Origin of the sequence: Sphingomonas sp. PP-F2F-A104-K0414 (genome assembly GCF_004340945.1) — a bacterium.
Taxonomy (GTDB): Bacteria; Pseudomonadota; Alphaproteobacteria; order Sphingomonadales; family Sphingomonadaceae; genus Sphingomonas.
Map to the genome: position 1 here is coordinate 509,638 of NZ_SLYD01000003.1, position 56,910 is coordinate 566,547.

Annotated in this window: 49 protein-coding genes, 1 tRNA gene and 1 pseudogene (2 of these 51 cut by a window edge); 25 read left to right on the forward strand and 26 right to left on the reverse strand. The window is 65.6% G+C overall.

Annotation, left to right across the window (positions count from 1 at the left end; genetic code table 11):
* On the forward strand, window positions 1-960 hold the 3' portion of the coding sequence (locus C8J46_RS09545; protein WP_132737998.1) for an IS110 family transposase. It extends 63 nt beyond the left edge of the window; the window shows 960 of its 1,023 coding nt (coding positions 64-1,023); its start codon lies beyond the left edge, outside the window; it ends in the stop codon at window positions 958-960.
* Window positions 961-1,608: 648 nt separating this feature from the next.
* On the opposite strand, the gene C8J46_RS09550 is transcribed toward C8J46_RS09545, so the two are convergent.
* Entirely contained in the window at window positions 1,609-6,150 is a 4,542-nt protein-coding gene (locus C8J46_RS09550; protein WP_132738001.1) for a hypothetical protein, read from the reverse strand.
* Between the two features lie 217 nt (window positions 6,151-6,367).
* Here C8J46_RS09550 and C8J46_RS20795 point away from each other — a divergent pair, with 217 nt between their 5' ends.
* The 3 genes from C8J46_RS20795 (at window position 6,368) to C8J46_RS20800 (ending at window position 8,514) form a co-directional block, all read left to right on the forward strand.
* Window positions 6,368-6,505, forward strand: coding sequence for a hypothetical protein (locus tag C8J46_RS20795; RefSeq protein ID WP_165886508.1), 138 nt, complete (start codon window positions 6,368-6,370; stop codon window positions 6,503-6,505).
* A gap of 9 nt (window positions 6,506-6,514) precedes the next feature.
* Window positions 6,515-7,984 (forward strand): PIN domain-containing protein, encoded by a 1,470-nt coding sequence (locus C8J46_RS09555; protein ID WP_132738004.1) that lies wholly within the window; start codon window positions 6,515-6,517, stop codon window positions 7,982-7,984.
* 362 nt (window positions 7,985-8,346) lie between these two features.
* Complete coding sequence (locus tag C8J46_RS20800) at window positions 8,347-8,514, forward strand: hypothetical protein (RefSeq protein ID WP_165886485.1); 168 nt, start codon at window positions 8,347-8,349, stop codon at window positions 8,512-8,514.
* Window positions 8,515-8,653: 139 nt separating this feature from the next.
* Here C8J46_RS20800 and C8J46_RS09560 read toward each other — a convergent pair whose 3' ends face one another.
* From C8J46_RS09560 to C8J46_RS09585, 6 genes are all read right to left on the reverse strand, one after another.
* Window positions 8,654-10,237, reverse strand: coding sequence for a site-specific integrase (locus tag C8J46_RS09560; protein WP_165886509.1), 1,584 nt, complete (start codon window positions 10,235-10,237; stop codon window positions 8,654-8,656).
* 328 nt (window positions 10,238-10,565) lie between these two features.
* Window positions 10,566-10,640: transfer RNA gene (locus tag C8J46_RS09565), tRNA-Glu, on the reverse strand.
* A gap of 61 nt (window positions 10,641-10,701) precedes the next feature.
* The gene (gene recJ, locus C8J46_RS09570) at window positions 10,702-12,477 is read right to left on the reverse strand and encodes a single-stranded-DNA-specific exonuclease RecJ (protein ID WP_132738010.1); all 1,776 of its coding nucleotides are present in this window, start codon (window positions 12,475-12,477) and stop codon (window positions 10,702-10,704) included.
* Between the two features lie 460 nt (window positions 12,478-12,937).
* A complete protein-coding gene (locus tag C8J46_RS09575; RefSeq protein WP_132738012.1) occupies window positions 12,938-13,582 on the reverse strand; it encodes a 2OG-Fe(II) oxygenase in 645 nt (214 codons plus the stop codon).
* Between the two features lie 169 nt (window positions 13,583-13,751).
* Window positions 13,752-14,711 carry an RcnB family protein gene (locus C8J46_RS09580; RefSeq protein WP_132738015.1) on the reverse strand — a complete coding sequence of 320 codons (960 nt, stop codon included), beginning with the start codon at window positions 14,709-14,711 and terminating at the stop codon, window positions 13,752-13,754.
* Between the two features lie 422 nt (window positions 14,712-15,133).
* On the reverse strand, window positions 15,134-15,679 hold the full coding sequence (locus C8J46_RS09585) for a (2Fe-2S)-binding protein (RefSeq protein WP_132738018.1): 546 nt from the start codon (window positions 15,677-15,679) through the stop codon (window positions 15,134-15,136).
* A gap of 106 nt (window positions 15,680-15,785) precedes the next feature.
* On the opposite strand from C8J46_RS09585, the gene C8J46_RS09590 reads away from it, so the two are divergent.
* On the forward strand, window positions 15,786-17,072 hold the full coding sequence (locus C8J46_RS09590; RefSeq protein WP_132738021.1) for a sugar MFS transporter: 1,287 nt from the start codon (window positions 15,786-15,788) through the stop codon (window positions 17,070-17,072).
* Window positions 17,073-17,211: 139 nt separating this feature from the next.
* Here the strand turns inward: C8J46_RS09590 and C8J46_RS09595 are convergent, their stop codons facing one another.
* From C8J46_RS09595 to C8J46_RS20805, 4 genes are all read right to left on the reverse strand, one after another.
* Window positions 17,212-18,345, reverse strand: coding sequence for a CaiB/BaiF CoA-transferase family protein (locus C8J46_RS09595; RefSeq protein ID WP_132738024.1), 1,134 nt, complete (start codon window positions 18,343-18,345; stop codon window positions 17,212-17,214).
* 136 nt (window positions 18,346-18,481) lie between these two features.
* Window positions 18,482-19,666: an acyl-CoA dehydrogenase gene (locus C8J46_RS09600; protein ID WP_132738027.1), complete on the reverse strand. Its 1,185-nt coding sequence runs from the start codon at window positions 19,664-19,666 to the stop codon at window positions 18,482-18,484.
* Window positions 19,667-19,733: 67 nt separating this feature from the next.
* Window positions 19,734-20,060: a hypothetical protein gene (locus C8J46_RS09605; protein WP_132738030.1), complete on the reverse strand. Its 327-nt coding sequence runs from the start codon at window positions 20,058-20,060 to the stop codon at window positions 19,734-19,736.
* A complete protein-coding gene (locus C8J46_RS20805; protein WP_165886510.1) occupies window positions 20,057-20,233 on the reverse strand; it encodes a hypothetical protein in 177 nt (58 codons plus the stop codon). Before C8J46_RS20805 ends, C8J46_RS09605 begins: the two co-directional genes overlap by 4 nt.
* 89 nt (window positions 20,234-20,322) lie before the next feature.
* Between C8J46_RS20805 and C8J46_RS09610 the strand changes: the two genes are divergently transcribed.
* Window positions 20,323-20,955 carry a S24 family peptidase gene (locus C8J46_RS09610; protein WP_243643297.1) on the forward strand — a complete coding sequence of 211 codons (633 nt, stop codon included), beginning with the start codon at window positions 20,323-20,325 and terminating at the stop codon, window positions 20,953-20,955.
* A 403-nt stretch (window positions 20,956-21,358) separates the two neighbouring features.
* Here the strand turns inward: C8J46_RS09610 and C8J46_RS09615 are convergent, their stop codons facing one another.
* Window positions 21,359-21,556 (reverse strand): hypothetical protein, encoded by a 198-nt coding sequence (locus C8J46_RS09615; RefSeq protein ID WP_132738033.1) that lies wholly within the window; start codon window positions 21,554-21,556, stop codon window positions 21,359-21,361.
* 218 nt (window positions 21,557-21,774) lie between these two features.
* On the opposite strand from C8J46_RS09615, the gene C8J46_RS09620 reads away from it, so the two are divergent.
* The 8 genes and pseudogenes from C8J46_RS09620 (at window position 21,775) to tatC (ending at window position 33,031) form a co-directional block, all read left to right on the forward strand.
* Window positions 21,775-23,766 carry an autotransporter assembly complex family protein gene (locus C8J46_RS09620; protein ID WP_132738036.1) on the forward strand — a complete coding sequence of 664 codons (1,992 nt, stop codon included), beginning with the start codon at window positions 21,775-21,777 and terminating at the stop codon, window positions 23,764-23,766.
* A gap of 62 nt (window positions 23,767-23,828) precedes the next feature.
* On the forward strand, window positions 23,829-27,908 hold the full coding sequence (locus C8J46_RS09625; protein ID WP_132738297.1) for a translocation/assembly module TamB: 4,080 nt from the start codon (window positions 23,829-23,831) through the stop codon (window positions 27,906-27,908).
* 221 nt (window positions 27,909-28,129) lie between these two features.
* Complete coding sequence (locus tag C8J46_RS09630; protein WP_132738039.1) at window positions 28,130-29,131, forward strand: glycoside hydrolase family 3 N-terminal domain-containing protein; 1,002 nt, start codon at window positions 28,130-28,132, stop codon at window positions 29,129-29,131.
* An 819-nt stretch (window positions 29,132-29,950) separates the two neighbouring features.
* A complete protein-coding gene (locus C8J46_RS09640; protein WP_132738044.1) occupies window positions 29,951-30,673 on the forward strand; it encodes a ScpA family protein in 723 nt (240 codons plus the stop codon).
* A complete protein-coding gene (gene scpB / locus C8J46_RS09645; protein ID WP_132738047.1) occupies window positions 30,670-31,278 on the forward strand; it encodes an SMC-Scp complex subunit ScpB in 609 nt (202 codons plus the stop codon). Before C8J46_RS09640 ends, scpB begins: the two co-directional genes overlap by 4 nt.
* 28 nt (window positions 31,279-31,306) lie before the next feature.
* On the forward strand, window positions 31,307-31,552 hold the full coding sequence (locus tag C8J46_RS09650) for a Sec-independent protein translocase subunit TatA (protein ID WP_056416986.1): 246 nt from the start codon (window positions 31,307-31,309) through the stop codon (window positions 31,550-31,552).
* 53 nt (window positions 31,553-31,605) lie between these two features.
* Window positions 31,606-31,836: pseudogene (gene tatB / locus C8J46_RS21200) on the forward strand (Sec-independent protein translocase protein TatB); the annotation flags it as partial.
* A gap of 412 nt (window positions 31,837-32,248) precedes the next feature.
* Window positions 32,249-33,031 (forward strand): twin-arginine translocase subunit TatC, encoded by a 783-nt coding sequence (gene tatC, locus C8J46_RS09660; protein ID WP_132738053.1) that lies wholly within the window; start codon window positions 32,249-32,251, stop codon window positions 33,029-33,031.
* A 77-nt stretch (window positions 33,032-33,108) separates the two neighbouring features.
* Here tatC and C8J46_RS09665 read toward each other — a convergent pair whose 3' ends face one another.
* From C8J46_RS09665 to C8J46_RS09675, 3 genes are all read right to left on the reverse strand, one after another.
* Entirely contained in the window at window positions 33,109-33,243 is a 135-nt protein-coding gene (locus C8J46_RS09665; RefSeq protein ID WP_132738056.1) for an entericidin A/B family lipoprotein, read from the reverse strand.
* A 324-nt stretch (window positions 33,244-33,567) separates the two neighbouring features.
* Complete coding sequence (locus tag C8J46_RS09670) at window positions 33,568-35,097, reverse strand: sensor histidine kinase (RefSeq protein WP_165886515.1); 1,530 nt, start codon at window positions 35,095-35,097, stop codon at window positions 33,568-33,570.
* A gap of 119 nt (window positions 35,098-35,216) precedes the next feature.
* On the reverse strand, window positions 35,217-35,420 hold the full coding sequence (locus C8J46_RS09675) for a NepR family anti-sigma factor (protein WP_132738058.1): 204 nt from the start codon (window positions 35,418-35,420) through the stop codon (window positions 35,217-35,219).
* A 247-nt stretch (window positions 35,421-35,667) separates the two neighbouring features.
* Here C8J46_RS09675 and C8J46_RS09680 point away from each other — a divergent pair, with 247 nt between their 5' ends.
* The 3 genes from C8J46_RS09680 (at window position 35,668) to C8J46_RS09685 (ending at window position 37,524) form a co-directional block, all read left to right on the forward strand.
* Window positions 35,668-36,471, forward strand: a complete 804-nt coding sequence (locus C8J46_RS09680; protein ID WP_132738061.1) for a response regulator — start codon at window positions 35,668-35,670, stop codon at window positions 36,469-36,471.
* A gap of 133 nt (window positions 36,472-36,604) precedes the next feature.
* Window positions 36,605-36,742 carry a hypothetical protein gene (locus C8J46_RS20810; protein WP_165886511.1) on the forward strand — a complete coding sequence of 46 codons (138 nt, stop codon included), beginning with the start codon at window positions 36,605-36,607 and terminating at the stop codon, window positions 36,740-36,742.
* A gap of 128 nt (window positions 36,743-36,870) precedes the next feature.
* Window positions 36,871-37,524 carry a sigma-70 family RNA polymerase sigma factor gene (locus C8J46_RS09685; protein WP_132738063.1) on the forward strand — a complete coding sequence of 218 codons (654 nt, stop codon included), beginning with the start codon at window positions 36,871-36,873 and terminating at the stop codon, window positions 37,522-37,524.
* 178 nt (window positions 37,525-37,702) lie between these two features.
* Here the strand turns inward: C8J46_RS09685 and C8J46_RS09690 are convergent, their stop codons facing one another.
* Window positions 37,703-37,894 (reverse strand): hypothetical protein, encoded by a 192-nt coding sequence (locus C8J46_RS09690; RefSeq protein ID WP_132738066.1) that lies wholly within the window; start codon window positions 37,892-37,894, stop codon window positions 37,703-37,705.
* Between the two features lie 143 nt (window positions 37,895-38,037).
* Here C8J46_RS09690 and C8J46_RS09695 point away from each other — a divergent pair, with 143 nt between their 5' ends.
* The 7 genes from C8J46_RS09695 to C8J46_RS09725 all read left to right on the forward strand — a co-directional run bounded on the left by C8J46_RS09695 (window position 38,038) and on the right by C8J46_RS09725 (window position 44,717).
* On the forward strand, window positions 38,038-40,647 hold the full coding sequence (locus C8J46_RS09695; RefSeq protein WP_243643298.1) for a bifunctional [glutamine synthetase] adenylyltransferase/[glutamine synthetase]-adenylyl-L-tyrosine phosphorylase: 2,610 nt from the start codon (window positions 38,038-38,040) through the stop codon (window positions 40,645-40,647).
* Window positions 40,637-41,092, forward strand: coding sequence for a peroxiredoxin (locus C8J46_RS09700; RefSeq protein WP_207894143.1), 456 nt, complete (start codon window positions 40,637-40,639; stop codon window positions 41,090-41,092). The genes C8J46_RS09695 and C8J46_RS09700 overlap by 11 nt, the downstream gene beginning before the upstream one ends.
* A gap of 259 nt (window positions 41,093-41,351) precedes the next feature.
* Window positions 41,352-42,131, forward strand: a complete 780-nt coding sequence (locus C8J46_RS09705) for a M23 family metallopeptidase (RefSeq protein ID WP_243643299.1) — start codon at window positions 41,352-41,354, stop codon at window positions 42,129-42,131.
* Window positions 42,132-42,483: 352 nt separating this feature from the next.
* Window positions 42,484-42,822, forward strand: coding sequence for an iron-sulfur cluster insertion protein ErpA (gene erpA / locus C8J46_RS09710; protein ID WP_132738306.1), 339 nt, complete (start codon window positions 42,484-42,486; stop codon window positions 42,820-42,822).
* A gap of 6 nt (window positions 42,823-42,828) precedes the next feature.
* Complete coding sequence (gene xth, locus C8J46_RS09715) at window positions 42,829-43,599, forward strand: exodeoxyribonuclease III (protein WP_132738074.1); 771 nt, start codon at window positions 42,829-42,831, stop codon at window positions 43,597-43,599.
* Complete coding sequence (locus tag C8J46_RS09720; protein WP_347812377.1) at window positions 43,581-44,390, forward strand: transporter; 810 nt, start codon at window positions 43,581-43,583, stop codon at window positions 44,388-44,390. The genes xth and C8J46_RS09720 overlap by 19 nt, the downstream gene beginning before the upstream one ends.
* On the forward strand, window positions 44,391-44,717 hold the full coding sequence (locus C8J46_RS09725; RefSeq protein ID WP_132738079.1) for a hypothetical protein: 327 nt from the start codon (window positions 44,391-44,393) through the stop codon (window positions 44,715-44,717).
* 118 nt (window positions 44,718-44,835) lie between these two features.
* Here the strand turns inward: C8J46_RS09725 and C8J46_RS09730 are convergent, their stop codons facing one another.
* Window positions 44,836-45,987 carry a GNAT family N-acetyltransferase gene (locus C8J46_RS09730; RefSeq protein ID WP_132738083.1) on the reverse strand — a complete coding sequence of 384 codons (1,152 nt, stop codon included), beginning with the start codon at window positions 45,985-45,987 and terminating at the stop codon, window positions 44,836-44,838.
* Between the two features lie 173 nt (window positions 45,988-46,160).
* Here C8J46_RS09730 and C8J46_RS09735 point away from each other — a divergent pair, with 173 nt between their 5' ends.
* Window positions 46,161-47,249, forward strand: a complete 1,089-nt coding sequence (locus tag C8J46_RS09735; protein WP_132738085.1) for a fatty acid desaturase — start codon at window positions 46,161-46,163, stop codon at window positions 47,247-47,249.
* A 77-nt stretch (window positions 47,250-47,326) separates the two neighbouring features.
* Here C8J46_RS09735 and lptG read toward each other — a convergent pair whose 3' ends face one another.
* The 9 genes from lptG to C8J46_RS09780 all read right to left on the reverse strand — a co-directional run.
* Entirely contained in the window at window positions 47,327-48,424 is a 1,098-nt protein-coding gene (gene lptG / locus C8J46_RS09740; RefSeq protein ID WP_132738088.1) for an LPS export ABC transporter permease LptG, read from the reverse strand.
* Window positions 48,421-49,626 (reverse strand): LPS export ABC transporter permease LptF, encoded by a 1,206-nt coding sequence (gene lptF, locus C8J46_RS09745; RefSeq protein ID WP_207894149.1) that lies wholly within the window; start codon window positions 49,624-49,626, stop codon window positions 48,421-48,423. Before lptF ends, lptG begins: the two co-directional genes overlap by 4 nt.
* A gap of 89 nt (window positions 49,627-49,715) precedes the next feature.
* Window positions 49,716-51,611, reverse strand: coding sequence for an ATP-binding protein (locus C8J46_RS09750; RefSeq protein WP_132738312.1), 1,896 nt, complete (start codon window positions 51,609-51,611; stop codon window positions 49,716-49,718).
* A gap of 164 nt (window positions 51,612-51,775) precedes the next feature.
* On the reverse strand, window positions 51,776-53,038 hold the full coding sequence (locus C8J46_RS09755) for an aminotransferase class I/II-fold pyridoxal phosphate-dependent enzyme (RefSeq protein ID WP_056066129.1): 1,263 nt from the start codon (window positions 53,036-53,038) through the stop codon (window positions 51,776-51,778).
* 124 nt (window positions 53,039-53,162) lie between these two features.
* Window positions 53,163-53,408, reverse strand: coding sequence for an acyl carrier protein (locus tag C8J46_RS09760; RefSeq protein WP_132738090.1), 246 nt, complete (start codon window positions 53,406-53,408; stop codon window positions 53,163-53,165).
* Window positions 53,409-53,466: 58 nt separating this feature from the next.
* Complete coding sequence (locus tag C8J46_RS09765) at window positions 53,467-54,366, reverse strand: NAD(P)-dependent oxidoreductase (protein ID WP_132738092.1); 900 nt, start codon at window positions 54,364-54,366, stop codon at window positions 53,467-53,469.
* Between the two features lie 91 nt (window positions 54,367-54,457).
* Window positions 54,458-55,555, reverse strand: coding sequence for a glutamate 5-kinase (gene proB / locus C8J46_RS09770; protein ID WP_132738094.1), 1,098 nt, complete (start codon window positions 55,553-55,555; stop codon window positions 54,458-54,460).
* A gap of 151 nt (window positions 55,556-55,706) precedes the next feature.
* Window positions 55,707-56,753, reverse strand: a complete 1,047-nt coding sequence (gene obgE, locus C8J46_RS09775) for a GTPase ObgE (RefSeq protein WP_056055836.1) — start codon at window positions 56,751-56,753, stop codon at window positions 55,707-55,709.
* A gap of 78 nt (window positions 56,754-56,831) precedes the next feature.
* On the reverse strand, window positions 56,832-56,910 hold the final stretch of the coding sequence (locus tag C8J46_RS09780; RefSeq protein WP_132738097.1) for a TetR/AcrR family transcriptional regulator. Its footprint extends 521 nt past the window's final position; only the last 79 of its 600 coding nucleotides appear in the window; the start codon falls outside the window, past its right edge; its stop codon occupies window positions 56,832-56,834.

A 56,910-nucleotide genomic window follows, 5' to 3' on the forward strand; every position in this document is an offset into this window, starting at 1 on the left:
GATGCTGATGGCGCAGCGGTTGTTCGCCAGCGTCTGACGCGTGGGCGGATGTTGAAGTTCTTCGCCAAGCTGCCCCGGTGTCTGATCGGCATTGAGGCGTGTGCGACATCACACTTCTGGGCGCGCGAGCTGGTCGCGCTCGGGCATGACGTGAAGCTGATGCCGGCGCAGTACGTGAAGCCGTACGTCAAGCGAGGCAAGAACGATGCGGCGGATGCCGAGGCGATCTGCGAGGCAGTGACCCGGCCGACCATGCGCTTCGTCGGGATCAAGTCGCCCGAGCAGCAGAGCGCGATGATGCTTCATCGTGTCCGCCTGATCCTAAACCGCCAGCGCACGCAGCTGTCGAACGCGATGCGGGCGCACTTGGCCGAGTTCGGGATTGCGGCGCCAATTGGTAGAAACGGCATCGAGCAGCTCCTCGACGTGATCGCTGATCCTACTGATGAGCGCGTACCAGCCGATGCGCGGTTCTGCCTGGAGATGTTGGCAGCGCAGCTGCGCATCGTAAAGGAGCAGATCCTCGAGAACGATCGTCGCATCCTGGCGAGCGCACGCGAGACCGAGCTCGGTCGCCGGCTGATGGAGATACCCGGCGTGGGTCCACTGCTCGCCAGCGCCATCGTCGCCACGGTTCCTGACCCCGCGATCTTCCGCTCGGGCCGCAACCTTGCTGCCTGGATAGGCCTGGTGCCGCGGCAGAACTCGAGCGGTGGAAAGGAGCGGCTGGGCAGCATCACGAAGGCGGGCCACCAATATCTGCGTCAGATGCTGATCGTCGGCGCTATGGCAGTCGTGCGCTATGCCGAGCGGAACGGGGCCAAGCGGCCCTGGCTCGTGCAACTGCTTGCCAGGCGGAAGGCCAAGGTCGCCGCGGTCGCGCTAGCCAACAAGAACGCCCGCATGATCTGGGCGATGATGGCCAGTGGCGAACGGTATCGCGAGCCGCAGATCGTGTAACAGGATACGGGGCGGGCGACCGCACCGGACGAGGTTGGAAAGGGCGGATAGGAGCTAATGCAACAAGCCGGTTGAACCGCCGGATCGGGAAAACCCACAAAGACCCAAGCGCATCAAGCGCGTATAACTGATCGGGACCCGAACCGCGCGAATGGCATTATGGCCAGCGGCGCTATGAGCCGCACTAACAGGTCGGACACATGGCCGCACCAACCAGCATTGCAACGCGACTGTTCAAGCTTGCCAACGGAGGGCCGTCCACACATGGGTCGAGACCGCTGATAGCTGGTGACCAGTATCTGATACCATTTGAGATCATATTCTGGTCAGCCGTTGTGTGTGCCGGGCCCGTGTGACTAGCAACGTGAACGAACGTTTGCTTCCGGGAGGTCGCATCAATTCCACGAACGGCTGACTATGTGTTAGCGCCGCCGTCTCGCTGGCGGCAGCTCTCGACCAAAATGCGCCGTTCGCCGGTCGGGCCTCCAGCAGTAGCTTCTACCAGAACCTGCCGTTCGGTCGGCGCGAAACGGTCTGCCAGCAACGCGCCCTAGCTTCGGCCATTTAGGCTGACCCGCCGCAAGCCCGAAATCTGCCGTTTGTTCACCTTGTCCTCTGCACCTCAACAAGCTGACCAAAGGAGCGTATCTAGTCGTTGTTCGACCAGTGCACATGCCTCTCCGTATTGCCCTCGAACCAAAGCAATCCATTGTAGCGCACGCGGATGTCTGGGTGTCGCTTCTTCTTGAGCGTCGTCGCGCGGCGTTCGCCGATCACTGTCCAGATCGGCTCGAGGTCGTTCTTCCGTACCAAGTCTAGGAACGGGTCGCGGCGGACAAGGACGTAACTGCCCCGATCGCTACCCGTGGCACTCCCCGTGACGATCGTTGGTGCTCCTTTCGCATCGAGGAAGACGCCGATGTTATTCGTATCCGCCGTGAGTCCCAGACCACGGATCAACCAGGGTATCGGCACGTGCCGGGAGAACCCGTTAGGCAGGCTCCCGTCGAGATGGCTCTCCCAGAGGAAGTCTGCGGTGGGCCGTATAACCCTGTAACTGCGGGACTTTCCGATCAGGCGAGCGTCGAGTGTCGTCCACGGTTCATCGCGCCACGTGTCGCGTCGCGCCAGCTCGCCGACGTAGGGACCGTCGGTCGTCTGGCCCGGTAGCCATTCGTGGAAGTCGTATGCGTCGGCGACTGCGTCTTTGATCAGGCGCGCCCTGTCGTCGGGAGAGAGGAGGACGGCGGCGAGGAAGTGGAAGTCGCTCTGGAGCCACGGCGCATCCAGGTGCCGGTCCTCGCGTTCGGCGTCGATGTCGTGCCCCGCGTAGCGATAGAGGGTCAACCAGCCCGGCTCGCCGAGGTCAGGGCAGGTTGCCAAGGCGAGACGGCTGCCAGGCAGGCCCGGATCCGCCACCCAGTCGCCCCTCCGCTCGACCGGCAGCGGTTCGCAGACGAGTGGCGGGACCTGCGGCAGGTCGGCCCGCGTCGTCGTCTCTTGGTCGGCAGGCATGATCGAGGGTTCGAGGTCGCGGGTGAACTCGACGTCGAGGGGATTGTCGTAGACCGCGGCACCGCTTCCCCATTGCGGCTTCATCCAGAAGTTGTCGGCGAGGCGCGCCAGCAGCTCCATCATGGCGATTCGCTGATATTTCTTGCCTATCCGCTCGATGCGACCGCCCCGTTCGCTTCTTCCGGAAAGATATCGGTCGCCCGGGAACCGTTCCGCCGTCCAACCGAACGAGAGCGCCCGGTTGGCCACCCAGACCTTGCATTTCTGCGCATCGAACTCCGCGCCCTTACCCTTGCCTGGGATGATCCACTCGTGGCCACCGCTTCCCGTCACCCAGGCGTTCGCCTCGGCCGCGTAGCGCTTGCGCTGCGCCGGCGTCAGGAGCGCTAGGAGCGATGCCGTCGCGCGGACGATTCGGCGACGGTCGGCGGGAGGAACGATTACCTCAAAAGAGTCGCGATCGAAGCTGACGCGCCTTTCTGCATAGGCGGTGCGGAACTCGGAGAACGCGCTCTCGACGTCGCTCCGGCCGGCGACGACTTCCTTGAAGAACGCCTCCCCGCTTTCGTCCGCCGTGATCGGACGTGGCCCGGACAGGCGAGCTTCCGAGAAGCGATGCACGCGTCCTTCCAGGACGTAGCGGCCGAAGTCGGCGAGGCCGTCATAGCAGGAACTCAGGATCGAATGCGCGCCGACCCGCTCGCCGCGGGCGTCGACGCGAGCCTTCGTGACGCTGAAGCTGGGTGTCGTTGAGCCGTAAGGCGGGCGGCAGCGCACGAGATCGACGGATGGATCGCACGAGCCCGCCGACACGGCCAGTTCTATGGTCCCGCGCGCGTAGTCCCTGGCAAGCAGGTGAACTGGGGCGCCGCCCTCGAAGCAGTTACTCCAGGCGACGCTCGCGAATTTGCCCAGGGTGGCGGGATCCAGCGTCCTCAGCGCTGCTCCGTACAGCGCGGCGTAGAGCCGTTCCACGACGTAAGGATCGTCGCAGCTGGTGAAACGCTCGAACAACGGCGCGGCGAGCGCGGGGCGGGTCGCGAGGATCGAGAGCACCGCCTTCGACGCCGTGTCGCGGATGCGGGCGCTCGTGCTGGCGCAGCTCCAGGCGAGGGTCGCGAGCGCGAGGCCCAGGGTAGCGTCGGAAGCCTGGCCGACGCCTGAATTCAGGCTCCAGTCCGTGAGGCGGACGAGTGGATGACCAGGATCGTCATGGGCGGCGTTGATCGCCACTGTCCAAAAGGCGTCGCGCTCGGCGATGGTCCGCGAGATCAGGTTGCGGTGGAGGAGCTCGACGTTCCAGGGGTGATCCTCGATGACCGCGAGTTCTACCAGCAGCGCGGTGACGTCCTCCTCATGTCGGCTGAGGCGGTTGAGCAGTTCGAGCGTCCGGTCGGAGAAGGCCGTTGGCGAACGCCAGCGGATGCTGTCGACGAAGGCGTCCTCGACCGGCCACTTGTCCCAAAAGTCGTCGAACCCGCCCGGCAGCTCATCGACCAGTTCCACGCCATAGCGGTCGGCGAAATGCAGGAAGAGCGCGTAGAACAGCCCGCTCCACTCGTAGGCGACACCATATTTTGCGAGAAGAAAGGCGAGCTTGCCGCCGGGATCGAATAGGCCAGCGGGGGACGGCACCCCTTCGAGCAGTGCACGGGCCACGAGATGGTCGCCGAAACGCTGGAACGAGAAGCGGACCACGTCGACAGGGACCGCGAACGGATCCTTGGGGTCGGTGCTTGGGTCAGGATCGTATCTGAGCAGCCCCCGAAAGCGGAGGGTCTCGAGCCAGGTCTTGCTCGCTGGAGGGGCGAACCCTTCGAACGCCTGATCGACGATCCGGTGCGCGTCGCCGCGCGGGACGCTGTCCCGCATTGCGTCCGCCATGGACGTCGCCAGCGCCAGCACGGCCGAGCGCAGCGGTCCGACGAGCATATCGCTACCGTCATAGCTCGTGCCGAGATGCCGACCGGTTGACGTCAAGTAGAAGCTCAGCACCTCGCTGGTGCCCCGCATCCCGCGGGGGAAAGCGGTACGCCCCTCGGCCTGGAGCGCAAGGCACGTCGTCCGCAGAAACAACGGATTGGAGAATTCGGGGTTTAGCCAAGGCGTTGCCGGGCGTACGATCCCGCGCTTGTCCATATAGACGCGCGCGGCCCGCTCGATGTCGGCGGGGGTCTCGAAGCCCGTGATCTCGACCGTCGTCGCCATCTGCGCGACCGCGGGCATGATCAGGTGGTCCAAGTATTCGCGCCGGCATGACACGCACAGCGCCAGATTGGGGAAGGCCAGCACCCGTCGCGCAAACCCCTGTAGCGTGCTCCTCCAGAGCGCCGCGCCGGCACCTTCATTGAGCGCGTCGATCGCGACGAGTCCCCGTGTCCCTTCCGCCTCGGCCCGGGCCGACAGCGCACCCAGCATCTTGTCGAAGGTGGACTGGCCCCATTCGAAGTGGGCTAGCGTCTGGTTCTCGGGCGTGCCGTGGGTGGTGAAGTCCGTCCCGATCATGAATAGGGCCGGCGCGCGGCTTGCCAGCGCGCGCTCGATCTCGGAGGCGATGAGGTGCGATTTGCCCGAGCCAGCTCTCCCGTCGAGCAGGGCGAAGCGTGTCGCATCGGCCCTGCACGCGCTGGACGCGGTCAGTTGCAGTACGTCGCCAACGGCGTCCTGCAATTTTCGCAAGCCATGGAGATGATAGTCGAGGGAGGCTCGGTCATTGCCTTCTTCGATCGGAATCGGCGTCGTCCCGTCGGACGGGGCGGCCTTGGCCTTGCGCAAGAGGTCGCCGTCGGCCTCGATCGACTCGAACAGCAGCTTTCGCAGTTCGAGCGCGGTGCTCTCCCAGCTGGGGTATGCTGCTGCGTCGCGCGGGCCGGGAGGCTGCGCCATGCTGTTGATCAGCTTTGTGGCCAGCGCGTCGATCGTATCCAGTCGCGCACCGTCCGCGCTGCCCAGTATGGCCGGCCGACGGCCGAGGCGTCGTGTATCGACGAGAACCGCGCGCGTCGTCGCGATGGTTTGGCCGAGGGCGGCGTTGTGCAGCAGGCCGTCAAAGACCGACCGCGTCGATACGTCGACGTGGTCCTCGGGGTGATACCGTTCCTCGAGTGCGTCGACCGTTCGTTGGCATTCCGCCGTAAGCCGCTCTGGCGTCATTTCAATCGCGCCGAACCAGTAATCGGAGAGTCCAATCGTCTCCGGTCTGGTGAGGAGTTCCTCGAGGTCTGGTGCCGTCCAGGGGACGAATTCGACCGCCCGGCCGAGAACCGCCGCATTAGCCGTCCATTTGGCCTTACGCGTGTCCCACTCGCTCCAGCCGTTGACGGTAGGCGCGCCCGCCTTGGTCCGCCGCCTCGTGGGCCCGGTGAGTGAGCAGGCGATGGCGATGTGCATCGTCGTCATCGCCGAGTGGGTAGAGAGCGCGGTGTCGACCGAATTGTCGATCGCGGCCCAGTCGATGCCGGCGGAGGTGACATAGTATTTGGCCTGGTATCCGACCTCCTCGCCGTTCTTCAGTAGCCAGACGGCTTCGACCCCGCCGTCGCCCCCCGCGCCATGAATCCGTCGGAACTCGGAGCTTCCCTTCGGCGGCACGCGCCTGGCGATCTGGCAAACCAGTTCCTCAAACGTCTCGCGCTGGCCGGCAACACCGGCGATGATCCGGGTAAAATCAAGCATCCCGTGGCACCTGGTGGACGTTCCCGCTAATTCTTGTCGCGATCTTCATCGGCACACTGAAGTCACTTTGTGGGCGCTTTGTCGATAACCGCCACATCGGCTCACAGCCTTTTCGCGGGGCAAACGTATCTCCTTTGGTCGCGATCGCACTGCGTTTTTTTTCACTTGATGGTCGATATCGGTTGCCGCGCCAGCCTCGGCGTGATCCGGTGCGGCTATGGCAAGACTACGTGAACCGCCGGACAACTCTCCCTGCGCGTTCGGCATCGCGGCCGCCGACGGCACGTTGGAGACGCTGTTCCACGATGCACTCCTCGCGCTCGACGACGATGCGTCTTCACCGCCGGAATGCTAGAGCGACACAATGAGCGATCGTCCGCCTCTTATCATCTTCCCCGACACTAACGTCCTCGTGCAGGGACGGGCATTGCACGACCTGCCTTGGTCGGAATTCGGGACCGGGCCGATTGACCTCGTGCTGTGCGGCCCCGTCATTCGCGAGCTGGACCGCCTGAAGACCCGGCCAGGCCGGGCTGGGAAGGTAGCGCGCGCCTACAGCACCAAGGTCCGCGAACTGATGAGCAGCGCGGACAAGAGCGAAGTCCTTGTTGAGTCGACTCCCCGCGTCATGCTGCGGCTCTCACCGGGCAAGACCAACCTTGCACCGCAACGCCAAGGTCTCGACGTCGGTCACGACGACCAGGCCATCATCAACCAGGCGCTTGCCCGGCTCGATCAGGGTGAAAATGTCGTCTTGCTCACCGGCGACAATTTCGCGGCGTTGGCTGCTGAAGAGTTCGGGCTCCCCGTGCGATTGATGCCCGATCATTGGCTCAAGGAGCCTGAGAAGGACGATAGCGCACGCGAACTCGCCCGGCGCGATGCCGAGATCGCTCGTCTCAAGGCGACCGAGCCTACGCTCGAACATCGCTTCATCGATGCGGACGGGAACGAGATCGAGCGGCTCGAGGTCACCATGAAGCGCTACCAACCGATAATCCCAGAGGAGGTCGACCGGCTAGTCGCACGCGTCGGCGCCCTTGCGCCGATGGCTGCCGTCACGCCCGTCGCCGCGGCGAAATATGCGAAGCCGCGGGCGACTGGCCGCGGCTTCGATTTGTCGGAGATCAGCTACCCGAGCCTGGGCATGACCCCAGTCACCCAAGCCGACGTCGAGAAATATGAAAGCGACTATCGTGACTGGCTCTCCGGCGTCCGCAGGAAAATTGCCGGCTTCCATGCGGAATGGAACCGTCGGCGGGAATGGCCGCGCGCGATCTTCTGCGCGACCAATACAGGTTCTCGGCCCGCCAATGACGTGCTCGTTGAGGTCGAGGCGTCGGGCGACTTCAAACTGAGTGGGTATCGCCAGGACGGTGACGACGACGAGGGGCCTAAGCGAGGTAGCTGGCTCGAGCTTTCGCTGCCGCCGACACCGCCCAAGCCGATGCCGCGGTCGGTCAGCATGCTGGCGCACGATTGGCTAGGACGCGATCCGTCCCTGCTGTCGCGACCGTATTTCCCGACGATGCCGCCCCGACGTGATGACGACGTCTTCTATTGGAGGGAGGGCAGGTCCGATCAGACCGAGGTGCTGTCGCTCGAATGCAAAGCGTGGCGCCATGGCCGCGACGAGGAAGAGTTTTCCTTCCGGGTCTGGGCAAGCGACGAAGGTGAGGTCCGGGGTTTGATAACCGCCCGCGTCAATGCGTCTAACCTGAGCGACGCAGCCGAACGCCGCCTGCCGCTGCGGATCACCTTCGAGGACCGCGAGTGCCTGACGATGGCGGAATCGCTGGTCGATGACTTCGCGGTCCGCTTGGCCCGCCGCTAGGCCCCCGCAGAAGGCCGATCTGCGTTGGCCGCTTTGGCAAGGGATCGCAGTCCGGCCTGGCATCCGAATCATGGCAACGAAGTTTGCTGGCAGAGCCAATGTTCGAGACTCGCTTGGCTTGCGAGGACAAACAGCGGGAGTGTTGGCAGATTGCGGAGCCGAAAGCTGGCGGATCGCAACGGCCTGGTTTCTGTCGGTCTGCGATGCGAGTCAGGCGAGCGCTAAATGTCCGATCCTGGAAAGACCTGACGTTCGACATGCATCTCGGGAATGGCAGAAAGGTCCCAAAGCCTGCCGCTCCGACCGTCGCTGCCGCGATATGAACGAGGGGCCGAAGTTGGGGAGCTGAAAAGAGCGTCTGAATGTCTGAAATGGGTCATCGCCGAGCTTTCTGTGTGCAGCACGGCAGTGATGCCAATGCGCGCGCCGAGGTGCTTCGGGTCTTCTCACGCGGCAATGGCAAGCCAGCCCACCGCGGCCAATTCGTCCACGCCGCCTTGTCATCGGCCATTGAATTGTTGATCGTCTAGCGCGGATTGATCGCCGGCATAGGCGGGTTTCAACCAGCAATGAAGGCGCTATCGTGTCACAACAGAGTGGTGCCACACTTACAGAACAGCCGCTGTCTGCCTCTCGCGAATAGAAGCTGCTCGCGAGCAGTCCGCCCGATTACGTCATTGTCCGCGCCATCGTGACAACAGGCTTCCAGTCAACGGCAGGATATTGGATCTGCTCGATGGCATCACGTAGAACCGTCATGGCGGCACCGCGGCCATATAAGGTGCTGACCGATCCGTCCGCGTGACCGAACAGAAGGTCGACGATTTCCTTCGCGACCTTGCCCCGAACGGCGCGCTTGCCGGTGTGTCGGAATGAATAGAATACGAGCTCGGGATCGGACAGGCCGATGGCGTCGAGAAAATCGTTCATGACGCGCGATAGCCGTTGTGTGCGGCTGCCATATTTGTTGGTCTCGAGTTCGGGGAACAGCCACTCGGTGCCTTCTGCCCGTCGCGCCGCGACCATATCGAGAAAGCCTGCTTCGAGCAGGGTGGAATGCAGCGGAATGTCGCGCTTGGCGCTGGCCGTCTTCATCCGCTTGGCCGGTCCCTCCTGCTCCTGGCGGACGCGCAAGCGATCCGGTTCGATGGCGATGTAGGGGATGCCGTCATAGGTCTTGATGTTGCCGGGCCGAAGCTTGCCCAGCTCATCGAGGCGGCAACCAGTAAACGGGGCGAGCAACAGTGTCCAGAACAGCGTTCGTGCCGTCACACCACTGCGCTCGGGCAGAGGCGAGGTGAAGATCCTGACCATGTCGTCCGACTCGAAAGGGAGGCGTGCGTCCTCCAACGAGCGCTTGGGCATCGACTTCACGGTCTTGGCGACGTTGCCGTCAATGACCTCGAGTTCCTCGACCGCGTGCTCGAGCGTTACCCGGATCGCCGACAGCGCCTTGTTGACGGTCGCAGGCGATAGCGTTGGCAATCCCTCAGCCTCTGCCAATTCGACCTGCTCCAACAGGGGCAGGGCGGCGATCCTGTGTCCGGCACGGGCTGGAAGCCCCGCGCAGGTGCGGCGATAGGCACGCACCATCGACGTGGTGATCCGATCGACCGGCGGGTCGTCATGGAGCCGGGCGAAGCGCTTCACCGCTGTCCGCCATTCGTCCACGAGCTTGGCCTCGCGCGGCTCGGACGTGGCCCAGGCTTCATAGACCTGGGTGATCGTGGGTGCCGCCTTCCCGAGCGGCGTAAGGAGTTCTGGTTCGGTTGGATGAGCAGACGGCGCCGTCACCACCGCCGTAGATCCTGCGACAAGCACCGACGGCGGGACGATCCGGGTCCGCGCCGGATCGATCCTGATGGCGCAGGCCGCGCAGAGCCTGTCGAGGTAAGCACGACCGATTGCGCCGTGTAGCTCGTGGGTCAGTGGCCAGCCCAGATCGTTCGCCATGGCCACCGCCGCGATGAACCATTCGATCGGTTCGAGGGTGGGCAGGGCGGCGACCCGCTGCAACGTCTCCAGCCAGGATAGCGGCAGGAGATCGGGAACGGCGGACAGCATGGTGATCCTGCTCGCATGGTCGCGAAGATCATCGAGGCCTGGCGAAATCCCGAAGTCGTAGCGTGCGCCGGGCGCATCGTCGGTCAGGCCGTTGGCATGGTCGAATGCCCCGAGTTCGAGCGCGGCGAGCTTCTGCGCCACGCCGCGAAGATCCTCGTCCGGTTGTCCGTCGAGAAAGTCGTCGACCATCGCGCGTGCCGAGCGGAGGTGGTGGCTGGCCCGCGTGCGGCGAGCGGCGGCGAGCTTCTGCTCGTAGACGACGGCATGGGGATGATAGCGCTGGCGCGCTTCGTCGGGATCGCGGGTGTCGAGGGTTCGCTTATACTCACTTGCGCCACCGTCGAAGAACGGGCGGAGTGCGGCAGGGATGACCCGTCGAAAGTAGAGAATGCCGGTGCGAGGATCTTTGAAGGGGGCGGCCATACGGATCACTTTGTGCACATCCTTTGTATACAAGGATGGGTAAAGCGTCCGTCAAAATCGAGAAACCGCACTATTCCGCCACTTAGGCAGATGCTGGTGACCCCTACGGGAATCGAACCCGTGCTTCAGCCGTGAAAGGGCCGCGTCCTAACCGCTAGACGAAGGGGCCTGCGTGGTGGAGGCCGACTAAGGGGAAGGGGGCGAGGCGTCAAGCGTTTCGATACAAGAATTTAGTCTGCCCACGCCGCGTCCTCGACATGAAGCTCGGCCGAGGGGCGTGAGGACCAGTCGTCGATCTTCGCGCGGCCCGCCAGCCAGAGTTTGCGGTGGGGGGCGGCACCGAGCAGGGCCTGGCCGAGTGCGGATTCGGCTGAGCGGAACGCCATCGCCTTGATGCTGCGGCCGTCGTCGCCCGCGACGATCGTGCGGACGTGGCCGTTGCCGACGATATCCGCCTTGATGACGCGGACCGGGCCCATCGCGACGCGTGGCGCGGGCCAGCCCATGCCGTAGGGGCCGCCGGCTTCCATCGATTCGACGAGGCCGGGGTTGACGCCGCCGGCGGCGAGGACCGCGTCGAGCAGCAGCGCGCGGTCGCCGTTCGAGCGCTCGACCGCGGCGGCGAGGCGCTCTTCGAGGAAGTCGGTGAAGGCGGGGATCGCGGCCTCGCTGATCGTCAGGCCGGCGGCCATCGCATGGCCTCCGCCAGCGACGAGCAAGCCGTGTTCGCGTGCAGCCATCACTGCGGCGCCGAGGTCGACGCCGGGGATCGAGCGGCCCGAACCCTTGCCGATGCCGTTCTCGTCGATCGCGATGACGATCGCGGGACGACCGAGCTTTTCTTTCAGGCGACCGGCGACGATGCCGATCACGCCCGGGTGCCAGCCGTGGCCGGCGACGACGGCGACCGCGCGGTCTCGGCTGGAGAGGAGGTCGGCGGCTTCCTGCACGGCGGTTTCGATTGCGCGACGTTCTTCGTTGAGGCGATCAAGTTCTGTGGCGATCTGGCGGGCTTCGTCCGGGTCCTGCGTGGTCAGCAGGCGGACGCCGAGGTCGGCGCGACCGACGCGGCCACCGGCGTTGATGCGGGGGCCGAGTGCAAAGCCGAGGTCGGTGCAGGTCGGGTTGCGAGTCAGGCGTGACGCCTCGATCAGCGCGGCGACGCCGATGTTCTTGCGCGCGCCCATGACTTTGAGGCCCTGCGACACGAACGCACGGTTGAGGCCGCGGAGTTGGGCGACGTCGGCGACGGTGCCAAGCGCGACGATGTCGAGCAGGTCGATCAGTTTCGGCTCCGCACGGTCCTTGAAGAAGCCGCGTGCGCGGAGCGTGCGGACGAGCGCGGCGGCGGCGAGGAAGCACATCCCGACCGCGGCAAGATGGCCATGCGCGGCGCCCTCGGTCTCGTCGAGCCGGTTGGGATTGACCAGCGCCAGCGCGTGCGGGAGCGCGGTCGAGCATTTGTGATGGTCGATGACGATCACGTCGACCTTCGCGTCGCGCGCGGCGTCGAGTGCGTCGAACGCTTGCGCGCCGCAGTCGACCGTGACGATCAGCGAGGCGCCTTCGCCGGCAAGGCGGACGAGTGCTTCGCCCGACGGGCCATAGCCTTCGAGCAGGCGGTCGGGGATGTACGGGCGGGCCTCGATGCCGAGGTCGCGCAGGACCAGCACCATGAGCGCGGCGGAGGTGGCGCCGTCGACGTCGTAATCGCCGAAGATCGCGACCTGTTCGCCGGCCTGCACCGCGTCGGCGAGGCGCTCGGCGGCGCGGTCCATGTCGCGGAAGATCGACGGGTCGGGCATGAACGCGCGGATCGACGGCGTGCGGTGCGCGTCGAGCGCGTCGCGGGGGCAGCCCCTAGCGAGCAGGAGCTGGGTGACGAGATCGTCGCCCGAGCCGCCCCCGAAAGCGTCGACGCCAAAGCCGTCCCGACCGTCGGCGGCGAGCGCGCGCCAGCGCCAGGGTTGGCCGAGGATGGAGGAGGTTACGCCTAGAACTGTCATGCCTTGGACGTAGTGGCTGCGGGGGGATTGTCGAGCGGACCGTGCATTGGGCGAGCGCTCGCACCGTCATCCTGACGAAAGTCAGGATCCAGGATTACGGAAGTGGGCGTTCATGGCTCTGGATCCTGACTTTCGTCAGGATGACGTGAAGGGGGTGGAAAGGGGGCTTGTTGGTGGGGGGCGGTGGAAGGAGAAGACGCTCCCGCCCCCCGCACCCGTTCGTGCTGAGTAGCGACCGAGTAGCTTCGCAGAAGCGTATCGAGGGTGCGTATCGAAGCATGGGTTCCGCATCCCAACCTGTCCTTCGATACGCCGTCTCGATACGCCGCCTTCGGCGACTACTCGACGGCTACTCAGGACGAACGGGGAGGGGGCGCGGCGGGCAATGTGCGACGGGGGCTTCGGAGTGCGGGCTCCACGACGGAGGAGGGGGCAGTTACGCGACGGTCAGCCTGCCCCTTCACTTGATCCACGGCCGCTCGCGGAACCACTTGGTCACGATATACTTCACGCCCTCCATCACCGGCATGCCCTCGTGTAGCGTCAGCCCGTTCGGCGTCCCGTCCGGGTTCATGTTGTTCCATGCGAGCAGCATGCCGCGTTTCGGAGCGATCTTGATGCCCGCCTGAGGGAACCACGTCGCGCCGCCCTCGGGGACGTCGTTGAGGAACACCATCGCGGTCCAGGTGCGCTGGCCGCCTTGCTCCTGCATCTTCGCCCAATAGCTTTCGGACTCGTGGAAATAATCGTGGTGCGCGCGGAATTGCTGGCCGGGGGCGTAGCGCTGGCCCTGCATCGTCTCGCCGTGGAGCAGGTCGATCCCGAGCAGGGTCGCGATCGCCTCGTCGGTGGGCTGTACCTCGGGTGACCAGCGATCCATGTCGCAGCTCTCGCTCGTGCGGAAGCTGCTGTTCGGGCGATCGGACAGCAAGGTCGACGGCCGCCGCTTGGAATCGATCATCGCGATCAGCTGCTTGCAGGTCTTGGGATCGAGGAAGTCGGACTGGTAATAGAATTGCAACGTGTCCATCGCGATACGCTGTACCGCGGGATTGGCGTTGAGCCGGGCGGCGACCTGCGATCCGGCGGCCTGGCGGAGGGCCATGGCCGGATCGACCTTCTTGGCTTTTGAAAAGATACCCACGCCGCAGGATTTGGCGAACTGGCTCCGAAAGGCAAGAGGGGGAAATGCAAGAGCCCCGCGGCGACGTCTGTCACCACGGGGCTCTCCCCTGTTACTGCGTGACGGGTAGGCGCAATTCTTAGAGGGGCGCCTACCAGAAGATGTCGTACACCGTGTCGACCACGCGACCGCTGTCGAGATCGACCAGCAACGCGTCGTTGTAATAGCGCACCCAGCGATACGGGCCGTACGCCTCAGGCAGGCGGTAGGTGTACGGGTCCTGGATCCAGTAATTCTGGTTGTACAGAATGCTGTTCAGCGAGAAGCCAACGCCGAAGCGACGATAGCCCGACCCCCAGCCGCTCGGCGCATAGTAGCGCGGAAGGCGATAGGCGCCGCGGTTAGACGCGCGGTAGTTGCTCCAAGCGTAGCGGTTGTCGTTGCGCCAGCCACGGTTCCATGCGCCGCCTTGATTGTAGTGGCCCTGATTGTAGCCACCGCGGCCATAGCCCTGGACGTTGCCGTACGCGCGGTTGGGCTGGCGGTTCTGGTAACCGTCGCGACCGCCGTTGCGCCAGTCGCCGCGGTTGTCGGCGCGCCCGTCGCCTCGACCGTCATTGCGTCCGTTGCGGTCGAACTGGCCGCGATTTACCTGTTGGTTGCCGCGATCGAAGCCGGGGCGTCCTTGGTCGCGGTTCCAGCCGCCGCGATCCTGACCGGCTTGCGGGCCGGGACGATTTTGGCCGTTCCACCCCTGGCCGTTGCCACGCTGACCGTTCCAGTCGGGCCGGCCGCGACCATCCGGGCCGTCACCACGTACCTGAGCCTGTACGCCGAGGTCGGCGCGCTGCGGGCGCTGGCCCTGGTCCGGCGCGGCGGGACGATCGGGACGCTGCTGCTGGAAAGCCTGGCCGTCCGGGCGCGGTCCACGGTCGGGGCGGTCACCGCGATCAGGGCGCTGGCCACGATCCTGGCGCGAACCATCGTTGCCGCGGTCCCCGCGGTCGCCGCGGTCCTGGTCGACCTGCTGCGCGGTGGCGGCGGTCGCCATCGTCGTAGCCGGCACCAACGCCGACGCTGCCATCAAGAGTTTGAGTAACTTGCCCGTCATCGCGGTGGTCCTCGACTGCCGGCGCACGAGCCGGCTCCTATGATGGGTTGGGTCTAGAAGTATCGGTGTGTGGAGAGGCTGAATGGGTTCGTCAGCGATCAGACAGGTTGGGGGGCGAGGGCGGTTGATCGCTGCATCGTGTCGTAGCCGCCACCCCGGCGGAGGCCGGGGCCCAGTTGGGGATGGAATGTAACGACGTGCTGCGATCTGTCACGCTGGACGTTCCAACTGGGCCCCGGCCTCCGCCGGGGTGGTGCAGCGGCGGGGTGGCGGCAGCTACAGGGGCGGTCGCTACACGGACGGCAGTTGCATGGGCGACCTATCCAACTGCGCGCCCTCCTTGTTCTCCCGCGAAGGCGGGAGCCCAGACTGGACTGCCGCCTTCGCGGGAGAACATGCTTTGGTTGATAATGAAGCGCCCGCTACCGCGCCGGCGGCGGCACCAACGCAGGCACCAGCCGAGCGGAATCGGCCGGATCGATCCCCGGCCTAGGCCCCGCAGGGATCACCTCTTCCCCGCGCATCGCTCGCCCAGCACGCTGCACCGCCTCGACCACCCGAGGATATACCCCGCACCGGCACAGATTCGTAATCTGCTCGCGGATCAGTTCTTCGCCTGGGTCCGCATTGCGCTTCAGCAACGCCGCCGCCGCCATGATCATCCCCGGAATGCAGAACCCGCATTGTGGCACCGCCTCCGCGATGAACGCCAGTTGCACCGGATGATTGCGCTCCCTCGACAGGCCCTCGATCGTCGTCACGTACGCGCCCTCGATCGACCCGATCGGCACGCGACAACTCCGCATCGCGCGCCCGTCGATATCGACCGTGCACGCGCCGCAATGGCCTGTGCCGCAGCCATATTTGGTCCCCGTCAGGTTCGACGCATCGCGCAGCGCCCACAGCAGCGGCGTATCATTGTCGAGCCGGTATTCGATCGGCTCGTTGTTGACGGTGAAGCGGCTCATGTCCGCCGTCCTAGCGCGCCGCACGGGATCGCACCAACCGGCATTGCCACGCGGCGGCCCCCCGGCTTATGTCGCACGAATAATACCGCGAGAGGGCGCAATACAGATGCACGTCGATACCAAATCCACCGCCGCAGCCGGGGGCGATGCCAGCCACGGCTACGATGCGCCCGACCTGCGCGTGTTCGTGTTCGCGCTGTTCTTCATCTTCGGCGGCATCACCTCGCTGAACGACATCATCATCCCGAAGATGAAGGAGCTCTTCACGCTCGACCATGCGACCGCGATGCTGGTCCAGTCGGCGTTCTTCCTCGCCTATGCGCTGTTCTCGATTCCCGCCGCCGCGATCGTGCGGAAAGCGGGCTATATGCGGACCGCGTCGATCGGCCTTGTGACGATGACCGCGGGCTGCCTGTTGTTCATCCCCGCCGCAGGGCAGGCGAGCTTCGGCATGTTCCTGTTCGCTCTGTTCGTGCTCGGCGCAGGGATCACCGTCGTGCAGGTCGTCGCCAACCCGCTGATCTCGGCGCTCGGCCATCCCAAGTCCGCCTCGAGCCGGCTGACCTTCGCGCAGGCGTTCAACTCGCTCGGCACCACCATCTTCCCGTATGTCGGCTCCGCGCTGATCCTCGGCGGTCTGGCGACGGTCGACTCCTCGAAGCTCACCGGCGCCGCGCTTGATGCGTACCGGACGGAATCGTCGCGGACCGTCGTCCACACCTATATCGGCCTTGCGATCGCGCTGCTGATCGTCGCCGCGGTCGTCTGGACCCGCCGCAACCGGCTCAACGAGGAGCAGGACCAAACCGGCAGCATCTTCCACGCGTTCACGCTGCTGAAGCGCCCGCGCTTCGCGATGGGGACGGCGTGCATCTTCCTGTACGTCGGCGCCGAAGTCGCGGTCGGCTCGCTGATCGTCAATTACCTCATGCAGCCGAGCGTGATGGGCCTGAGCGACGTCGCCGCGGGCAAACACGTGCCGTTCTACTGGGGCGGCGCGCTGGTCGGCCGGTTCATCGGCGCGTACGTGCTGAACAAGGTGTCGCCGGGCAAGGTGCTCGCGGGCGTCGCGACGGGCACGCTGGCGCTGATCCTAATCTCGGCGAACACCGAGGGTGCTTTGTCGGGCTGGGCGTTGCTCGCGATCGGCCTGATGAACGCAGTGATGTTCCCGACGATCTTCAGCCTCGCCTCCGAAGGTCTCGGCAAGCGTGCGGCGGAAGGCTCGGGCGTGATCGCCACCGCGATCGTCGGCGGCGCGATCGTGCCGTATCTGACGGGTATGCTGGCGGACAAGTCGGGCAGCCTGCACTTCGCGCTGCTGCTCCCGGCGATCTGCTACGCGTTGATCCTGGCGTACGGGCTTTACGCTCGGAAGCCGGTGGTAGCCTGAACGATCCAACCGTCACCCCAGCGAAAGCTGGGGTCTCCCGGTTTTAGCCGCGCGCTTCTGCCGTGAGAGACCCCAGCGTGCGCTGGGGTGACGACGTTTTCGGGTGGCGGTGTAAGGGACGATGCCCTGGGGCGTCCGCCTACTCCGACGACCCCAACATCGGCGCCGCCCGCCCGGTCGCGAGATCGGCATCCGAAAACCGGATTGGTGTGCGAAGCCCGGGGACCAGAGATCCATCCGACCGCGCGACGTCGATCGCCATCCCCCGCGCGATCACCTGCGGGTCCTCGAATGCCTGCGCCACCGTATTAATCGGCCCGGCCGGCACCCCGACTGCCTCGAGCCGCGCGAGCAACTCGAGCTTCGGCACCCGAGACGTCGCTGCCTCGATCCCCGCGAACAGGAAATCCTTGAACGCCAACCGCCCGGCATTGGTCGCGAACCGCGGATCGTCGCGCATCTCGGGCAAGCCCATCGCGTCGCAGAACCGCCGGAACTGGCCATCATTGCCGACCGCGAGGATGAACCAGCCATCGCTGGTCGGGAAGACGGCATACGGGCAGACGTTCATATGCGCGTTGCCGACCCGCGTCGGCGACACGCCGCTCGCGAACCAGTTCATCGCCTGGTTCGCGAGCACCCCGGTCATCGTATCGAGCAACGCCATGTCGATCTGTTGACCCCGGCCGGTCCGCTCGCGCATCGCCAACGCCGCCTGGATCGCGATCACGGAATACAGCCCGGTCATGATGTCGGCGAACGCCACGCCGATCTTCTGCGGCGCGCCATCAGGCTCGCCGGTCAGGTCCATGATCCCGCTCATCCCCTGGACGATGAAGTCGTAGCCGGCGCGGGGGGCGTAAGGGCCGTCCTGTCCGAACCCGGTGATCGAGCAATACACCAACCGCGGATTGATCGCAGCCAGCGCAGCGTAGTCGAGCCCGTACTTGACGAGCCCACCGACCTTGAAATTCTCGATCACGACATCGGCGTCGGCGATCAGGTCGCGGACGACAGCTTGTCCTTCGGGGGTGGTAAAGTCGGCGACGACCGACCGCTTGCCGCGGTTGGCGGCGTGGAAATACGCGGCGTCGCGCGTGCCGTCGGGATTGTCGATGAACGGCGGACCCCAGGTTCGCGTGTCGTCCCCGGCGGGGCTCTCGATCTTGACCACGTCGGCACCGAGATCGCCGAGGACTTGCCCCGCCCACGGGCCGGCCAGGATGCGGGCGAGTTCGACGACTTTGAGGCCGGTGAGAGGGGTGTCTTTCACCACGGTCTCATCCCATCACCCATCATCATCGACGCGTCACCTAAGTTCGTCATCCCAGCGAAAGCTGGGATCTCCCGGTAATGGAGCGTGCCCTTGCGGAGGGAGACCCCAGCTTTCGCTGGGGTGACGGGGGATGTCAAAATGCAGCGATACCCGTGATCGCGCGCCCCAAGATCAACGCATGCACGTCATGCGCACCCTCATACGTGTTCACCGTCTCGAGGTTCATCAGGTGACGCATCACCTGATACTCCCCCGAAATCCCGTTCCCGCCATGCATGTCCCGGCTCATCCGCGCGATATCGAGCGCCTTGCCGACGTTGTTGCGCTTGACGATCGAGACCATCTCCGGCGCGAACCGGCCCTCGTCCATCAGCCGCCCGACGCGCAACGAGGCCTGCAACCCAAGCGCGATCTCGGTTTCCATGTCCGCCAGCTTCTTCTGGAACAGCTGCCGCCCGGCGAGCGGCGTCCCGAACTGGTTCCGATCCAGCCCGTACTGTCGCGCGGCATGAAAACAGAACTCCGCCGCGCCCAACGCTCCCCACGAAATCCCGTACCTAGCACGGTTGAGGCACCCGAACGGCCCCTTCAATCCCTGCACGTCGGGCAGCAGCGCGTCGTCGCCGACCTCGACCTCATCCATCATCACCATCCCGGTGATCGACGCGCGCAAGGAGAGCTTGCCCTCGATCTTGGGTGTCTCCAGCCCCTTCATCCCGCGCTCCAGGATGAAGCCCCGGATGCCGCCGCCATGCTCGTCGGACTTCGCCCAGATCACGAACACGTCCGCGATCGGCGAGTTCGAGATCCACGTCTTCGCGCCCGAGATCACATAGCCGTTCGCGGTCTTCTTCGCGCGCGTCGTCATGCTGCCCGGATCGGAGCCGGCATCAGGTTCGGTCAGCCCGAAACAGCCGATCCATTCGCCGCTCGCGAGCTTGGGCAGATACTTCCGCTTCTGCTCTTCGGAGCCGAACGCGTTGATCGGGTACATCACCAGGCTCGACTGCACCGACATCATCGAGCGATAGCCCGAGTCGATCCGCTCCACCTCACGCGCGACCAGCCCGTACGCGACATAGGACGCGCCCACGCCGCCATATTCCTCCGGGATGGTCGGTCCGAGCAACCCGAGCGCGCCCATCTCGCGGAAAATCGCGGGATCGGTATGCTCGTGCTGGAACGCGTCGATGATCCTGGGCGCCAGCTTGTCGTCGGCATAGGCCTTCGCGCTGTCGCGGATCATCCGCTCGTCCTCGCTCAACTGATCGTCGAGCAGGAACGGATCCGCCCAATCGAACTTGCCCATCCCGGCCATCTGCATCTCCTTCGTTGACCGCCGACTTCGTGGTTCGGCAGGCGAAAGTCCAGCCCTGACGAGCCGTTTAAGCATCGATCAGCGTCAGTACCGCGATCGTCACGTGCTCCCGGTCGCCGATCGACTCAACGCAGTCGACCGATAGATCGGCGACGATATGCCCGCGCAGCGCGAACTCCGCGTCGGGCAGGCCATCGATCCAGTCTCGAAGACCGGGTACGGGGACCGCCGCGATCGTCAGGCGGTGGAGCGTCCCGACAAACGTCGCGCTCGCCCACGGGGTGCACGCGATCGACTCGACGTGCATCGTCAGGCCCGCCGCACTCGCGTGACAACGAAGCGCGCGGATTAGCAGCGTGCCCGCATCGGGGCTGCGGATCGCGTCCATTCTCATGCCCCGTTCCGCGCGATGAACGCCTCGATCCGCGCCACCATCGGTTCGCGCGCCTGCCGCCCGCGTCGCAGGTCATGCACGAGCCGCGGATCGCCGACTGCCAGCCGCCCGAACTTGGTCATCGGCATGCCGGTCTGCCGCAGATATCGATCGATCTTCATGAGAATCGTCACCGTCGTTCCTCCCGAGTCCCTTGCAATGTTCTTGATCTGTTCCGCAAAATCCTACTTGTCTAGGAAATTTCCTACGCTAGGGTCGGGTGGTGTCGAAAATCGCATCCGATCCCGACCCCAGGACTGCGCTCGCGACGCTGGCGGCGGCGCGCGGTGATAGCCTTGCGGCGCTGTCGGCGATGCTCGGGCGCAATGCGGCGTATCTCCAGCAATATGTCCGCCGCGGATCGCCGCGAACCCTAGGCGAACGCGATCGGCGATTGCTGTCAGCGTATCTCGGCGTGAGCGAAGCCGTGCTCGGCGCGCCACCCGATCGCGTGACGGGTTTCCGGATGCCCAAGCTCGATGTCGCTGCGTCCGCGGGGCCGGGTGCGCAGGTCGATGGCGAGATCGTGCTGGGGACCGATACGCTAGACCCGACGCTGGCGCGGAAGCTTGGGTTGAAGGACGGGCAGGCGGCGATCATTCGGGTCCGTGGCAGTTCGATGGAGCCGGGGCTGTTCGACGGCGATCACATCGTAGTGGATACCGCGGACCGGACGCCGCGTGCGAAGGGCGGGGTGTATGTCATCCGGATCGACGACGCGGTGATGGTGAAGCGGGTTGCGCTGGCAGGTGGGCAGCTGGTGGCGACCAGCGACAACCCCGCGGCGGGACCGATTCCGCAGGGGCGGATCGCCGTGATCGGCCGCGTCGTGTGGCAAATGCGCGAGCCGCGTTGAGGCGGTGAACGTATCGGGTCCGTGCGATCCTCCCCCGCAAGGGGGAGGTGGCAGGCGTGAGCCTGACGGAGGGGGAGGAAAGAGCAACCGCCGTTGCGTGTCCTCCCCCTCCGTCCCCTTCGGCGACACCTCCCCCTGGCGGGGGAGGATCGCGAGTTCGATCTGTCCGGGTCCGCCTGTCTGTGCCGACCACCGCTCGTGCCGACTTTCGTTCGTGCTGACCCCCGTTCGTGCTGAGTAGCGACCGAGTAGCTCCGTCAGGAGCGTATCGAGGGCGCGTATCGAAGCATGGGGGCCGCGCGCCAACCTGTCCTTCGATACGCCGTCTCGATACGCTGCGTTGCAGCTACTCGACGGCTACTCAGGACGAACGGAGGAGGGAGTGGGTAGCCTGGAGCGGCCTCTACCGTCGGTCTTTCACCCACACCAAAACCGCCGCAATCACGCCCAGTCCCGTCCCGACCAGAAACCCCGGCGTGGCCTGCCCGATCGCAAAGCCGACTCCTGCGCCGCCCAGCATGCCGAGCGCGACGAGGAATCCACCCGCGGCGCTGGGGTCCTTGTGGGGGGGGAGGGTGTCGCGGGAAGTCGGATCGGCCATCGGCCTGTCCTGCCACGCGCCGCGCGCGGATGCCAGCTACCCGGCGCTGCTCGATGCTCCCTATCCGGTTTATGCGATGCCGGCCTCACGTCGCGCCGGGCTACTTACGCTGCCGTCGAGCGCCCAAGCCTTATGACACGCCTATGCCTGGATGAAACGTGGCGGAAATACGGCGTTACATACTGTTCCGTCACGACAAGCCCGGCTAGGAGCCGGACATGGTGTTCCGCGTCGGGCGAGCCGGGCCGGCCGCCGCCTTTTTCGTTCTGACGACCGCCGGAGCTGTATCCGCCGCGGGTGCACAGATCACGCCTGCTCCCTCGCAGACTTTGGCAACGCCTTCAGGCGGCACGGCGGCCGATACGCCTATGTCGCTCGACCCCAATTCGCCGCTCGCCGCGCTCCCCGATATCGGTGTCGCCTGGCCTGACCTCACGACGTCGCCGATGGACCCGGCGGCGACGATCGCCGCGGTCGATGCCAATGCGGAGAGCCGCTATGCATGGCGGATCGACGGGATCGACGGCATCGACGACGCTCTCCTTCGCCAGCGGTTCGCCGCCCTGTCGACGCTCGACGCCAACGACCACCAGGCCGCAAACGCCGCCCAACTCGATCGGCGGGCGCACGAAGATGCCGATCTGCTCAACAGCCTGCTCCGTGCGCAAGGCTATTACGATGCCAACGTCGTCACGCGGGTCGAGCCAGGCGCGAAGCCGATGGTCGTGCTGTCGGCCACCCCCGGCACGCTCTATACGTTCAAGGGCGTGACGATCGATGGCATCGCCGCGGCGGGCGACAAGGCGCCGGGGCTCGTGACCGCGTTCGGCGTGAAGCCCGAGGATCCGGTCAATTCCGACGCGATCGTCGCGGGGCAGGCGAAGCTCACCACGCAGATCGGTCGCGAGGGCTTTCCGTTCGCCAAGGTCGGCGACCCCGCGATCGTCGTCGATCACGCCACCCGCACCGCGACGCTCGATCTGTCCGTGCAACCCGGCGGCGCGCGCAAATTCGGCCAGATCCTTGCGCTGCCCGGCAACCGCGTGTTCGGCGCCGACCACGTCGCGGAGATCGCGCGCTTTTCGCCCGGCGATCTGTACGACGCGACCAAGCTCGACGATCTCCGCCGTGCGCTGATCCAGACCAGCCTGGTGTCCTCGGTCGATCTGAAGCCGGTGCAGGGCGCCTCGCCCGACACCGTCGACGTCGCGGTCAAGCTCGACCCCGCGCCGCCGCATACCGTTGCGGGCGAACTCGGCTATGGTACCGGCGAGGGCGCGCGCGCGGAACTAAGCTGGACGCACCGCAACCTGTTTCCGCCCGAGGGCGCGCTGACGCTGCGCGGCGTCTTGGGAACGCAGGAACAGCTCGGCTCGATCGTGTTCCGCCGCAACAATTTCCAGGCGCGCGACCGCGTGCTGACGCTCCAGGCGTCTGCGGTGCACACAAACCGCGACGCCTATGATGCGAAGACGTTCTCGCTCGCGGGCAGCCTCGAACGCCAGACCAACATCTTCTTCCAGAAGACCTGGACCTGGTCGGTCGGTGCCGAGCTGCTGGCGTCGGACGAGCGCGACGTGATCCTGTCGACCGGCGCGCCACGCCGCCGTACCTTCTTCATCGGCGCGCTACCGACCAGCCTCAATTACGATGGTTCGGACGATCTGCTCAACCCGACCAAGGGATTCCGCCTCGGCGGGCGGCTCAGCCCTGAAGTATCGTTGCAGGGCTCGGTGTTCGGCTATGCGCGGACGCAGTTCGACGGCAGCGTCTATCAGCCGTTCGGCGAGCGCGTGGTGCTCGCCGCGCGCACCCGCCTCGGTACCATAGTCGGCGCGCCGCGCGATCAGGTCGCGCCGTCGCGGCGTTTCTACGCCGGCGGCGGCGCGTCGGTGCGCGGCTATGGCTATCAGTCGATCGGCCCGCGCGACCCCAATAATGATCCGATCGGCGGCCGCAGCCTGACCGAATTCTCGATCGAGGCGCGGGTGCGCGTACTCGGCAGCTTCGGGATCGTGCCGTTCCTCGACGCGGGCAACATCTACACCTCGCCGCTGCCGAAATTCACCGGGCTGCAATACGGCACCGGGATTGGCGTGCGCTATTATTCGAACTTCGGGCCGATCCGTCTCGACGTCGGCACGCCGATCAATCCGCAACCGGGCGATAGCCGGATCGCCGTGTACGTTTCGCTGGGGCAGGCGTTTTGACCGAAGACGTCGTTCTTCCGAAGCGTCGGATCGCGTGGTGGCGGTGGATCGTCAGCGCCATCATGGCGTTGCTCGTGATCGTCGGTACCGCGTTGCTGATCGTCGACACGGGGATCGGCCACCGCTTCGTCGCGGACCGGATCGCGGCGATCAAGACCGCCAACGGGCTACGCTTCACGGTCGGGCGGATCGACGGCTCGCTATACGGCGATACGCGGCTGATCGATCTGCGCGTGTACGATCTTGAGGGGCTGGTCTTCCAGGCGCCCAACGTCACGCTCGACTGGTCGCCGTTCGACTGGTTTTCGAACCGGCTCGAGATCCAGCGGCTGATCGTCGATCGCGCGATCCTGACTCACACGCCGCGCACTCGGCCGTCCGAGACGCGCGGCCCGATCCTGCCCGATTTCGATATCCATATCGGCAAGCTCTCGGTCGGGCGGCTGACGCTGGCGAAGCGCGTGCTGGGAACGCAGCGGATCGGTACGCTCGAAGGGCGCGCGGACATCCGCTCGGGCCGGACGCTGGTCGACCTGAAGGCACGCGTTGCCGGCAGCGACGATCTGAAGCTGCGGATCGATGCCGAGCCAGCGCGCGACCGCTTCGACATCGACGTCGCCGCAAAGGGGGCCGCGGGCGGCGTGCTCGCGCGGATGGTGAAGGCGAAGGGGCCGGTCGCGCTCGCGGTCACCGGTGACGGCAGCTGGGCGAAGTGGCACGGCCGCGCGAACGGCATGATCGGCGCGACTCGAGTCGTCGACCTCGCGCTCGCCCAAGTCGCCGGGCGCTACACGCTGTCGGGTACGCTTTCGCCGTCGTCGCTGCTGCATGGTCGCCTGCAACGGCTGACCGCGCCGCGCGTGCTCGTCAACGGCAGCGCGGGGTTCGCCAACCGCCGGCTCGATGGGCAACTCTCGCTGCGCACCCCCGCGCTCGCGATCGATACGACGGGAATCGTCGACCTCGGCGCGAACGCCTACCGCGACGTGCGGATCAAGGCGCGGCTGCTGCGACCGCCTGCGCTGTTCGACAACATGACCGGCAACATGGTCGAGCTCCGCGCAATCCTCGACGGCCCGTTCGCGACCGCGGCGTTCGACTATCGCCTCGACGCGAGCCGCTTCGCGTTCGACCAGACCGGTTTCGAGAACGCGCACGCCGCCGGCAAGGGCCGCCTGTCCGCCGCGCCGGTGACCGTCCCGATCCGCTTCACCGCCGCGCGGGTGACCGGAGTCGGCAGCGTGGCGGGCGGGATCCTGCGCAACCTGTCGGTCGACGGGCTGCTCCGCGTGACGCCGACGCTACTCACCGGCGACGCCCTCAAGCTCCGGTCCGACAAGCTCACCGGCAGCATCAATCTGGCGGTCGACCTGCGCAACGGTCAGTTCGAGGTCGGCATCAACGGTGGCTTGGGGCGGTATCTGATCCCCGGTCTCGGCATCGTCGACGTGAAATCGACCTTGCGGGTCGTCCCCGGCCCGAACCGCAAGGGCACGCGCGTCATCGGCCAAGGCCGCGCGCACATGGTGCGGCTCGACAACGCCTTCTTCCGCAGTCTCGCGGGCGGGTTGCCGCGGATCACCACCGACCTCGAACGCACCACCGACGGCGTCCTGCACTTCACGAACCTCGTGCTAACCGCGCCGCAGATCCGGCTGACCGGCAGTGGGTATCGCCGGCGCGATGGCACTTTCCATTTCGAGGGCGGCGGGCGCCAGCAGACCTACGGCCCGCTCACGCTCAAACTCGACGGCCAGATCGAGAAGCCGACGCTCGACCTCGTCTTCGCCAGCCCCAATGCGACGCTCGGCCTGTCGAACGTCCGCGCGCATCTCGATCCGACGCCGCAAGGGTTCGCGTTCACCGCGGCGGGCGGCTCGCGGCTCGGCCCGTTCACCACAAACGGCACGATCCTGTTGCCGCCGGGTGCCGGTGCGACGATCCAGGTCGCCGCACTGAACGTCGCCGGCACGCGCGCGAGCGGCAATGTCGCGGTGGTCGATGGCGGCTTCAACGGCGCGCTGGCAGTCGCAGGCGGCGGTATCTCGGGTGAACTCCTGTTCCGCCCGGTCGGCCAGATCCAGCGCATCGAAGGGCATCTCGCCGCCAAGTCCGCGACGCTCGACACCGTCGCGCTCCGCTCGGGCAAGCTCGATTTCGTCACGTTGCTCGATCCCGCCGGCACCTCGATCGAGGCCACCGCGACCGGCCTCGGGCTGCGTCGCGGCGCGCTCAGCCTCGCCCGGCTCAACGGGTCCGCGTCGCTCCGTGGCGGCGTCGGCACGATCAAGGCGTCGATCGCCGGCTCCCGCGGCCGGGCGTTCGACATCCAGAGCGTGACGCAGGTCACCGCCAACAGCTACGCGATCTCGGCGCAAGGCACGCTCGATGGCCGCCCGCTGAAGCTGCTGACCCCGGCAGTCGTCACCCAAGCCGAGGACGGCTGGCACCTCGCGCCGACCAAGCTCAGCTTCTCGGGGGGCGAGGCACAGGTCGGCGGCCGCTTCACCGCCGCCAGCACCGCGATCGACGCCAGCCTGACGCGGATGCCGCTCGCGATCCTCGACATCGCCTATCCCGGGCTCGGCCTCAGCGGCAGCGCGTCGGGGAGCGTCACGGTCGCCACCGCGAACGGTGCCGCGCCGACCGGCAAGGCGAACGTCACGATCCGCGGGCTCAGCCGCGCGGGCCTCGTTCTCTCGTCACGCCCGATCGACGTCGGCGTCGCGGCGGTGCTCTCCCCCGACAAGCTCGGCCTGCGCGCCGTCATCGCGTCGGCGGGCAAGACGATCGGCCGTGCGCAAGCCCAGCTCGCGCCGCTCGGGCAGGGGGATTTCGCCTCGCGGATCAGCAACGCCCGCCTGTTCGGACAGCTGCGGTATAGCGGCCCCGCCGACACGCTCTGGCGTCTCACCGGGGTCGAGCTGTTCGACCTGTCGGGCCCGGTCGCGATCGGCGCGGACGTCGTCGGCACCCTCGCCAACCCGACGCTCCGCGGGATCGTCCAGGCGAACGGCGCGCGGATCGAGAGCGCGACCACCGGCACCGTCCTGTCCAACGTCCAGGCGAGCGGCCGGTTCGGCGGATCGCGACTCGTGATCGACCGGTTCGGCGCCGACGCCGGCAAGGGCGGGCGAGTCACCGGCACCGGCCAGTTTGAGTTCGCCGCCGCCAACGGTGTCGGCCTCGACCTGACCTTGCAGGCCGACAAGGCGGTGATGATCAACCGCGACGACATCGGCGCGACCGTCTCCGGACCGCTCACGTTCAAGTCGAACGGCTCCGGTGGCACGATCGCGGGCGACGTGGTGTTGAACAAGAGCCGCTACCGCCTCGGCCAGGCCACAGCCGCCAGCGCGGTGCCGCAACTCAACATCCGCGAGATCAACCTGCCCGACGGTGGCGAGGAGATCGAGACGCCGACCAAGCCCTGGACGCTGGCGATCAAGGCGCGCGCGCCGAACCAGGTGATGGTCAGCGGGCTCGGGCTTACCAGCGAATGGTCCGCCAACCTCCAGATCGCCGGCCAGCCCGAGAACCCGGCGATCACCGGCCGCGCGACGCTGATCCGCGGCGACTACGAGTTCGCCGGGCGCAAGTTCGAGCTGGCACGCGGCGTGATCCGCTTCGACGGACAGGTGCCGGCGAACCCCGCGCTCGATATCGAGGCGAATGCGGATTCGACCGGCCTCAGCGCGTCGATCCGGGTGACCGGTTACGCGCTGAAACCGGAGATCAGCTTCACCAGCACGCCCGCCTTGCCCGAGGACGAGCTGCTCTCCCGCCTGCTGTTCGGTACCTCGATCACCAACCTGTCGGCACCTGAAGCGCTGCAACTGGCGGCGGCGGTCGCGGCGTTGCAGGGCGGCGGCAATGGCCTCAACCCGATCAACGCGGTGCGCCGTGCGGCCGGCCTCGACCGCCTGCGCATCCTGCCGGCGGACCCGCAGACCGGGCAGGGGACGTCGATCGCGGCGGGCAAATACGTGACGCGGCGGCTATATGCGGAGATCGTCACCGACGGGCAGGGCTATTCCGCCACCCAGGTCGAGTTCCAGGTCACCCGCTGGCTGTCGCTGCTGTCGAGCATCTCGACGCTCGGTCGTCAGAGCGCGAACGTCCGCGTGTCGAAGGATTATTGAGCGTTCCCGGTTGCTCACGCGCGATTTTCGCGAATTACTACCTCCCCGGCGAAGGCCGGGGCCCAACTGGAAAGGTCACAGTAACAAAATGCTGCCCTTGGTCATGACCGTCCCCCAATTGGGCCCCGGCCTTCGCCGGGATGGTGGCCTTATGTCGCGCAGGCCCTTCGACTTCGCTCAGGGCGAACGGTAAGAAAATTTTTTCGGTTTAGGACCCAGTCATGAAGCCCGTCATCTTCGGCCTGTCCGGCCCCGTCCTCACGCCCCAGGAACGCGCGTTCTTCGCCGAGTGCGAGCCTGCTGGCTACATCCTGTTCAAGCGCAACATCGTCGACCGCGCGCAGGTCCGCGCGCTGACCGACTCGCTCCGTGCCTTGGCAGGACGCGACGATCTGGCGATCCTGATCGACCAGGAGGGGGGACGCGTCGCGCGGATGGGGCCCCCTGAATGGCCCGCATTCCCTGCGGGCCCGGTGTTCGACGCGGCGTACGAGCGTGCGCCGATGACTGCGATCCAGGCGGCGCGCGCAAACGGTCAGGCGCTGGGGGTGATGCTCAGCGAGGTCGGCATCACCGTCGACTGCGCGCCGCTGCTCGACGTGTCGCAGCCGGATACGACCGAGGCGGTGTCGTGCCGCACCTACGGGTCGGACCCGATGCGGGTGGCGGCGTTGGGTCGGGCGATGCTCGAGGGTCTGGCAGAAGGCGGCGTCGTTGGTGTCGTCAAGCACATGCCCGGTCACGGTCGCGCCAAGCTCGACACGCACCACCACCTCCCGACAGTCACCGCGTCCGATGCCGAACTCGAGATCGACCTCGAACCCTTCCGCACGCTCAATCAGGCGCCGATGGGCATGACCTCGCACATCGTCTTCGACGCGTGGGACGCCGACCGCCCCGCGACGCTGTCGCCGATCGTGATCGAGCGGATCATCCGCGAGCGGATCGGCTTCGATGGGCTGCTGATGACCGACGACATCGATATGAAGGCGCTGTCGGGGACTGCCGGCGACAAGGCGGCGGGCGCGATCGCTGCAGGCTGCGACATCGTCCTCGACTGCTGGGCCCGCATGGACGAGATGGTCGAGATCGCCGGGCGGCTGGGGGAGATGTCGGAGATATCGCGCGCGCGGCTCGACTGCGCGATGGCGTCGGTCGGACCCGCCCAGGGTGACTTTGCGGAACTGATCGCAACGCGGGATGCGCTGCTGGAGCGAGCCTGACAGAAAACATGCACGCATCGATGCAAAAACCCGAAATTTTGCACCGGGCTTTGCTGTCCTGAGGAGCAGCCGTTCCGCTACCCACGACCATCTGACAAAGCACTATCGATGGCAGGGCGTGGTAGTAAAGGAGGTGTGCTATCTGGATAAGTCAGCCAGTTGCGCCAGATCACATAAGTGCGGAGACGTGTAAGTCGAGTGCGGCACTCAATCTCCATGCTGGTTCTGATTGTACCATCACGATATTTCTCGAAAACAGTGCCGCATTCTGGGTCTCTGTACGACAGCCATGATCGTTCAGCTTGAATAAGCCCTTTGGCTACGGAGGCTCCGCGCTCATTGCGAACTCGCCGAACGGCCATGACATAGTAGCCGTTCAGATCGGCATCGGCCTCACCAAAGCGCGCTGCAAGGCACGCATTTACCTCTATCGTGCTTGTACCTGGGCATGGAGCAGAGCTGGGATTGTTACTGGCGACTATCGCTAACGCTAGAAGGGACAGCACGGAATTTCTCCTTGAGGGGCTAGCCGAGTATTAGCTTGTCGATCCAACAGGAAAAACATTGTTCAGTTGATGCGAAAATTACAGACTTTGCATCGATCCGAAAACGGCGAAAAACCGGCTGGACGGCTGGACGGCTGGACGGCTGGACGGCTGGACGGCTGGACGGCTGGACGGCTGGACGGCCGTGCGGAAATCCGATGCGTAAGAGGTCGCGGTACCGGATGCTCACGGGGCATAAGCGAGTGGCGCGAGTCTATCGCCCGCCCTTCCTTTCACGGATGCCGAACCGCCGACGATCCTGTATCTCGCCCTAATGAGCGACGCACAACTGACGCTGGATCTCGACGGGTGGGAGGGGCCGCTCGATCTGTTGCTATCGCTCGCGCGCGGGCAGAAGGTCGATCTGCGGAAGATTTCGATCCTCGCGCTGGTCGAGCAGTATCTCGCCTATGTCGACTCCGCGCGCGCGCTGAAGCTGGAACTGGCGGCGGACTATCTCGTGATGGCGGCGTGGCTGGCGTATCTGAAATCGGCGTTGCTGTTGCCGCGCGATCCGCTCGCCGAGCCGGACCCGGAAGAACTCGCGCTGCGGCTGCAACTCCGGCTCGAGCGGCTGAGTGCGATGCGCGAGGCCGGCGCCCGGCTGATGGCGCGCGATCGTACCGGGCGTGACGTCTTCCTGCGTGGGGCACCCGAAGGGCTGCGGACGGTCCGGAAGGCGGCGTGGCAGGCGGAGATCTTCGACCTGATCGCCGCTTACGGTCGGATTTCCGCGCGGATGCGGCCCGTTATGCACGTCGTCGCCGACCGTGAGGTAATGACGCTGGAGGCGGCGCTGGAGCGCGTGTCGATGTTGGTCGGCGAACGGATCGACTGGAGCGTGATCGAAAGCTTCCTGCCCGAAGCAGGCGAACGGTTGCGGCGCTCGGCGCTCGCATCGAGTTTCGTCGCGGCACTCGAACTCGCGCGACAGGGCAAGATCGAGCTGCGTCAGGCCTCGCCTTTCGCCCCACTCTATCTCAGGGCGCGCGCATGACGCTGCCGGACGATTACGTACGCGCGGTGGAGGCGGTGCTGTTCGCGGCCGAGAGCCCGCTGACGATCGACTCGATCCGCGCGCATGTCGGGGCGGGCGATGTCCGCGCGGCGCTGGGCCGGCTGACGGCCGATTATGCCGGGCGCGGTATCCATATCGTCCGGCGCGGCGAACGCTGGCAGTTCCAGACCGCGCCGGACATGGCGCACATGCTCCGCCGCGACCGCGAGGAGCCGCGTAAACTCAGTCGCGCGGGGATCGAGACGCTGGCGATCATCGCCTATCACGAGCCGGTCACCCGCGCGGAGATCGAGGCGATTCGCGGGGTGCAGATCTCTAAGGGGACGCTCGACGTACTGATGGAGGCGGGCTGGGTAAAACCGGCGGGGCGGCGCGAGGTGCCGGGGCGGCCGCTTATGTTCGCGACGAGCCCCGAATTTCTCGTCCATTTCGGGCTGGCGAGCCGCCGCGACCTGCCGGGGATCGACGATCTGCGCGCTGCGGGGCTGCTCGATCCGGTCGATCTCGCCTTCGATCGGCTTGAAGATGATGAAGATGGCAGTGGGGTGGCGCAATCTCTGGCATTGGGACGGGATGAGCCTTAGATAGGGTCCAGTTTTCAGGAGAATGGCCATGGGCGGTTTTAGCCCGATTCACTTGCTCGTCCTCGCGGTAGTCGCGATCCTCCTTCTTGGCGGCGGTCGGTTCTCGAACCTGATGGGCGACGTCGCGAAGGGCGTGAAGAACTTTAAGAAGGGCATGTCGGAGAACGACGACGAGACGCCGGCCAAGCCGTCGGCGCGGATCGAAGCGCAGAAGTCTGCCGATCCCGCGTTCGACCGCGACGGCAATCGCGTCCGCGACGACCGTCCTGCCTGAAGCGATCGTGCTTGAAGTTGGCAGAGTTGAAGACCCTAGATAGGCGCGGCTGAATGTTCGATATCGCGCCCTCCGAGTTCCTGCTCGTGGCATTCGTCGCGCTCGTCGTGATCGGTCCCAAGGACCTTCCCAAGGCGATGCGCGTGGTCGGCTATTGGGTCGGCAAGGCGCGTGGCGTCGCGCGACAATTCCGCTCTGGCTTCGATTCGATGGTTCGCGAGGCCGAACTCGAAGAGATGGAAAAGCGCTGGGCGTCGGAAAACGAACGCATCATGCGCGAGCATCCGCAAACGGGTGCGGACGCAGCCGCGGATACTGCACAGGTCGTGCACTCGCCGGAAACGGAAGAGCACCGGCGCGATTACCGGTCTATCGACGATGCGGACGATCACACGAACGAGCCGGTGATGGTCGAGAAGCCGGTAGTGGCTGCCGCTCCGTCCGACGGCGCTCCCCCCGCCGCGTCATCGTCCGCCGCCGCCTCATCCACTGGCGCCTCGTCTACCGCCACCTCGTCCGACACGGCTGCGGTTCCGACCGACCATGACGGTAAGCCGCTCGCGGATCGTGGTAAGGATGCTCTGGATAGCCCGGTCTCGACCGTGGTCCATCCCGACGACAAGACCGGCAAGTCCGACATAGCGTCATCGTGAGTGTCATGGTCGTGAACGCCTCCCCAAACGCCGAAAGCATAGCATGAGCGAGATCGACGCAAGCCGGGCGCCGTTGCTCGACCATCTGATCGAGCTGCGGCGGCGCTTGCTGTACTGCATCGCCGCGCTGGTCGTGACGTTCGGGATCGCGATGTATTTTGCCGAGGATATCTTCGGCTTCCTGGTCCACCCGCTGCTCGCGGCGGGGCAGAACAAGGTGATCTATACCGAGATCTTCGAGGCGTTCTTCGTCCAGATCAAGGTGGCGTTCTTCGCGGCGATGATGCTGTCGTTCCCGGTGATCGCGAACCAGCTCTGGCAGTTCGTCGCGCCGGGCCTGTACAAGAAGGAGAAGCGTGCGCTCCTGCCGTTCATCCTCGCGACCCCGGTGCTGTTCCTGACCGGCGCGGCGATGGCCTATTACATCGCCATTCCGATGGCGCTGCACTTCCTGCTCGGGTTCGACGGGATGGTCGGCGGGATTCACCGCGAGGCGCTGCCGGCGATCGGCAACTACCTCTCGTTCACGATGCAATTCCTGTTCGGCTTCGGGATCTCGTTCCTGCTGCCGGTGCTGCTGATGCTGCTGGAGCGGGCAGGGATCGTCACGCGTAAGCAGCTGATCGGTGCGCGGCGCTACGCGATCGTTGCGGCCTTCGCGATCGCAGCGGTGCTGACGCCGCCGGATATCGGGTCGCAGCTGTTGCTGGCGATCCCGCTGGTCATTCTGTACGAACTCGCGTTGATCGGCATCTGGTTCACCGAGCGTAGCCGGGCAAAGGCCAAGGCGGTCGAGGGCGAGTCCACCGATATCGTCGAAAGCTGAAGGCTACCAAAGACCGATACGAAAACGGGGTCCGGTGCATGTGCACCGGACCCCGTTCCGTATCAAAAGCGCGAGGCTTACTTGGCGCTGTCTGCGGTCTTCGCGACGGTCTTGCCCGCCGATGCCACGTCCTTGCCTGCACCCTCAACGGTGTTGCATGCCGAAACCATGAGCGCGCCTGCGACGACAACCAATCCAACCAACTTACGCATGAAACTTCCTCCTAGAAAAGGCACGAATGCCACCGGGGGTGAAATGTTCGGGATGGCGGTTCGTTCCGATCGACCGGGCACTATTTGCGCGGATTCAGCGGCTTGCGCACGGGCATCGCGCACCGAACGATAAAGGCCCGGATGCATCACCGGGGGGGGAGGGTGATGCATCCGGGCCTATGACTTGGACAGCGAGAGCGGGGGGGCATAAAGTCGCTGTCCGTAATGTTGAACGGCGACCGCCCCAAGATGTTCCCGTCGCGCGACGATTATCCGAAAAAAACTAGGGCTAACAAGTATTAACCGTCAGCGACTTGCTGCCGATCAGTCGCGCCCCTTGACTGCGAACGCGATCTCGTAAGCGCCGACCAGCGGGTCGTGGTGCAACGGCGAGCGCAACTGCCGCGACAGGCCTTCCATGACGCGGCCATAGCGCACGACGGCCTCGCGGAATGCATCGCTCTCCACGAGGGCGCGCGAGACAACACGCAACAGCGCGCGTTCGGGGGCGTCGGCAGACTTGACGACGATCCGGATCTGCGCGGCGGGATCACACGATATCGCCAGCTCGATCGTTTCGGTCGCCAGGAACGCGATCGCCACGGCGACGTCCTGATTGACCAGGTATGGATCGATATCGAGCGTGATCCCCAATCCATGCGATCGTTCGGACGCGGTCGCACGAATGTTCGCCGACAGTTCGCCGATCATCGTCCGCAGGTTCAGGCCGCGATTCTCTTCGAGTTCGGCAAAATGATTACGGTGGACCACGGCGAGCGCATCGACGCGGCGCTGGATCGACGCATAGGCCACCGTCGCATCCTCGCTCGGCGCGCTACGCGCATGGAAATTGATGAGGCTGGAAATGACCTGTAGGTTGTTCTTGACCCGGTGATGCACTTCGCGCGTCAATTTGGTCTGGCGGACGAGCCCCTCCGCGAGCCCGGCCTCGTGCAGCGCCACGGTCTGGCTGATCGCCTGGAAGGTGTCGCCGAGTTCGCGGATTTCCTGTGCCGGCAACGTCCGGACCTCGCCGAGATCGAGCGTCTCACCCGGCGTAAACGCAGCGACTGCACCACGCAGACGGCGGAGTGGTCGGATCAACAGACGGTCGACGACGAACCATGCGATGCTTGCTGCTGCGAGCCACATCAACAAGGGAAGCAGCATCGCCACGACCAGCGACGAGGTGACCGGCGCACTTCGGATGCTGGTGCGCAAGGCGATCCCGGCAACGCCCAGATCGGTCCGCATCGTCTCCATGCGATCGAGCGGGCGTTCGTCGGGGATGGTCTCGAGCGTCAAGGCATCTTCGTCGAGCACCAGCGCGCTGCTGAAGGTGAGTGCGCGGCTGGACGGGCGGCCGATCTTCTGGAGGAACGGCTGCGGGAAATAGGCGCGGGCGAACGTATCGCCACCGGGCCCAGAGATCGCCAGCACCAGCCCGCGGTTGGGGATGATATCCGCGGTGATCGGCATATCGGTCTGGCGAAGCGCCGCCGGCATCGGGATCGGCGTGCCGCATAATACGGCGCCGGCGCGATCGGTAATGACGAACCGTGTACCGGCGGAGGATTGCTGGGCAAATACCCCTTGGGCACGCGCGCAACTCGGCGCGTCGGCGGGATCGTTACCGAGCGCGTTCACCGCGACCCGCAACGCGGTCATGTCGCCGACCAACTCGATCGCGATCGCCCGAGCACTTTCGTTCGCGGTCACGCGCAGGCGCGCCCGTGCCTCGGTATCGGCCAGACGAGTCGTCTGGAAGGTTGCGAAAACGGCTATGAGCGCCAACGGCAACAATGCCGCGCTGAGGATCAAGAACAGCTTGGCGCCCGTGGGCACCCGTCCCATCGCCGAAATCAGCCGGGTTTCGCGTCGGCCGTCGGCTTGGTCGTCATGCTCGGCGGCAATGGCGGTTACGGCGGGCTGAACTGGGATGGAATTTTGCGGCGAGGCCATGCGGCCCGCGCTCAGTCTAGCTTGCCAAGAAGGTCCAGCAGATCCTCCGGGATCGCCTCATCGACGGTCTTTTGATAAACCGAACGAAGGGCCGACCCCATTTGCTGATCCTTGTCCGGCCCCTTTGTGGAGGTGGTAGCAGGCACTGTATTCTGCGTGTCGTGGCCCAAACTCAAAACTTCCCCCTGCACGACGCGAACCTGATCATCTGGCATACCATGTCACAAAAGGGCGATATGCAAACCCGCCACGACGGATGTCGAGCGGGTTGCGGAGTCGCCTACGATGGAGGTGAAACCAAACACTGTCTCGTTAGTTCCCTGTTCAAGCGAAAATCGAACCTTTGGTCCAGCCGTATGTGCCTTTTGGACCAAAGGATGCTTTTTCGGCTATCGCCATTGCAATGATACGAGGCACCCGACACATGAGGGGCCGCGTAGGATCAGGGAGTATTCGTTACCCATGTCGCTTGGACAGCAACTCGCACCGCACCTTCCCTTTTTGCGGCGCTACGGCCGGGCCCTGACCGGCAGTCAGATGCACGGCGACAAATATGTGCGCGCTACGCTCGAGGCGATCGTCGCCGCACCCGAAGAGTTTCCGCGGGACGTCGATCCTCGCCTGGGCCTGTATCGGATGTTCCAGGTGATCTGGAATTCAGCCAATTTCGACGAAGTTGCCGATGAAACGGTATCGGACGGCGGCGGTCATGAGGCAGTCGCCCGTGCGCGTCTCGCTCGTATGACGCCACTGTCGCGTCAGGCCCTGCTGCTGACCGCGATGGAAGGCTTCACGCCAGAGGACGCGGCCTATTTGATCGAGGTCGATTCGAGCGAAGTCGACGATCTCGTCGCCGAGGCGCTTTCCGAGATCGAGAGCCAGACGCGGGCCAAGGTCCTCATCATCGAGGACGAACCGATCATCGCGATGGATATCGAGACGATCGTTCGGGATCTGGGCCACGATGTAACGGGTGTTGCCGTTACCCGCGACGAAGCGGTCGCGCTGGCGATGGAAACGCGGCCGGGCCTCGTGCTGGCCGACATCCAGCTTGCCGACGACAGTTCGGGCATCGACGCCGTCAAGGATATCCTTGCCGAGTTCGAGGTTCCGGTGATCTTCATTACCGCATTCCCCGAGCGTCTGCTGACCGGCGAGCGCCCCGAGCCGACGTTCCTGATCACCAAGCCGTTCCAGCGCTCCACGGTGAAGGCGGCGATCAGCCAGGCGCTGTTCTTCGATCAGGCAACCGTTCCTGTCGCGTAAGATCAGCTGCTGACATGCGGTAGTAGCGGTCAGTTTTTTCCAACCGCTTGATCGCGTGTCCGTGTCGATGCATCTTGGGTTCGCTTCCGTAAATGGTTGCGGACCCAAAACGGTTTTCGGGGGTTTACTCGACATGGCTGATCCCAACGAACCCATTCATATTGCCACCGAAGATGCCCGCGCAGGCTCTACCCCGCATATGACCCGGTATATCCTCGTCATATCCCTGGTGCTCGTCATAGCGATATTTGGCTTCCTCGTTATTCGCTGACATAAGTTAGGCGTACATGGCTGGCATTGCCGGTTTGAACGCCTATGTTTGCCTGCAACCTGCTACGCTTGGTGCAGCACGTCCGATGACGCGCTCGTAAGCTAACGATCGATACTGACAGGATTTTCATGGTTCAGCCTGCTCCACATACCGACGATGAGGACGATATCGACGAAGTCGTCGCGCCGGTGGAGCATGTCTCTTTGTCCGACGCCGAGTTCAAGGTTCAGCTTGCGCAGGTGATCCCTCATCTGCGTGCGTTCGGGCGCTCGCTATCCGGAAGCCGCGATCTCGCGGACGATCTGGTTCAGGAGACGCTGCTCAAGGCTTGGGCGGCGCGTCTGCGGTTCCAGGCTGGCACCAACATGCGCGCCTGGACCTTCATCATCCTGCGCAACCTGTATCTGTCGCAGATGCGTCGCGCGCGCTTCAAGGGCGAGTGGGACGATCTGGTAGCAGACCGCATTCTCGCCGCACCTGCTAGCCAGGATCGTCACGTCGAACTCGGCGACATGCAGCGTGCGTTGATGCATCTGCCGCAGCCACAGCGCGAGGCGCTGATTCTCGTCGGTGCGGGTGGCTTCGCATACGAAGAAGCCGCGGAAATCTGCAACGTCGCGGTCGGCACGATCAAGAGCCGCGTCGCGCGCGGTCGCGTCGCGTTGGAGACGATCCTGACCGACGGCTCGCTGCCATCACGCCGGGATCATGAGACGGACACCAGTAAGACGGCGCTCGACTTGATCATGGGTGACGTCGAACATCTGAGTCGCGGTCGATAAACTGCGACGCATAGCTGTCGCCCCGGAGATATTCCGGGGTGGTCGGTGCCGTAGTTCACTGTCTGAAAGTTACGCGGCGCCGTGGACGCCGGAATGGGTCGGCGACGCTGGACCGCTTCGGACAGGCGTGCCCAAATCATGGCCTAGCTAAGCTGGTGCCGCCCGGGTGGCTTCCCGATCAGTGGAAGCTCTGACCCGTTCCATCCAGTTGGCGCAAAAGCAGCGCCATATCGGCGGGTAAGCCATCCTGTTCACCAAAGGCATTGCGCAGCACATCGCCGACCGCGTCGGTGACGCGGGGGCGCCGTACGATTTGTTGGCCATCGGTTTCACGTTTGATCGTTAGAGAAGAATACATCATACCGCGCACAACGTGCGATCGCGAAATTGGTTGCTTTCGTTTGTCAAGCGATACTTTTAATTATTGAGTATTGCGGGGTGGTCATGCCGAATACTGAACATAAGTTAGATAACGCGGTTGATCGCGCCCGCTTGTGGTCGCCTTTTCTATCGATGATCCTCGACCGTGAGCCGGTCATCGCGCGATCGTTCGCGGCGGGACGTCTTGATCTGGGGTTGACGAGCGCCGAGCCCGATATGCCGGTCGCAAAACGGTTGAGGCTCGAACGGCGCGCGATGGCGCTCAACGTCGCCGTCGGTGATCTGGCGGGTGTGCTCGACCTCACCGCGGTGACAGGGGCGCTGACCCGCTTTGCCGACTATGCACTCGACACCGGGATCCGTGCCGCGATCGAGGAGCGGACGCCCGGCGCCGAGCCGCTCGGCTTTACCGCGATCGCGCTCGGAAAGCAGGGTAGCGGCGAACTCAATTATTCGTCGGACATCGATCCGATCCTGCTGTTCGACCCCGCGACTCTGCCACGCAAACCGCGCGAGGAGCCCGAGCAAGCGGCGGTGCGGATCGGTAAGCGCGTCGTCGAGCTGCTCCAGGCGCGCGATGGCGACGGCTATGTCCTGCGCGTCGACCTCCGGTTGCGCCCCTCGCCCGAGATCACGCCGATCGTCCTGCCGGTGGAGGCGGCGATCGGCTATTACGAGGCGCAGGCGCTGCCGTGGGAGCGCGCCGCGTTCATCCGCGCGCGGGCTGCGGCGGGCGACGTCGCGCTCGGCCAACGGTTTCTCGATGCGATCCGGCCGTTCGTCTGGCGCCGCGCGCTCGATTTCGGGGCGATCGGCGAAATTCGCGGGATCTCTGCGCGGATCCGCGATCACCATTCGCAGGGGCAGGCGTTCGGCCCCGGCTATGACCTGAAGCGCGGGCGCGGCGGGATACGCGAGGCGGAGTTCTTCGCGCAGATCCACCAGCTGATTCACGGCGGGCGCGATCGGAGCGTCCGTGCGCCCGCGACTCGCGATGCGCTCGCGCGGCTGGCCGAGGCGGGCTGGATCGGCACCGACGAGTCGCAGGCGCTGATCGACGGCTACACGTTGCTCCGGACGATCGAGCACCGCGTGCAGATGATCGACGATCGCCAGACTCATGCGCTGCCGACCGGGGAAGCGCTCGACCGCGTGGCAAAGCTGCACGGTCTGGAGGATGCGGGGGCGCTGCTGGCTCTGCTCGCGCCGCGGGTGGCGGAGACCGGGCGGATCTATGATGCGCTCGACGACACGGTGCGTCCTGCATTCTCGCACGACGCGGTGACGCTGGAGGCCGATCTCGCCGCTGCCGGGTTCGACGAGCCCGAGCCTGCGCGCCGTCGGATCGAGGCGTGGCGGGGCGGGGCCTATCCGGCGCTGCGCAGTCTGGCCGCGCGCGAGGCGCTAGAGGCGGTGTTGCCGACCCTCGTCATTGCGTTTGCGACCGCACCGGTGCCGCAGGCGGCATTGCTCCGGCTCGATGCACTGCTCGAACGCCTGCCGAGCGCGATCAACATCTTTCGTCTGCTGGAAGCGCGGCCGGGGCTGGCGACGTTACTCGCCGCGATCCTCAGCCATGCGCCGACTCTCGCCGACGATCTTGGGCGACGACCGAACCTGCTCGACGGGCTGATCGACGCGACCGCGTTCGAGCCGGTCGGCGATATCGCTGCGCTGGAGGCGGCGATGCGCGCAGGCGAGGCCGGGGGCGATTACCAGGCCCGGCTCGATCATGTCCGCCGGGTGGTCGGTGAATTGCGGTTCGCGCTCGGCGCGCAGATCGTTGCGGGCGCGTCCGATCCGCTGCATGTCGCCGCCGGCTATGCGCGGGTGGCCGAGGCGGCGATCGGCGTGCTGGCGCGCGCGACGATCGACGAGTTCGCCAAGACGCATGGGGCGGTGCCGGGCAGCGAACTCGTCATTCTCGCGCTCGGGCGGATGGGCGGCGCGATGCTTACGCACGCGTCCGATCTCGACCTGATCTATCTGTTCACCGGCGACTTCACGGCCGAGTCCGACGGGCCGAAACCGCTTGGCGCAACGCTGTATTACAACCGGCTCGCCCAGCGTGTGACCGCGGCGCTGTCGGTCGCGACCGCCGCCGGTCCGCTCTACCAGATCGACACGCGGTTGCGGCCGTCGGGCGGGCAGGGGCCGCTGGTCGTCACGCTCGACAGCTTCGCCCGCTACCAGCGCGAGGATGCGTGGACGTGGGAGCATATGGCGCTCACCCGGGCCCGCCCCGTGTTCGGCTCGCCGGACGCGCGCGCCGCGGTCGCGGAGATCGTGCGCGGGGTGCTCGAAGGCGATCGCCCGACCCGCGATGTCGTCGCGGAGGCCAAATCGATGCGCGCCGACATGGCGGCGCACAAGCCGCCCAAGGGACCGCTCGACGCCAAGCTTCTCCCCGGCGGTCTCGTCGACCTGGAGTTCGCGGTGCACGTCGTCCAGCTGGTCAACCGCGCCGGGCTCGATCCCAATCTGGGCACCGCGATCGATCGGCTTACGACTAAAGGCCTCGCCCCGCCGACGTTGCGTGCGGCACATGACGTGCTGACCCGGCTGCTGGTCACGCTGCGCCTAGTCGCGCCGGATGCTGCGCCGCCGGGTCACGCGACGGAAGAACTGATCGCGCGCGCGATTGGCGTCGCGGACTGGCCGGCGGTGGTTGCCACGCTCGAATCGACGCGGCAGGAGGTTCGCCGGTTCTGGACACAAGTGACGGGAGAGCATGATGGATGAAGGCGCAAAGATCCCCGACGTGACGGTCACGATTGACGAAGCAGCCGTGTCGCTAGCGAGCCTGGGTGCGCCGCTCGTGGTGTATTTCTATCCGAAGGACGACACCTCGGGCTGCACCACCGAAGCGAAGGACTTTTCCGCGCTTGCCGACGCGTTCGAGGCCGCGGGAGTGAAGGTCGTCGGCATCTCGAAGGACACGCCAGCCTCCCACGCAAAATTCGCGGCCAAGCATGCGCTTACCGTGCAACTCGGCAGTGATGTCGACGGCGTCGCCTGCGAGGCGTTCGGCGTCTGGGTCGAGAAGGCGATGTACGGCAAGAAGTACATGGGGATCGAGCGCGCGACGTTCCTGTTCGGCGCCGACGGCACGCTCGCCAAGGTGTGGCGCAAGGTCCGCGTTCCGGGCCATGCCGACGCTGTGCTGGCAGCCGCAAAGGGGCTCTGAAGACGTTTCCGTAAGGCCCCGGGATTCGCGGATATTCCGGCGCCTTACGGCATCGTTCCCAGCTAAGTGGTTTGATCCGCATCAACTCGCCGCATCAACCTGCCGCCCCGCCGCTAGAACGCCCGCGCGCCCTTGCCCGGAACGGCCGTATTTGGCCTAACTCCCTGTGTCTGGGGCGCGGAGGGGCTGCGAGTCAGGACAGAGTTTCGGTGCCGTCTGCTTTCACGCGAACGGCCCTGTATTTTTGTGTCGGGGACCAATGGTCAAATTTACCGCAGCAGCCATCGTGACGCGCTTCAAGGCCGCGTCCGTGACCGCCACATCATCCGTTTTCCGCCGGGTTGCCGGTGCCGCCGCAATGATCGCGCTATCCGGCTTCGGCGTTGTCGCCCAGGCACAGGTCGCCACGTCGACCAACGGCGCGAAGTTGCACCATGTCGCAGCCACGGGTGGCCCGATGATCGCCGCCAACACCGAGGAAGCCACCGCCGATCTCCGCGCGGACGCGCAGTTCCGCACGCTGTTCCAGACATGGAAGAAGCTCGACGCGACCCAGCAGGGCGTCATCGCGATCCCGTCGGTCCAGCCGGTCCACTCGCTGTCCTTCACCAGCAATTTCGGGATCCGCTCGGATCCGTTCCGCGGCACCGCGGCGATGCATGCCGGCGTCGATATTCCCGGCCCGGTCGGCACGCCGATCTACGCTACCGCCGACGGCATCATCGCGCACGCGGGTCGCCAGGGCGGCTATGGCAACATGGTCGAGATCAGCCACGGCAAGGGCATCGCGACGCGCTACGGTCATCTCTCGAAGATCCTCGTCGCCGACAACGCCCGCGTCACCCGCGGCCAGTTGATCGCGCTGATGGGCTCGACCGGCCGCTCGACCGGTTCGCATCTCCACTATGAAGTCCGCATCGACGGGCACGCGGTCAACCCGGTCCCGTTCCTGACCACCGCCGATTACCTGCTCGCCGCCCAGGACCGCTCGGTCAACGCGATCCCCGTCTCAACCGGCGGCCCCGCCGCACAGGACTAATGCGGACGCAGGCGCACGCGACGATATAGGCCACACCCCGTCATCCCGGCGAAAGCCGGGACCTCGACCCACGGGGACGGACTATCGTCCAGCACCCCCGTCATCCCAGCGAAAGCTGGGATCTCCCTCCCCAAGGACGGACCATCAGCATGAGATCCGAGCTTTCGCTGGGATGACGGGCGAGGCAGCGGTGACGGGTGAGGCAGCGGTGACGGTTCCACGGACGGCGGCGGTCCTACAGGAAGAGGGCGGTCCCCCCAGGCGAGGCCGCAGTTTCACGGGCGAGGTGCAGGCCCACACCCCCGCAAACCCCGAGGTTGCCGCAAGTTACTCGACCTCCTATCTCCAAGCCATGGCAACGCTGGTTCAAGACATCATCCTCACCCCCTCCGCAGCGGCGCGCGTCGCGGCGATCGCCATCAAGCAGGGGAAGCCGGCGATCCTGCGTCTGTCGGTCGACGGCGGCGGCTGTTCGGGGTTCCAGTACAAGTTCGGGTTCGCCGACTCGGTCGAATCCGACGACGTGATTGCCGAGCATGACGGCGTGAAGCTCGTCGTCGACAGCGTCAGCATCGACCTCGTCCGCGGCTGCGCGGTCGATTACGTCGAGTCGCTCGCCGGCGCCGCGTTCAAGGTCGAGAACCCCAACGCCGCCTCGGGTTGCGGCTGCGGCTCCAGCTTTTCGGTCTGACGGTCCATGAAAATCGTCACGTACAACGTCAACGGCATCAAGGCGCGGTTGCCGCGGTTGATAGAGTATCTCGTCGAGGCGCAGCCCGACATCGTCTGCCTTCAGGAGCTCAAGTCGAGCGACGACACTTTCCCGATCGCCGATATCGAAGCGGTCGGCTACGGCGCGGTGTGGCACGGCCAGAAGGCCTGGAACGGCGTCGCGATCCTCGCGAAAAGCGGCACGCCGGTGGTCCGCCAGCGCGGCCTCGACGGCGAACCCGAGGACGACCACAGCCGCTATATCGAAGCGGAAATAGATGGCCTGATCGTCGCTGCGTTGTATCTCCCCAACGGCAACCCGCAACCGGGGCCCAAATTCGACTACAAACTCCGCTGGATGGACCGCCTCGCCGACCGCGCACGCGTAATCTTGGCTGAAGAAAAGCCAGCGATCCTCGCAGGCGATTACAACGTCATCGCCAATGACGACGACACCTTCTCCGTCCGCGCGATGCAGGACGATGCGCTGATGCAACCCGAAAGCCGCGAGCATTACCGCGCGCTCGTCGCGCAGGGCTGGACCGACGCGCTTCGCACGCAATTCCCCAAGGGCGGCGTCTGGACGTTCTGGGATTACCAGGCCGGCGCGTGGCAGCGTGATGCCGGGTTCCGCATCGATCACCTGTTGCTCAGCCCGCAGGCTGCCGACCGGATGATCGATGCCGGCGTCGACAAGGCCTATCGCGGCCGTGAAAAGGCCAGCGACCATGCACCGACATGGGTCCGGTTGCGATGAAGGCGCTATCGGTCGCTCTGCTGTCGTTCGCGGCACTGTATGCGACCAGCGCCAGCGCGCAGGACCGCGAATATTGCCCTGAGCGGCCCGGGCTCGACACGCCCGCCTGCACGATCGCGCCGGGCAAGATTTCGGTCGAGACGTCGATCGCAGACTGGACGCGCGACGATCAGCACGGTTCGCGCGAGGACGACATCCTGTTCGGCGACACGCTGGTCCGCGTCGGCGTGAGCGATACGATCGAGGCGCGGATCGGCTGGACGCCGTTCGGGCATGACCGAAAACGCGACTCGACGGGCGTCGATACGGTCAACGGGGTCGGCGACGTGTCGCTCGGAATGAAGGCGAACCTGCTCAATCCGGATGGCTCGGGAGTGTCGGTGTCGGTGCTGCCGTTCGTGACGCTGCCGGTCGGACGGTCTTCGATCGGTGCAGGCGACTGGGGTGCGGGGTTTCTTGTGCCGCTGACCTACGAACTGTCGGACACGGTCTCGCTCGATCTGACACCGGAGATCGACGCGGCAGTCGATCAGGACGGCAATGGCCGGCATCTGGCCTACAGCTCAACCGCGGGCCTGGCGTTCAAGGTCGCGAAGGATTTCACGCTTACCGGCGAAGTGCAGGCATTGCGCGACAACGATCCCGACCAGCACGCGACGCAGGCGCTCGCCGCGCTGTCGCTGGCGTGGATGGCGAATGACGATCTCCAGCTCGACATCCTCGGCGCGGCGGGGCTCAACGACGACACCCCGGATGCGCGGGTGTATGCCGGAATATCGCGGCGGTTCTAGATGCTGGCCGGCCTGTTCCTGCTCCAAGCGGTAGCCGGGCCGCCGCTTCCGCCGGAACTGCGCAAGCGCGTCGCGCGTGCGACGATGCCGTGTCCGGTGCACACCGATCCCGATGGTGAGATCGTCGTCTGCGCGCGACCGACCGACCAGCGGCTCGCCAAGCTTCCCGAGCCGGTCCAGCCACCGCCCTTCGATCCGCTGTCGTTCCGCCTGCCCGGGGGCGGCAAGGGCAACGTCCACGCGATTCGTACCGAACTGCCCGGTGCGGTCGGGCAGGGGGGCGCGGTAACGCTGAAGATGCCGTTCGGCAGGGGGAAGCGGGAGTAGCGCGTACACCCCCTTCCGTCATCCTGACGAAAGTCAGGACCTAGAGCCAAACGGGGCAGTGTTCGGTACCATGGGTCCTGACTTTCGTCAGGATGACGGAAGGTGAGGTGCAGCCCCCCTACAGTGTCCGTTCGTACACCTGATACACCTTGTTCACCCGGCTCTCGATCGTCTCGGCGATCGAGCGCATCCCCTGGTTGTCGTCGAGGATCCAGCCGATCTCGGCCCGGCTCGCACCATAATTCGCGACCGATGCACGGCGGATATACTCGATCATCATGAAGGCTAGCTGGCTCGCCATCCGCGACGCCTGAAGTTCCTTCACCACCCCCATCAGCGGCACGCGTACCGTCCGCACCTTGGGTTTGCGCAACCACCACAAGAGTTTGGCCCAGCCGAACGGGAGCAGGCTGCCGTTCAGCGGCTTGATCGCCTCGTTCAGGTCGGGAAGCGTGATCATGAACGCGACCGGCTTGCCGTCCAGTTCGGCGATGCGGATCAGGTCGTTGAAGACGATCGGCTTCAGCTTCACGCCGACGTCCTTGATCTCGGGCGGGGTGAGCGGCACGAACCCCCAATTGTCCTTCCACGCATCGTTGAGGATCGCGAGGATGATGGCCGCCTCCTCCTCGAACTTGGTCTTGTCGACGTTGCGAACGGTGATCCGCGCGTTCTTCTCGCCCGACTTGATGATGCGTTGGACGATCGGCGGGAACTGCTTCGTGACGTCGACCTCATAGGTCATCAGCTGCTTGATCGGGCGATACTGCACCCATTCGATCCAGCCGCGATATTCGCGCTTGGCGTGGCCCATCATGATCGTCGGCGGATGATCGTAACCGTCGATCAGCAGCCCCGGCTCCTCCCAGATCGACATGCTGATCGGCCCCATCGCGCGCGTCATGCCCTGTTCGCGCAGCCACGCTTCGGCGCGCGCGAGCAGCGCCTGGAAGATGTCCTGCCGCTCCGCCTCCATCAGCCCCCATTGGCCGACGCCGGGGCCGAAGCCCTGTTCGGGCGGCATCGTCAGCGCTAGCGTATCGATATGCGCGGAGATGCGCCCGACCACGCGGCCATCCTCCTCGGCGAGGAACAATTGCGCCTTGGCATGGCTGAACCAGCCATTCTTCTCAGGCGTGATCAGCCCCAGCGCCTCGGACTTCAGCGGCGGGACCCAGTTGGGATCGTCCGCGTAGAGGCGAAACGGCAGGTCGATGAAGATCTTCCGGTCTTTCTTCGTCTCGACCGGACGGATCGTAAGCTTGGCCATGTGTCGTTCCCGAAAGCGCAGTCGAGCGTGTCTAGCCAGCGATGCCGACAAAGGCGAGTACATGCGTTATCGGTCTTGCCTGTCACGGTGATCGCGTTTCCTCCGCGGGTGGGCAGGCCGACAACCTGTAAATGCCACGCTGCAGCCATTATCTTCGGGCAATGGATATGCCCATGGACACATCGCTCAGCCTCGCCCGCGGCACGGCCGCTCCCGTTCCGCCGGCCGGCGTCGTGCGCGTTGCCGATGACAAGGCGATGCTGCGTGCCGCCGCCGACCTGACGCGCGACCTCGTGAAGCCGCGGCCCGCGGTGTATTGGGGTGACCTGATCGCGTCGATGGTGCTGGGCTATGGCGCGCTGTTCGTAGCGGCAACGAGCGACTCGACGGCGGTCGCGGTGATCGGCGCGATCGTGTCCGTGCTCTGCTTGTATCGCGGGCTGAGCTTCATCCACGAAGTCAGCCACATGAAGCATGCGTCGGTGCCGAACTTCCGGCTCGGCTGGAACATTCTGGTCGGCGTGCCGATGATGACGCCGTCGTTCATGTATGAGGGCGTGCACAACCTCCACCATGCCAAGACGCGTTATGGCACGGTCGAAGATCCCGAATATCTGCCGCTCGCGCTGATGAAGCCGTGGACGTTGCCGCTGTTCATCGTCGTGTCCGCACTGGCGCCAATCGCGCTGATTGTCCGGTTCGCGATCCTGTCGCCGTTGTCGCTGCTGTCGCCGAAGCTGCGGACGATGATCGTCGAGCGCTATTCGGCGCTTGCGATCAACCCTCAGTTCCGCCGTCGCGCGCCCGAGGGCGAGGCGAAGACCTATTGGAACCGCCTCGAGATCGCGGCGAGCCTGTGGGCGATCACGCTGATCGCAATTACGGTGACGGGCGTGCTGCCTTTGCGTGCGTTCCTGACGATCCTCGGCGTGGCGTCGGCGTTCGCAGTGCTCAACCAGGTCCGCACCTTGGTGGCGCATCTTTGGGAGAATGACGGCGAGCCGATGACGGTGACCGCGCAGTATCTCGACACGGTCAACGTGCCGCCGCCGGCGTTGCTGCCCGCGCTGTGGGCGCCTGTCGGTCTGCGCTATCATGCGCTGCATCACCTGCTACCAGGACTGCCATATCACGCGCTCGGTGAGGCACATCGGCGGATTTCGGCGGAGCTGGATGCGATGTCGCCGTATCACAAGGCGAGCTATCCGGGACTGCCGGGGCTGGTGAGCAAGATCGCCCGCAGCACGATGGTTAGGCGCTAGGAGAAAGTGTGTGTTCCCCCGCGGAGGCGGGGGTCCAGACTGGGCTCCCGCCTTCGCGGGGGAACAAGGTCTTCGGTTTATTCCTCGGACCGTATCAGCACAGCTTCCCCGATAAGGAAGAACAGCAGGAACGGCGCCCACGCGGCGAGAAACGGTGGATAGGCGCCAAGATTCCCCATCGCCAACGCAAAATTATCTGCGACGAAGAACGCAAACCCTAGTCCCATCCCGATCACCGCGCGCACGAACAGCTTGCCCGATCGCGCGATACCGAACGCCGCGACCGCTCCCAGCAACGGCATCAACACCGACGACAGCGGCCCTGACAGCTTGTGCCATAGCGAGCCCTCGAGCGCCTTGGTCGGGCGTCCGGCATCGGACAGGTCGCCGATCGCCGCCTTCAATGCGCCGAACGACAACCCATCCGCATCGACGCTCGCCAGCGTGAACTGATCCGGCCGTACGTCCTTCGCGATCACGATCGAGCCGAGGTTGGTAACGGTACCGCGCGCCACATCGAACCGCGTCGCAGGTTCGACCAGCCAGCCACCACCGGCGCGCTTGCCGTGATCGGCACGCAGGATCGCGACGAGGTTGCCACCGGTACGATCGTACAGCGTGATCCCACCCAGCCGCGTCGCATCGCCGCGCCCGCGGATCTGATTGACCTCGATCAGATCGTCGCCATCGCGCACCCACACGTTGGCGCGGTCGCCGCGGTCGATCGGCAGCTTGCCGTAATTCACCTTCTGCCACTGGTTCAGCGTCGCGGTGGAGCGCGCCACGACCCGGTCGTTGAACGCGAAACTGATCACCGCCACCCCGAGGCTCGCGACCAGCAGCGGCGCGAGCACCTGATGCGCAGACAGTCCCGAACCCTTCAGCGCGACGATCTCGCTATTCTGGTTCATCGTGATCAGCGTCAGGATCGTCCCCAGCAGCACCGAAAAGGGCAGGAACCGCGACACGATCTGCGGCACGCGCAGCGCGACATATTGCCAGACCTGCGCATCGCCATTGCCGGGATAGGCAAGGATATCGCCCGACTCGCTCAGGAGGTCGAGCGCCTGGAGCACCAGCACCAACGCGGCCAGCACGGCGAACGTCCGCACCAGGAACATCCGTCCCATGTAGATCGCGACCGTGCGCGACGGGAAGAAGCTGACGGTTTTCATGCGGTCTTGCTCGTCTGCGACTTGGGCCGGAAGCCCGGAATGCGCTTGGTGATCGCCTTGAACGTCTTCGAGAACACGCGTTCGAGCGCACCGATCGGTTGCCCGCCTGGCACATAGGCGATGGTGTAATACATCCACAGGATCAGCCCGGCGAAGATCGTGAACGGCACCCACAGCGCGATGATCGGGTCGATCCGGCCAAGCTCGCCGACGTCCGCGGCATACTGGTTCACCTTGTGATAGGTGACGATCATCACGATCGACAGGAACACGCCCAGCGCGGACGAAGATCGCTTCGGCGGCACGCCAAGCGCTAGCGCGAGCAGCGGCAACAGGAACATCGTCGCGACCTCGGCGAGGCGGAAATGGAATTCCGACCGGCTGCCGTCGCGTTGCTCCAGCGTCGCGCCGCGCTGACCCTGTTTGGCCAGTTCGGGCAGCGTATATTCGAGATTGCGACCGCCGCGGCTGCGGAAGCTCTCGAACTTGGGCAGGTTGATCGGCAGATCGTGGCTGGTGAAGGTCAGCACGCGCGGCGTCTTGAACTCGGGCTTGTCGTGGACGAGCGTGCCGTTGGCGAGGCGGAAGATGATGACGTTGGGATCGTCGGTCGCCAGGAACTTGCCCTTCTCCGCGGTGACGCCCAGCCAGTCGCCAGTCTGGGTCGATGCATGGACGAAGATGCCAGACAGCTCGCGGCCCTTGTCCTTGCTCTCCTCGATCCGCAGCGTCATCCGCTGGCCGAGATTGGTGAACTCGCCGACTTTGATCGATGCGCCGAGCGCACCCGTGCGCAGCTCGAACCGCAGGCCCTCGTAATAATAGCGGGCGATCGGCTGGACATAGCCGACGATCGCGAGGTTCAGCAGCGCCAGCGCGATCGTGTACATGTACGGGACGCGCAGCAGCCGATTGTAGCTCATGCCGACGCCACGCAGCACGTCCAGCTCGGACGAGGTCGACAGCCGCCGGAACGCGAGCAGGATGCCGAGCATCAGCCCGATCGGGATGCCAAGCCCCAGATATTCGGGCAGCAGATTGGCGAGCATCCGCCACACGACGCTGATCGGGCCGCCTTGCGTCGCCACGAAATTGAACAGCCCGAGCATGCGATCGAGCACGAACAGCATGACGGCGATCAGCAGCGTCGAGAACAGCGGCACCGCGATCAGCCGGGCCATGTAGCGGTCGATGGATTTCATGCGCGGGTTGGGCTCGGTATGCTGGGTCGCGCGGGTATAGGGGCGCACGCGCTAGGCGTCATCCTCAATCGCAACGCATCAATGAACGATCATTCCGCGGCGATCGGGTGGTTCGTCTCGCGGCGCTCGGCGGCCATCGCCGTCAGGACCGCGCGCTCCAGGCCGTTGAGCGTGAAGGGTTTACGCAGCACCTCGTGCCCGCCGAACTGCGCGACGTTCACTTCGCCGGCAAACCCGGTTACGAACAGCACCGCGACGTGCGGATAGAGCGGGGATAGCGCGGCGATCATCTCGGGCCCGGTCTGGCGGGGCATCAGCACGTCGGAAATGATCAGCCCGATCCCCGGGTTCGCCGCCAGCAGCGCGGGCGCCGCAAGCGGATCGTCGCACGCGATCGGATGATGGCCAATCTCCTCCAGCGCGCCGGTCGTCGCGGCCAGCACGCGCGGATCGTCCTCGACCACCAGGATCTGCAACGTCTCGGGCATCGTCGGTGCGATCGGCTCGACCATCGCGATCGGGACGGTCGGCAGGGGCGTTGCAACCAGCTCGGCGGCGCGGGGGAAATAGAGCGTGACGGTCGTCCCTTCGCCCGGTGCGGAGACGATGCCGACTTCGCCGTGCAACTGCTGGACCAGCGCGAAGATCTGGCTGAGCCCGAGCCCGGTGCCCTTGCCGACTTCCTTGGTGGTGAAGAACGGCTCGAACACGCGCTCGGCGACGTCGGGCGCCATCCCGCAGCCATCGTCGCCGACCATGATCGTGACGTAGTCGCCCGCCGCGCATCGCCCGACCTGCTCCGCCGCCAAGGTGGTCCTGCCGGTCGCGACGGTCAACGTGCCGCGCCCGTTCATCGCATCGCGCGCGTTGACCGCAAGGTTCAGCACCGCATTCTCCAGCTGGACACGGTCGGCGCGAACGCACCCGCCGGCCGCATCGTCGCGCACGATGACGGTGATCGCGTCCCCCAGCGTGCGGTCGAGCAGGTCCGACATCCCCGCGACCAGCGCGGCGGCGTCGATCGTCTCGGCCTTCAGCGAATCCTCGCGACTGAAGGCGAGCAGCCGGCGGGTCAGCGCCGCTGCCCGGTTCGCGCCCTCGGTCGCACTGTCGATATGGCGGCGGACGCTGGCCGGATCGCTCGCCAGATTGCGGCGCGCGAGTTCCAGACCGCCCAGCACCACCGCCAGCATGTTGTTGAAGTCATGCGCGATCCCGCCGGTCAGCTGGCCGACCGCTTCCATCTTCTGGATCTGGCGCAGCTTGGCCTCCTGCACGCGCAGTTCGGCGGTGGCGGCGGCGACCGCGGTGGTCAGCTCGTCGGCGCGCTCGCGCTCCAGTTCGGCATCGGCCAGCGCGGTCGCCCGATCGCCGACTGCGCGGATCGTGAACCAGCCAAGCACGATCGCGCCGAGCACGATCAGGACGCCGAATATCGCGAGCACCCCCGCGACCCAGCTCGACCGCTCGACCGAGCCCATCGCCGCCGCCGTCCGGTCGTCGAGCAACGCGCGCTCGCCTGCGATCAGCGTGTCGAGAGTCGTGTTGATCTCGGCGAGCGTCGGCGATTTCCGCGCCTGATAATAGCGCGCGAAGGCTTGGCCATTCTTCCCGTAGCTCGTGTTGAGCGCGGTCAGCGACAGTTCCCGTCCGCGCGAATCATAGGCGGCCCGGAGCCGGTCGACCCGCGGTTGCTGCTCGGCATTGTCGTTGGTGATCCGGTCGAGCCGGTCGATCTGTGTCCCGGCGAGCAGCCATTCGTCGAAATACAGCTGGCCCAGTTGCTTGTCGCCGCTGATGACATAGCGCCCCAGCGACGCCTCCGACCGCGCGATCGTCCCCGACAGCGTGCGGGCGAGGATCATCACGTCATAGCTGTGCGCCTGAAGTTCAAGCGCCCGATCGCGCTGGCGATTGGCGTGGCCGAGCGTCACGATCAGCGCAATGAGCACTGCAGCACCGAGCAGGCCCATCACGACTAGCATGGCTATGCGCCATCGCGCCCCGCCCCCCTGGGCCGCAGTCTCGACCTCGTCTTGCGTCACGGCCGGCATCCTAACGCGTCGTTGCCCACACGCAATGACCTGGAATGCCGGTACGGATCGAACATTTCACGGATGTTTCCTCCCCCCGCAGGAGGAGGAAACTGTCAGCCGATCACGCCGACAGCGCGGCCAGCGGTCTCGAACATCCCGAGAATCGTCGTGATCTGCTCGTCGGTATGTTCCGCGCACAGCGAGCACCGCAGCAGGAACGTCCCCGCGGGAGTTGCGGGCGGGCGCGCCATGTTGACGTACAGACCGCCCTCAAGCAGCGACTGCCAGATCGCGATCGCCTGTTCCTGGTCGGTCAGGATCACGGCGATGATCGCCGAGTCCGACGTCTCGGTGCCGAGCTTGAAGCCCATCGCCTTCAGCCCGCCGTGCAGCCGGCGCGCATTCTTCCAGAGCTGCGCGCGCTTGTCGTGTGCGGTCATCAGCTTGCGGATCGACGTCGCGGCGGTCGCGACCACCGACGGCGGCAGCGACGCGGTGAAGATGTACGGACGGCAGGCGAATCGCACCATCTCGAACTTCGGATGGTTCGACACGACGAACCCGCCGACCGTGCCGACCGACTTCGAGAAGGTGCCGACGACGAAATCGACCTCGTCGGTCAGCCCCATCTCCTCGTACACGCCGCGCCCGTTGGGGCCGAAAAAGCCCATCGAATGCGCCTCGTCGACCAGCACCATGCAGCCGTGCTTCTTGGCGACCGCGACCATCTCCTTCAGCGGGGCGATGTCGCCAAGCATCGAATAGACGCCCTCCAGCACGACCAGCTTGCCGGCTTCCTTGGGCAGGCGGCCGAGCCGCTTGTCGAGATCGGTGACGTCGTTGTGGCGGAAGCGGACGATCTCGGCGTTGCCCTGCTTGCAGCCGTCGTAGATCGACGCGTGGCTGTCGGCGTCGAGGATGACGTATTCGCCCTTGCCGGCGAGCGTCGAGATAATCCCGAGATTGGCCATGTACCCGGTCGAGAACACGATCGCGCCGGTCATGTCGTAGAATTCGCGGAGCGCCTGTTCGACGTCGATATGGTCATGGAACGTGCCGTTGAGCATCCGGCTGCCGTTGGTGCCCGACCCGAACGCGTCGAGCGCGTCCTTGCCCGCCTGGATGACGTCGGGGTCGAACGTCATGCCCATGTAGTTGTAGGTGCCGAGCAGGATCGTGTCCTTGCCGCGGATCACCGCCTGAGTCGGGCCCTTCACCTCGTCCATCACGATCGCGAACGGATTGCGCACGCCGCTGGCGATCAGCGCCTCGCGTTCGGCGATAAGCGCGTCGAATTTCGACATCAGGTCGCGTTCGGGGGCGACCTCTGGAGCGTCGACGGGGAGGGCGTGGGCGGTGGTGGCGGCTTCGGTCATATCGGATTCCATGAGGTTGGAATGTGTCGTCTTTCCCCCCACCCCGTTCGGGCTGAGCGAAGTCGAAGCCTCGCCTCACGGGGCCACCCTTCGACTTCGCTCAGGGCGAACGGGGAGGGTAGTGTTAGGCGGTCTTCAACTTCGCGACCGCGTCGACCAGCTGGCCGACCGTCTCGATCTCGGCCTGCATGTTCATCGTGATGATGATGTCGAACTCGTCCTCGATCGCGGCGACGAAATCCATGACGGTCAGGCTGTCCCACTCCAGGTCGCCCTGGAACGTGGTGGCATCGCTCAGCGCGACGCCCTTCTTATTGAACGGCTCGATCTGCGCGGTGACGGTGTCGTAGATCTGCTGACGGTCGCTCATGCTATTCCCTTCGGTGTCGCACACATCCCTGGCAGGAAATTGCGGCGGCTTTTCGGCGCTATAGCAGCCCGGCAGCGCGATACCACGCCGCGGTTTGCGCGAGCGCCTGCGGAGTCGGGACGGACGGCGTCCACAGCGCGGCCGGTGGCGGCTTGTGCGAGACCCAGTCGGGGTGGCAGAAATAACTGACCCGGTCGCGCGTGAGCTTCGCCTTGCGACGCCGGACGAGCCGGTCGGCGGCGGAGGCGAGTTTGAGCAGCGCGCGAGGTGTGGAGAACACCTTGACCGACTTGCCGACCGCCACGCCGATCGCGCGTGCGAAATCGCGATTGTCCCAGCCGTTTGGCACCCCGTCGTCGGGCTCCATGATCGATGGCGCGTCGGCACTCTCGGCAAGCGCGAGCAGCAGCGCGGTCAGGTCCTCGACATACAGCAGCGAGACGCGCGTGCCTGCCGGGGGCATCGGCACATAGCCCGATCGGGCCGCCTTGAAGACGTCGAGCAGCTCGTAGTCGCGGGGGCCGAAGATCGCGGGTGGGCGGACAATCGTCCAGTCCAGTCCCGACGTCTGCACGCGCGTTTCCGCCTCCGCCTTCGACCAGCCATAGTTCGACAGCGTCGGCTCGCGCGCGGCGAGCGAGGAGACGTGGACGAAGCGGCGGATGCCGGCAGCGCGAGTCGCCTGGAGGATGCCTTCGGTGCCGGCGATATTGCCCTTGCCGAAGCCGGCGCGGTCGGGCGCGTTGACGACACCGGCGACGTGGATGACCACGTCCGCGTCTTCGACGAGCGTCGCGAGGCTCTTCGGCCGGTCGAGCGCGCCTTCGATCCAGGTTACGCCGATGCGCTTGGCCTGCGGCTTCCGCGCGAGCGCGCGAACGGTGTGCCCGGTCTCGAGCGCGTGATCGATCAGGTGGCTGCCAACGAACCCGGTGCCGCCGGTAATGGCCAGAATCATGACGCCGCTCCAATCGAAGAAGATTGTTCACCCGCGAAGGCGGGTGCCCAGTCTGGGCACCCGCCTTCGCGGGTGAACAAGACCCGGCCGGTCATACGAGCGCCAGATGATTACGATGCACCAATGCCGACCGGGGCGCATAGCCAAGGATGGCGCCATGATCGTCGCTATGTCGACCAAGCAGGCGCGCGGTATCCGCCGCGTCATACTCCGCGAGCCCGCGCGCGACAGTCCCGGCAGGCCCTTCGATCGTCACGAGGTCACCCCGCGCGAAACCCCCGTCGATTCGCGTCGCGCCAGTCGCCAGCAGACTTCGCCCTTGGCCAAGCGCCGCCGCCGCCCCCGCATCGACATGGATCGCACCCTTCGCGGTCAATCCCCCCGCCAGCCAGGCCTTCCGCGCAGACGCCGTCCGCTCGGCAGTAAAGATCGTATGGCGGGCAGGGGTGGACAGCGGATGCTCGATCCGCCCCGAAGCGATCGCCAGCGGAATCCCCGCACCCGTCGCGATCCGTGCCGCGGCGATCTTCGAGGCCATGCCACCCGATCCCATGCCCGAGCCCGACCCGTCGTCCGCCATCTCCGCAACCGCGTCGATCCGCGGCACGCGAGAGATGTGCGTCGCGGACGGATCGGTATGCGGATTGGCGGTATAGAGCCCGTCGACGTCGGACAGCAGGATCACGCCCTGCGCGCCGGCGGCCTGCGCGACGCGGGCGGCAAGGCGGTCATTGTCCCCGAAGCGGATTTCCGCGGTCGCAACGCTATCGTTCTCGTTGATGACCGGCACGACCTTCAGCGACAACAGCCGGTTGAGCGTCGCGGCGGCGTTGAGATAGCGGCGGCGGTCTTCGAGATCGTCCAACGTGACGAGCATCTGCGCCGCGTTGAGCCCCTGCGCGGCGAGCAGTTCAGCCCAGACCTGACTGAGCGCGATCTGGCCGGTGGCAGCGGCGGCCTGTGCGTCCTCGAGACTGGCCCGGCCACCCTTGGGGAGACCCAGCCGCCGAGCGCCAAGGGCAATCGCGCCAGACGACACGATCGCAACCTGCTGGCCTTCACCAGTCCGAGCAGCAATGTCGGCCACAAGTCCCGTGAGCCACTCCCGCCGAACGCTCCCATCAGGATCGATGAGCAACGCCGACCCGATCTTAACGATTAGCCGCGCACACGAAGACGGGGGAAACATCACGCATTCCCCTCCCGCTTGCGGGAGGGGTTAGGGGAGGGGCGGGCGTGACCTGTCGGCAAGAAAGCCCTCCCCCGACCCCTCCCGCAAGCGGGAGGGGAGAAATCTGGAACCAACCCTCTCCCCGCAGGGGAGAGGGCTAAGACGGCACCTAAAGCGGCGACCATGCGACCGGCACTTCGCCTTCTTCCAGTTCCTTCGCCGCGCCCGGAGCCGGCCCGATTGCCTCGATCAGCTGGTCCAGCACCGCCTCGATACCAGCGCCACTAGCCCCCGAAATCGCCATCACCTCGGCGCCGCTGGCTTCCGCCAACTCCGCCGACAACGCCGCGATTAGCTCCGGATCGAGCATGTCGATCTTGTTCAGCGCGACGATGACCTTCTTGTCGGTGAGCCCCTCGCCGTAATTCTCCAGCTCGTCGCGCACGATCCGGTACGATTCGGCCACGTCACGGTCGTTCGCATCGACCAGATGCAGCAGCACCCGGCACCGCTCGATATGCCCGAGGAACCGATCGCCAATCCCCGCACCTTCGGCAGCACCCTGGATCAGCCCCGGAATATCCGCGACCACGAACTCGCGCTGCTTGTGGCGCACCACGCCCAGCTGAGGCCGCGTCGTAGTGAAGGCGTATTCGCCGACCTTGGCCTGCGCGTTCGTCACCTGGTTGATGAAGGTCGACTTGCCCGCATTCGGCAAGCCCACGAGGCCCGCATCGGCGAGCAGCTTGAGCCGCAGCCAGACCCACGCCTCGCCGAACGGCCAGCCGGTGCCGTGCTGGCGCGGGGTGCGGTTGGTCGACGTCTTGTAGCTCGCATTGCCGCGCCCGCCGTCGCCGCCACGGAACAGCACTTCGCGCTGGCCGACCTCGGTGAAGTCGATCAGCACCTCTTCCTTGTCCTCCGACAGCACCTGCGTGCCGAGCGGAACGCGGATGACGAGGTCCTTGCCGCCCGCGCCGGTGCGGTTCGAGCCCGATCCGCCCGAACCGCGGGGCGCGCGGAAATGCTGCGTGTAGCGGAAGTCGATCAGCGTGTTCAGGCCGGCGATGCATTCGAACACGATGTCGCCGCCCTTGCCGCCATTGCCGCCGTCGGGGCCGCCATATTCGATATATTTCTCGCGGCGGAAGCTGACGGCACCGGGGCCGCCCTCACCCGAACGTACGTAGATCTTGGCTTGGTCTAGAAAATGCATCGCCGCCCCATAGCGAAATTGGCGAAAATCGCCACCCTCTGCGATTCGGCTCCCGATTTGCTCTCTGGTTCGAGCGTGTCAGCAGCGAGGAGGGGTGGCAGCGTCCTTGCTCGCGAGCAGTGCGTCGAGCGCCAGTTCGCGTGCCTTGCCGACCGGC

Bases quoted from the DNA above. Each gene is read 5' to 3' on its own strand.
- C8J46_RS09625 (WP_132738297.1), top strand. From the start codon at position 23,829: ATGGCGTTGCTCGTGATCGTCGGTACCGCGTTGCTGATCGTCGACACG.
- C8J46_RS09685 (WP_132738063.1), top strand. From the start codon at position 36,871: ATGGTTCAGCCTGCTCCACATACCGACGATGAGGACGATATCGACGAA.
- C8J46_RS09630 (WP_132738039.1), top strand. From the start codon at position 28,130: ATGAAGCCCGTCATCTTCGGCCTGTCCGGCCCCGTCCTCACGCCCCAG.
- C8J46_RS09695 (WP_243643298.1), top strand. From the start codon at position 38,038: ATGATCCTCGACCGTGAGCCGGTCATCGCGCGATCGTTCGCGGCGGGA.
- C8J46_RS09665 (WP_132738056.1), bottom strand. From the start codon at position 33,243: ATGCGTAAGTTGGTTGGATTGGTTGTCGTCGCAGGCGCGCTCATGGTT.
- C8J46_RS09560 (WP_165886509.1), bottom strand. From the start codon at position 10,237: ATGGTCGACGACTTTCTCGACGGACAACCGGACGAGGATCTTCGCGGC.
- C8J46_RS09680 (WP_132738061.1), top strand. From the start codon at position 35,668: ATGTCGCTTGGACAGCAACTCGCACCGCACCTTCCCTTTTTGCGGCGC.
- C8J46_RS09650 (WP_056416986.1), top strand. From the start codon at position 31,307: ATGGGCGGTTTTAGCCCGATTCACTTGCTCGTCCTCGCGGTAGTCGCG.
- C8J46_RS20810 (WP_165886511.1), top strand. From the start codon at position 36,605: ATGGCTGATCCCAACGAACCCATTCATATTGCCACCGAAGATGCCCGC.
- lptF (WP_207894149.1), bottom strand. From the start codon at position 49,626: ATGAAATCCATCGACCGCTACATGGCCCGGCTGATCGCGGTGCCGCTG.
- C8J46_RS09590 (WP_132738021.1), top strand. From the start codon at position 15,786: ATGCACGTCGATACCAAATCCACCGCCGCAGCCGGGGGCGATGCCAGC.
- C8J46_RS09600 (WP_132738027.1), bottom strand. From the start codon at position 19,666: ATGGCCGGGATGGGCAAGTTCGATTGGGCGGATCCGTTCCTGCTCGAC.
- C8J46_RS09755 (WP_056066129.1), bottom strand. From the start codon at position 53,038: ATGACCGAAGCCGCCACCACCGCCCACGCCCTCCCCGTCGACGCTCCA.
- C8J46_RS09640 (WP_132738044.1), top strand. From the start codon at position 29,951: ATGAGCGACGCACAACTGACGCTGGATCTCGACGGGTGGGAGGGGCCG.
- scpB (WP_132738047.1), top strand. From the start codon at position 30,670: ATGACGCTGCCGGACGATTACGTACGCGCGGTGGAGGCGGTGCTGTTC.
- obgE (WP_056055836.1), bottom strand. From the start codon at position 56,753: ATGCATTTTCTAGACCAAGCCAAGATCTACGTACGTTCGGGTGAGGGC.
- C8J46_RS20800 (WP_165886485.1), top strand. From the start codon at position 8,347: ATGTCTGAAATGGGTCATCGCCGAGCTTTCTGTGTGCAGCACGGCAGT.
- lptG (WP_132738088.1), bottom strand. From the start codon at position 48,424: ATGAAAACCGTCAGCTTCTTCCCGTCGCGCACGGTCGCGATCTACATG.
- C8J46_RS09675 (WP_132738058.1), bottom strand. From the start codon at position 35,420: ATGCCAGATGATCAGGTTCGCGTCGTGCAGGGGGAAGTTTTGAGTTTG.
- C8J46_RS09700 (WP_207894143.1), top strand. From the start codon at position 40,637: ATGATGGATGAAGGCGCAAAGATCCCCGACGTGACGGTCACGATTGAC.
- C8J46_RS09705 (WP_243643299.1), top strand. From the start codon at position 41,352: ATGGTCAAATTTACCGCAGCAGCCATCGTGACGCGCTTCAAGGCCGCG.
- erpA (WP_132738306.1), top strand. From the start codon at position 42,484: ATGGCAACGCTGGTTCAAGACATCATCCTCACCCCCTCCGCAGCGGCG.
- recJ (WP_132738010.1), bottom strand. From the start codon at position 12,477: ATGACAGTTCTAGGCGTAACCTCCTCCATCCTCGGCCAACCCTGGCGC.
- C8J46_RS09760 (WP_132738090.1), bottom strand. From the start codon at position 53,408: ATGAGCGACCGTCAGCAGATCTACGACACCGTCACCGCGCAGATCGAG.
- tatC (WP_132738053.1), top strand. From the start codon at position 32,249: ATGAGCGAGATCGACGCAAGCCGGGCGCCGTTGCTCGACCATCTGATC.
- C8J46_RS09605 (WP_132738030.1), bottom strand. From the start codon at position 20,060: ATGAGAATGGACGCGATCCGCAGCCCCGATGCGGGCACGCTGCTAATC.
- C8J46_RS09615 (WP_132738033.1), bottom strand. From the start codon at position 21,556: ATGGCCGATCCGACTTCCCGCGACACCCTCCCCCCCCACAAGGACCCC.
- C8J46_RS09670 (WP_165886515.1), bottom strand. From the start codon at position 35,097: ATGGGACGGGTGCCCACGGGCGCCAAGCTGTTCTTGATCCTCAGCGCG.
- C8J46_RS09765 (WP_132738092.1), bottom strand. From the start codon at position 54,366: ATGATTCTGGCCATTACCGGCGGCACCGGGTTCGTTGGCAGCCACCTG.
- C8J46_RS09580 (WP_132738015.1), bottom strand. From the start codon at position 14,711: ATGACGGGCAAGTTACTCAAACTCTTGATGGCAGCGTCGGCGTTGGTG.
- C8J46_RS09585 (WP_132738018.1), bottom strand. From the start codon at position 15,679: ATGAGCCGCTTCACCGTCAACAACGAGCCGATCGAATACCGGCTCGAC.
- C8J46_RS09620 (WP_132738036.1), top strand. From the start codon at position 21,775: ATGGTGTTCCGCGTCGGGCGAGCCGGGCCGGCCGCCGCCTTTTTCGTT.
- proB (WP_132738094.1), bottom strand. From the start codon at position 55,555: ATGTTTCCCCCGTCTTCGTGTGCGCGGCTAATCGTTAAGATCGGGTCG.
- C8J46_RS09720 (WP_347812377.1), top strand. From the start codon at position 43,581: ATGGGTCCGGTTGCGATGAAGGCGCTATCGGTCGCTCTGCTGTCGTTC.
- xth (WP_132738074.1), top strand. From the start codon at position 42,829: ATGAAAATCGTCACGTACAACGTCAACGGCATCAAGGCGCGGTTGCCG.
- C8J46_RS09555 (WP_132738004.1), top strand. From the start codon at position 6,515: ATGAGCGATCGTCCGCCTCTTATCATCTTCCCCGACACTAACGTCCTC.
- C8J46_RS09575 (WP_132738012.1), bottom strand. From the start codon at position 13,582: ATGGCCCTCCGCCAGGCCGCCGGATCGCAGGTCGCCGCCCGGCTCAAC.
- C8J46_RS09725 (WP_132738079.1), top strand. From the start codon at position 44,391: ATGCTGGCCGGCCTGTTCCTGCTCCAAGCGGTAGCCGGGCCGCCGCTT.
- C8J46_RS20795 (WP_165886508.1), top strand. From the start codon at position 6,368: ATGGCAAGACTACGTGAACCGCCGGACAACTCTCCCTGCGCGTTCGGC.
- C8J46_RS09735 (WP_132738085.1), top strand. From the start codon at position 46,161: ATGGACACATCGCTCAGCCTCGCCCGCGGCACGGCCGCTCCCGTTCCG.
- C8J46_RS09550 (WP_132738001.1), bottom strand. From the start codon at position 6,150: ATGCTTGATTTTACCCGGATCATCGCCGGTGTTGCCGGCCAGCGCGAG.
- C8J46_RS09750 (WP_132738312.1), bottom strand. From the start codon at position 51,611: ATGCTAGTCGTGATGGGCCTGCTCGGTGCTGCAGTGCTCATTGCGCTG.
- C8J46_RS09730 (WP_132738083.1), bottom strand. From the start codon at position 45,987: ATGGCCAAGCTTACGATCCGTCCGGTCGAGACGAAGAAAGACCGGAAG.